General features: G+C 66.3%; 41 protein-coding genes, 2 tRNA genes, 1 other RNA gene and 1 riboswitch (1 of these 45 running past the window's edge). Of the genes, 35 read left to right on the forward strand and 9 right to left on the reverse strand.

Going from position 1 to position 57671, the window contains the following annotated elements:
* The 7 genes from D9V34_RS16725 to D9V34_RS16755 form a co-directional block, all read left to right on the forward strand.
* On the forward strand, window positions 1-1349 hold a 1349-nt coding region (locus D9V34_RS16725), incomplete at its 5' end, for an ABC transporter substrate-binding protein (protein WP_342773025.1).
* Between the two features lie 15 nt (window positions 1350-1364).
* Window positions 1365-2498 carry a carbohydrate ABC transporter permease gene (locus tag D9V34_RS16730; protein ID WP_121689609.1) on the forward strand — a complete coding sequence of 378 codons (1134 nt, stop codon included), beginning with the start codon at window positions 1365-1367 and terminating at the stop codon, window positions 2496-2498.
* A gap of 1 nt (window position 2499) precedes the next feature.
* Window positions 2500-3450, forward strand: a complete 951-nt coding sequence (locus D9V34_RS16735) for a carbohydrate ABC transporter permease (RefSeq protein WP_121689610.1) — start codon at window positions 2500-2502, stop codon at window positions 3448-3450.
* A gap of 197 nt (window positions 3451-3647) precedes the next feature.
* Complete coding sequence (locus tag D9V34_RS16740) at window positions 3648-5513, forward strand: ABC transporter ATP-binding protein (RefSeq protein ID WP_121689675.1); 1866 nt, start codon at window positions 3648-3650, stop codon at window positions 5511-5513.
* 112 nt (window positions 5514-5625) lie between these two features.
* A complete protein-coding gene (locus tag D9V34_RS16745) occupies window positions 5626-6993 on the forward strand; it encodes a cystathionine beta-synthase (RefSeq protein ID WP_121689611.1) in 1368 nt (455 codons plus the stop codon).
* A gap of 198 nt (window positions 6994-7191) precedes the next feature.
* The gene (locus tag D9V34_RS16750) at window positions 7192-8358 is read left to right on the forward strand and encodes a cystathionine gamma-synthase (RefSeq protein WP_121689612.1); all 1167 of its coding nucleotides are present in this window, start codon (window positions 7192-7194) and stop codon (window positions 8356-8358) included.
* Window positions 8359-8732: 374 nt separating this feature from the next.
* Window positions 8733-10028: an MFS transporter gene (locus D9V34_RS16755; protein WP_183092023.1), complete on the forward strand. Its 1296-nt coding sequence runs from the start codon at window positions 8733-8735 to the stop codon at window positions 10026-10028.
* A gap of 55 nt (window positions 10029-10083) precedes the next feature.
* Here the strand turns inward: D9V34_RS16755 and xylB are convergent, their stop codons facing one another.
* The gene (xylB, locus tag D9V34_RS16760; RefSeq protein ID WP_121689614.1) at window positions 10084-11556 is read right to left on the reverse strand and encodes a xylulokinase; all 1473 of its coding nucleotides are present in this window, start codon (window positions 11554-11556) and stop codon (window positions 10084-10086) included.
* 72 nt (window positions 11557-11628) lie between these two features.
* Window positions 11629-12822 (reverse strand): xylose isomerase, encoded by a 1194-nt coding sequence (xylA, locus tag D9V34_RS16765; protein ID WP_121689615.1) that lies wholly within the window; start codon window positions 12820-12822, stop codon window positions 11629-11631.
* Between the two features lie 118 nt (window positions 12823-12940).
* Between xylA and D9V34_RS16770 the strand changes: the two genes are divergently transcribed.
* The 9 genes from D9V34_RS16770 to D9V34_RS16810 all read left to right on the forward strand — a co-directional run bounded on the left by D9V34_RS16770 (window position 12941) and on the right by D9V34_RS16810 (window position 24100).
* Window positions 12941-14116, forward strand: coding sequence for an ROK family transcriptional regulator (locus tag D9V34_RS16770; RefSeq protein ID WP_121689616.1), 1176 nt, complete (start codon window positions 12941-12943; stop codon window positions 14114-14116).
* A gap of 114 nt (window positions 14117-14230) precedes the next feature.
* Window positions 14231-15457, forward strand: coding sequence for a multidrug effflux MFS transporter (locus D9V34_RS16775; protein ID WP_121689617.1), 1227 nt, complete (start codon window positions 14231-14233; stop codon window positions 15455-15457).
* Window positions 15458-15611: 154 nt separating this feature from the next.
* Window positions 15612-16241, forward strand: a complete 630-nt coding sequence (locus tag D9V34_RS16780) for a phosphatase PAP2 family protein (protein WP_183092024.1) — start codon at window positions 15612-15614, stop codon at window positions 16239-16241.
* Between the two features lie 32 nt (window positions 16242-16273).
* Window positions 16274-17272, forward strand: coding sequence for a nucleoside hydrolase (locus D9V34_RS16785; protein WP_220700619.1), 999 nt, complete (start codon window positions 16274-16276; stop codon window positions 17270-17272).
* A 725-nt stretch (window positions 17273-17997) separates the two neighbouring features.
* On the forward strand, window positions 17998-20052 hold the full coding sequence (locus tag D9V34_RS16790; protein ID WP_121689619.1) for a helicase HerA-like domain-containing protein: 2055 nt from the start codon (window positions 17998-18000) through the stop codon (window positions 20050-20052).
* Between the two features lie 155 nt (window positions 20053-20207).
* Complete coding sequence (locus D9V34_RS16795; RefSeq protein ID WP_121689620.1) at window positions 20208-21287, forward strand: siderophore ABC transporter substrate-binding protein; 1080 nt, start codon at window positions 20208-20210, stop codon at window positions 21285-21287.
* A gap of 50 nt (window positions 21288-21337) precedes the next feature.
* Entirely contained in the window at window positions 21338-22288 is a 951-nt protein-coding gene (locus D9V34_RS16800) for an ABC transporter permease (protein WP_121689621.1), read from the forward strand.
* Complete coding sequence (locus tag D9V34_RS16805) at window positions 22281-23345, forward strand: iron chelate uptake ABC transporter family permease subunit (protein WP_245992069.1); 1065 nt, start codon at window positions 22281-22283, stop codon at window positions 23343-23345. The genes D9V34_RS16800 and D9V34_RS16805 overlap by 8 nt, the downstream gene beginning before the upstream one ends.
* On the forward strand, window positions 23342-24100 hold the full coding sequence (locus D9V34_RS16810; RefSeq protein WP_121689622.1) for an iron ABC transporter ATP-binding protein: 759 nt from the start codon (window positions 23342-23344) through the stop codon (window positions 24098-24100). The genes D9V34_RS16805 and D9V34_RS16810 overlap by 4 nt, the downstream gene beginning before the upstream one ends.
* Window positions 24101-24112: 12 nt before the next feature.
* Here the strand turns inward: D9V34_RS16810 and D9V34_RS16815 are convergent, their stop codons facing one another.
* On the reverse strand, window positions 24113-24658 hold the full coding sequence (locus tag D9V34_RS16815) for a hypothetical protein (RefSeq protein ID WP_121689623.1): 546 nt from the start codon (window positions 24656-24658) through the stop codon (window positions 24113-24115).
* 295 nt (window positions 24659-24953) lie between these two features.
* A complete protein-coding gene (locus D9V34_RS16825) occupies window positions 24954-25427 on the reverse strand; it encodes a DUF1801 domain-containing protein (protein ID WP_121689624.1) in 474 nt (157 codons plus the stop codon).
* Between the two features lie 80 nt (window positions 25428-25507).
* Here D9V34_RS16825 and D9V34_RS16830 point away from each other — a divergent pair, with 80 nt between their 5' ends.
* Both D9V34_RS16830 and D9V34_RS16835 read left to right on the forward strand, forming a co-directional pair.
* Window positions 25508-26113 (forward strand): TetR/AcrR family transcriptional regulator, encoded by a 606-nt coding sequence (locus tag D9V34_RS16830; RefSeq protein WP_121689625.1) that lies wholly within the window; start codon window positions 25508-25510, stop codon window positions 26111-26113.
* Window positions 26114-26195: 82 nt separating this feature from the next.
* Window positions 26196-27344 carry an MFS transporter gene (locus D9V34_RS16835; RefSeq protein ID WP_121689626.1) on the forward strand — a complete coding sequence of 383 codons (1149 nt, stop codon included), beginning with the start codon at window positions 26196-26198 and terminating at the stop codon, window positions 27342-27344.
* A 226-nt stretch (window positions 27345-27570) separates the two neighbouring features.
* On the opposite strand, the gene D9V34_RS16840 is transcribed toward D9V34_RS16835, so the two are convergent.
* Window positions 27571-27660 (reverse strand) — tRNA-Ser (locus D9V34_RS16840).
* Window positions 27661-27819: 159 nt separating this feature from the next.
* Here D9V34_RS16840 and ffs point away from each other — a divergent pair.
* From ffs to D9V34_RS16855, 3 genes are all read left to right on the forward strand, one after another.
* Window positions 27820-27916, forward strand: an RNA gene (gene ffs / locus D9V34_RS16845) — signal recognition particle sRNA small type.
* A gap of 60 nt (window positions 27917-27976) precedes the next feature.
* Entirely contained in the window at window positions 27977-30118 is a 2142-nt protein-coding gene (gene pta, locus D9V34_RS16850) for a phosphate acetyltransferase (protein ID WP_121689627.1), read from the forward strand.
* An 8-nt stretch (window positions 30119-30126) separates the two neighbouring features.
* Window positions 30127-31326 (forward strand): acetate/propionate family kinase, encoded by a 1200-nt coding sequence (locus D9V34_RS16855; protein ID WP_121689628.1) that lies wholly within the window; start codon window positions 30127-30129, stop codon window positions 31324-31326.
* 62 nt (window positions 31327-31388) lie between these two features.
* On the opposite strand, the gene D9V34_RS16860 is transcribed toward D9V34_RS16855, so the two are convergent.
* From D9V34_RS16860 to D9V34_RS16870, 3 genes are all read right to left on the reverse strand, one after another.
* The gene (locus tag D9V34_RS16860; protein WP_245992070.1) at window positions 31389-32678 is read right to left on the reverse strand and encodes an HTTM domain-containing protein; all 1290 of its coding nucleotides are present in this window, start codon (window positions 32676-32678) and stop codon (window positions 31389-31391) included.
* Window positions 32675-33385, reverse strand: a complete 711-nt coding sequence (locus D9V34_RS16865; RefSeq protein ID WP_245992071.1) for a DUF5819 family protein — start codon at window positions 33383-33385, stop codon at window positions 32675-32677. The genes D9V34_RS16860 and D9V34_RS16865 overlap by 4 nt, the downstream gene beginning before the upstream one ends.
* Window positions 33386-33547: 162 nt before the next feature.
* Window positions 33548-39157: a hypothetical protein gene (locus tag D9V34_RS16870; RefSeq protein ID WP_121689630.1), complete on the reverse strand. Its 5610-nt coding sequence runs from the start codon at window positions 39155-39157 to the stop codon at window positions 33548-33550.
* Window positions 39158-39543: 386 nt separating this feature from the next.
* On the opposite strand from D9V34_RS16870, the gene D9V34_RS16875 reads away from it, so the two are divergent.
* From D9V34_RS16875 to D9V34_RS16940, 14 genes are all read left to right on the forward strand, one after another.
* Entirely contained in the window at window positions 39544-41004 is a 1461-nt protein-coding gene (locus D9V34_RS16875; RefSeq protein WP_121689631.1) for a phytoene desaturase family protein, read from the forward strand.
* A 58-nt stretch (window positions 41005-41062) separates the two neighbouring features.
* Window positions 41063-44170 (forward strand): DNA polymerase III subunit gamma and tau, encoded by a 3108-nt coding sequence (locus D9V34_RS16880; RefSeq protein WP_121689632.1) that lies wholly within the window; start codon window positions 41063-41065, stop codon window positions 44168-44170.
* Window positions 44171-44227: 57 nt separating this feature from the next.
* Entirely contained in the window at window positions 44228-44824 is a 597-nt protein-coding gene (recR, locus tag D9V34_RS16885; protein ID WP_121689633.1) for a recombination mediator RecR, read from the forward strand.
* A 133-nt stretch (window positions 44825-44957) separates the two neighbouring features.
* On the forward strand, window positions 44958-46223 hold the full coding sequence (locus tag D9V34_RS16890; RefSeq protein ID WP_121689634.1) for an aspartate kinase: 1266 nt from the start codon (window positions 44958-44960) through the stop codon (window positions 46221-46223).
* 191 nt (window positions 46224-46414) lie between these two features.
* Window positions 46415-47470, forward strand: a complete 1056-nt coding sequence (locus D9V34_RS16895; protein ID WP_121689635.1) for an aspartate-semialdehyde dehydrogenase — start codon at window positions 46415-46417, stop codon at window positions 47468-47470.
* A 62-nt stretch (window positions 47471-47532) separates the two neighbouring features.
* Window positions 47533-49257 (forward strand): sensor histidine kinase, encoded by a 1725-nt coding sequence (locus tag D9V34_RS16900; RefSeq protein WP_183092025.1) that lies wholly within the window; start codon window positions 47533-47535, stop codon window positions 49255-49257.
* Complete coding sequence (locus tag D9V34_RS16905; RefSeq protein WP_121689637.1) at window positions 49247-50458, forward strand: GGDEF domain-containing protein; 1212 nt, start codon at window positions 49247-49249, stop codon at window positions 50456-50458. The genes D9V34_RS16900 and D9V34_RS16905 overlap by 11 nt, the downstream gene beginning before the upstream one ends.
* The gene (locus D9V34_RS16910) at window positions 50455-51933 is read left to right on the forward strand and encodes a malate:quinone oxidoreductase (RefSeq protein WP_121689638.1); all 1479 of its coding nucleotides are present in this window, start codon (window positions 50455-50457) and stop codon (window positions 51931-51933) included. The genes D9V34_RS16905 and D9V34_RS16910 overlap by 4 nt, the downstream gene beginning before the upstream one ends.
* 59 nt (window positions 51934-51992) lie before the next feature.
* Window positions 51993-52613, forward strand: coding sequence for a thymidine kinase (locus D9V34_RS16915; protein WP_121689639.1), 621 nt, complete (start codon window positions 51993-51995; stop codon window positions 52611-52613).
* Window positions 52610-53935: a UDP-glucose dehydrogenase family protein gene (locus D9V34_RS16920; RefSeq protein ID WP_121689640.1), complete on the forward strand. Its 1326-nt coding sequence runs from the start codon at window positions 52610-52612 to the stop codon at window positions 53933-53935. The genes D9V34_RS16915 and D9V34_RS16920 overlap by 4 nt, the downstream gene beginning before the upstream one ends.
* A gap of 57 nt (window positions 53936-53992) precedes the next feature.
* A riboswitch (TPP riboswitch) is annotated at window positions 53993-54084 on the forward strand.
* On the forward strand, window positions 54076-54885 hold the full coding sequence (gene thiM, locus D9V34_RS16925; RefSeq protein WP_121689641.1) for a hydroxyethylthiazole kinase: 810 nt from the start codon (window positions 54076-54078) through the stop codon (window positions 54883-54885). (Overlaps the previous riboswitch by 9 nt.)
* On the forward strand, window positions 54882-55544 hold the full coding sequence (thiE, locus tag D9V34_RS16930) for a thiamine phosphate synthase (protein ID WP_121689642.1): 663 nt from the start codon (window positions 54882-54884) through the stop codon (window positions 55542-55544). The genes thiM and thiE overlap by 4 nt, the downstream gene beginning before the upstream one ends.
* Complete coding sequence (locus tag D9V34_RS16935) at window positions 55541-57082, forward strand: bifunctional hydroxymethylpyrimidine kinase/phosphomethylpyrimidine kinase (RefSeq protein ID WP_121689643.1); 1542 nt, start codon at window positions 55541-55543, stop codon at window positions 57080-57082. The genes thiE and D9V34_RS16935 overlap by 4 nt, the downstream gene beginning before the upstream one ends.
* A 140-nt stretch (window positions 57083-57222) precedes the next feature.
* Window positions 57223-57296, forward strand: a tRNA-Pro gene (locus D9V34_RS16940).
* A gap of 214 nt (window positions 57297-57510) precedes the next feature.
* Here the strand turns inward: D9V34_RS16940 and D9V34_RS16945 are convergent.
* Window positions 57511-57671, reverse strand: the 3' portion of a protein-coding gene (locus D9V34_RS16945) for a metallophosphoesterase (protein ID WP_121689644.1). Its footprint extends 799 nt past the window's final position; only the last 161 of its 960 coding nucleotides appear in the window; its start codon lies off the right edge, out of view; the stop codon is at window positions 57511-57513.

Consider the following 57671-nt stretch of genomic DNA (forward strand, 5'->3'; position numbering starts at 1 on the left):
ACCATGAATCCCCGTACCCCTCGCGCCGCTCATCCCGAGCCCGTTCGCGTGTGGTCTTCAGCATCGCCCTCGCCGGCGTGAGTATCGGCGCCCTGACGGCGTGTGGCGGTCCCGGAGGCGGGGGACCGGCCGCCGAAAACTCAAACACCGTGACCATCGCCACCAATATCGGTGGTGAGGAGGCGGCGCAGCTGGAAAAGTCCTGGGCTGCATGGGCCAAGGACAACAACATCACCATCAAACTGAATACCGATAAGGGGTTTGAGCAGCGTATTCAGTCGCAGGTTCAGGCCAATAAGACCCCGGACCTGGCGATCTTCTCCCAACCCGGGTTGCTCGCCGACCTGGCGAAGAAAAAGGCCCTGCAACCGGCCAATGACGAGGTACAGGCGGCGCTGAAAAAGAACTATCCCGCCGACTGGCAGCGCTATGGAACCGTTGATGGCACCGTCTACGGGGTACCGATCCTGGCAACCGTCAAGGGGTTCATCTGGTATTCGCCGAGCCTATTCGCCGAGCGGGGGTGGGACGTTCCGGACACCTGGCAGGGCCTGCTGGATCTGACCGCCAAGATTCAGGCCGACACCTCCGCCCCGCCCTGGTGTGCGGGATTCTCCGCCGGCGCGGCCAGCGGCTGGCCCGGAACCGACTGGATCGAAGACGTGGTCCTGCGTCAGTCCGGTCCCAAGGTCTACGACGACTGGGTGGAAAACAAGATCCCCTTCAGCGATCCGCGTATTCAGTCGGCGTTTGAGGAGACCGGGAAGATTCTGCTGAACCCCGACTACGTTAATGCGGGCTTCGGAGGCCCCACCTCGATCAACGCCACCGGCTATGGCGACGAGATCGCCGCCGCCTTCAAATCCGGCAAGTGTGTCCTCACCCATCAGGCATCCTTCTTCGACACGTTTGCCCAGAGCGCGGGACTCAGCGTCGGACCCGACGCCGACCTGTGGGCCTTCCCGACCCCGGGATTTGGCGCAGACGGTGGCAAGAACAACGCGGTTACCGGGGCCGGCGACACCGTAGCGGCCTTCAATACCAAGGCTGCCTCGGCCAAGGTGCTCGCCTATCTGGCCTCGCCCGAGTGGGCAAACTCCCGGGTCAAGCTCGGGGGTGTGATCTCGCCCAACACCGGGCTGGATCCCGACGCCGCATCGAGCCCGATTCTCAAGGAGTCGATCTCGGTCCTGCAAAACCCCGACATTACCTTCCGGTTCGATGCCTCCGACCTGATGCCCGCGGCGGTGGGAACCACCTCGTTCCTCACCGGAATCACCGACTGGATCGACGGGGGATCCCTCTCGGATATCACCAAGAAAATCGACGCCAGCTGGCCCGTCAAGTAGCCGGTAGGGCGCATAATGCCTGAACTTTTCGATTGGATAGCCACGCTGCCGATCCTGCTTCAGGGTGTGGTCATCATCGTGGTGTTTGTGGCCGTGGTGGGGCTGATCGTCCTGGCGGTGGAATTCCTTCCGCGGCCCGGCCGGGGCGGAACGATCTTCCGGATCTCCCTGGCCGTGCTGGTGCCGGTAATTATTTTGGCGCTCCTGCATACATACGAAATTGCGATCGCCGGTGGTGCGCTGGTTGGGCTGGGACTGTTCCTGCTCGACCGGCGCGCCCGCCGGGGTGCGGGATCCCTCCTCCAGTTGTGGGCGTTCCTCGCCCCCGCCGGGGCTCTGCTGGTCCTGGGCTTGGTGATCCCGTTTATCCGCACCGTGCTGTTTGCATTTCAGGATGATTCGGGAACCGAGTTTGTGGGTTTCGAGAACTTTGCCTGGATCTTCTCTAATCCGGACAACCTGGTCACCGTGGTGAACACGCTGATCTGGGTGCTGGTGGCTCCCGCGGCCTCGACCCTCCTGGGGCTGATCTACGCGGTGTTTATCGACAACAGTCGGGGCGAGAAGATCTACAAGCTGCTGGTATTTCTCCCGATGGCCATCTCATTTGTTGGAGCATCGATTATCTGGCGTCTGGTCTACCAGGCCCGTCCCGCCGATGAGGCGCAGGTTGGCCTGATGAACGCGGTGCTGGGGATGGTGGGACTGGGCCCGGTAGACCCGCTCTCCAGCGCCCCCGCCAACACCTTCGCGATGATCGTGGTTTTCGTGTGGATTCAGGTGGGGTTTGCGATGGTTGTGCTCTCCGCCGCAATTAAGGGGGTGCCCGCCGAGCAGCATGAGGCGGCGGCCCTGGACGGTGCGAGCGCCTTTCGCCGGTTTACCCAGGTCACCATTCCCTGGATTAGACCCACCCTGATCGTGGTGCTCTCGACCGCCTCGATCGCCTCACTCAAGGTGTTTGACATCGTCATCGCCATGACCAACGGGCGTAATTCCTCCGGGGTGCTTGCACAACAGATGTATGAGCGCTTCACCCTGGGCGAAAACGGGCGGGCGGCGGCGTTTGCGCTGCTGCTGTGCGTTCTGGTGATCCCACTCATCGTGATTAACGTCCGCAATCTTCGTCGCAGCAGAGAGGGGCAGTAACATGACCGCGAGTACGGTGCCTGATCAAAATACGCGCCCGAATCTCCCGTCCGACAAACCGCGGACGCTTGATCGGGTTCGAGAGAAACTCAGCTCCAAAACCGCGACCATCGCCGCCCTGCTGATCGCGATTCTCTGGACTCTCCCAACGCTTGGCCTCCTGGTCTCCTCGTTTCGCACCCCCGATGCGGTAGCCACCAGCGGATGGTGGACCGCGTTCACCGATGGCGGGTTGACCCTGGATAACTACGAGGCGATCTTCGATCCCACCCGCGTGTACGTGAATATTGGGGAGGGCCTGCTCAACTCGTTAGCCATCACCATCCCCGGCGCGATCCTGCCCCTGGGGCTTGCGCTGTTGGCCGCCTACGCATTTGCGTGGATTCCGTTTCGCGGGCGCAACTGGATATTCATCGGCATCTTTGCGCTGCAGATCGTGCCGATCCAGATGGTCATGGTGCCCCTGCTTCGGCTCTTCAGCAGCGGGGAAATCTTTGGGACCGTGGTGATCCGTCCACTCGGCGGTGACAGCGGGTTCGCCTCGATCTGGCTGGCTCATACGATCCTGGCACTCCCGTTGACGATCTTCCTGCTGCATAATTTCATCGCCAGTCTGCCCAACGACCTGTTCGAGGCCGCGCGGATTGACGGGGCCGGGCACGGGCAGATCTTCCTGCGGATCGTGCTGCCGCTGGCGATGCCGGCCATCGCCTCGATCGCGATCTTCCAGTTCCTCTGGGTGTGGAACGACCTGCTGATCGCCCTGGTCTTCTCCAGTAGCGATCAGAATCCGATCACGGTGATGCTGACCAATATGGTGGGCACCCAGGGTCAGAACACGTTCCTGCTTTCGGCGGCCGCGTTTATCTCGATCGTCATTCCGCTGCTGGTGTTCCTGGGGCTTCAGCGCTATTTCGTGCGTGGGCTCCTGGCGGGGGCGACCAAGGGATAGGGCGTTTGTGAAGACGGATGCGGCGGCACCGGGCGAATGCTTGGTGCCGCCGCGTCGGGCACCCATACGGGGTGGGATTGTCTCGCCCGTGTGTCGAGCAAGCGGGAGTATGCTGACCGCATGAGTATGCGCGCAGCGAGGGTGACAAATAAGGGAGTCCGAGCCCCGGGACTCCGGGAAAACGCGGCCCGATGAGTATGCGGGGACCCGGCGGCGGAGGCGGCCGCGGCGGTGGACGGGTGAGCGGTGCGGATGAGTCCGCCCAGCGCGCCATGAACGCGCAGGCTCCCAAGATTCCCAACCTGCTGCGCCGTATCTTCTCCCTGTTTGCGCCGTATAAAACCAAGATCTACTTCACCATCGCGCTGGTCTTGGTGGGGGCTGCACTCTCGGTGCTCCCACCGCTGCTGGTGTCCCGCGCCTTTGATGACGGCCTGTTCCCCAAGGACGGCACCCCGAACCTGCCGGTGTTGACCACCATCGTCATCACGATGATTGTCATCTTTGTGCTCTCCACCGCACTCGGGGTCTGGCAAACCTGGCTCACCGCGACCGTGGGAAACTCGGTCATGGGCGACCTGCGGGTGCGCCTGTTCCGCCGCCTCCAGGAGATGGAGCTGAGCTTTTTCACCCGCACCAAGACCGGTGTGATCCAGTCGCGCCTGCAAAACGATGTGGGTGGGGTCTCCTCGGTTCTCACCAACACGATCTCCAGCGTGCTGGGCAACATCGTCACGGTGATTGCTGCGCTGGTGGCGATGCTGATGCTCAACGTGCAGCTGACCATCATCGCGCTGATCCTGATGCCCGTGTTGGTGATCGCCCAGCGCCGGGTGGGCCAGGTGCGGGCGCGCATCGCGACCCAGACGCAGGAGTCGCTCTCCGAGATGACCGCGATCACCCAGGAGACCCTGAGCGTCTCGGGCATCCTGCTGGCCAAGAGCTTCGGCCGTCAGGAGGCCGAGATCGGCCGCTACCAGTCGGCGAATAAGGTGCAGGTGGGCCTCCAGGTGCGCCAGCAGATGAGCGGCCAGTGGTTCTTCGCGATGGTCAACATCTTCCTCTCCTCGATCCCGGCGATCGTCTACCTGGTCTCGGGCTATCTGATCACCGGCGGGGCGACGGATATCTCCGCCGGTGTGATCGTTGCCTTCACCACGGTGCAGTCGCGGCTGCTGTTCCCGCTGATCTCGATCATGCGGGTGGGCCTTGACCTGCAGACATCGGGCGCGCTGTTTGCCCGCATCTTCGAATATCTCGACCTGAAGCCTGCGATCGCCGACGCACCGGACGCGGTGAACGTGTCCCAGGCGAAGGGCCCGGCCGGGCAGATCGACTTCGACAACGTGACCTTCCGCTATCCCGACGCCTCGGAGAGCGAACCGGCGACCCTGGACGGGGTGAGCTTCAGCATCCGTCCCGGCCAGTTTGCCGCGTTTGTGGGCCCCAGCGGCGCCGGTAAAACCACGATCTCGTACCTGATTCCGCGCTTCTACGACTCCACCGGCGGGACCGTGCGCTTCTCGGGCACCGCGGTGACCGACCTGACCCACGAGTCCCTGGTTGAGCGCATCGGTGTGGTCAATCAGGAAACCTACCTGTTCCACGCGTCCATCGCCGAGAACCTGCGCTACGCCAAGCCCGATGCGACCGACGCCGAGCTGGAAGCGGCCGCCCGGGCTGCCAACATCCATGACACCATTGCTCGTTTCCCCGAGGGATACAACACCCTGGTGGGGGAGCGCGGCTACCGGCTCTCCGGTGGCGAGAAGCAGCGGGTGGCCATCGCCCGGGTGCTGCTCAAGGATCCGCCCGTGCTGATCCTGGACGAGGCCACCAGCGCGCTGGATACCCTCTCCGAGCGGGTGGTGCAGCGTGCGCTCGAGCAGGCCTCGGAGGGACGCACCACCGTGGCGATCGCCCACCGACTCTCCACCGTGGTGTCCGCGGACGTCATATTTGTGCTTGAGGGTGGGCACATCGTTGAGTCGGGAACCCACGAGGAACTGCTCGCTGCCGAGGGTTTGTATGCCCGCCTCTTCGCCGAGCAGATGCACGGCTAGCGGGCCGAATTCGTCGAAACGTAACACTTGATTTCTGCCCGTTACAGTTAAGGTTGCGGACGACCATCCGCCGCCGCCCGAAAACCCCGGGCGCGAGTAAGGAATCACACACATGAAGTACGCAGAGTCCGTGGTGGACCTGATCGGCAACACCCCGCTGGTCAAGCTGAACCGGGTCACCGAGGGCATTACCGCAACCGTTTTGGTGAAGGTCGAGTACCTGAACCCCGGCGGCTCGGTGAAGGACCGCGTCGCGCTGAAGATGATCACCGAGGCCGAGAAGTCCGGTGAGCTGCTTCCGGGCGGCACGATCGTGGAACCCACCAGTGGAAACACGGGTGTGGGCCTGGCCCTGGTCGCCCAGCAGCGCGGATATAAGTGTGTGTTTGTCACCCCGGACAAGGTGGGTGAGGAAAAGCGCGACGTGCTCCGCGCCTACGGTGCCGAGGTTGTGGTGACCCCGACCTCGGTGAGCCCCGATTCCCCGCACTCCTACTATGCGGTCTCGGACCGGCTGACCGCCGAGATCCCCGGGGCCTATAAGCCCAACCAGTTCTTCAATGACAACGGTCCGTTGAGCCACTACGAGTCCACCGGGCCCGAGATTTGGCGCGACACCGACGGCAAGGTCACCCACTTTGTGGCCGGTGCCGGTACCGGCGGGACCATTTCGGGTGCCGCCCGCTTTCTGCGCGAGGTCTCGAATGACGGTGTGCGGATCATCGCCGCCGACCCCGAAGGCTCGATCTACTCGGGCGGCACCGGACGCCCCTACATCGTGGAGGGTGTGGGCGAGGACATGTGGCCGGGCACCTACTCTCCCGAGCTGGTGCACGAGGCCATTGCGATTGACGACGCCGAATCCTTCGCGATGACCCGCCGTCTGGCCCGTGAGGAGGGCCTGCTCGTTGGCGGATCCTCCGGCATGGCCGTGGCCGCCGGACTTCGCGTGGCCCGGACTCTGGGCCCCGAAGACGTGATGGTGATCCTGCTGCCAGATTCCGGCCGCGGCTACCTCACCAAGGTCTTCAACGACACCTGGATGCGCGACCTCGGTTATGACCACGGCGAGGGCGAGACCCTGGCAAGCGTGCTGCCCGCAGACGTGAGTGCCGCGCTCCCGCGCCTCGCCCCCACGGACACCGTGACCGCAGCCAGCGCCCGTCTGCGCGAGCTCGGCTTGCCCGCCCTGCCCATCATCACCACCACCGAGGACCCGGTGCTCGGCGAGGTGTGGGGTGCGGTGCGCGAGTCTGACCTGCTCTCCGGCCTCCTGGCCGGTGAGATTACCGCCGAGACCGCCGTGGACCGTGGCATCGGTGCCAATATCGCCACCATCGGTTCGGGCCGCAGCGTTGCCGAGGCACGCACAGCCCTTGAGGAGCACGGCATCCTGCTGGTGCTGACCGACGGCAAGCCCGTGGCCATCCTGACCCCCGGCATCCTGATCGATGCCCTGGCCGAGAAGGCCTCCGCATAATGAGCAACATTCATGGGGTTCCGGTGGCCGTTCTGGCCGCGACCGCGACCCAGAACGTGTCCGGCGCCACCGGCGAGTGTCCGCGCTAATCGTCCCCAAACATCGCGTTTCGGGCGACTTTGTCGCCAGCCACTCCGGCGTGCCTCGCACGCCCTCTCCGCGCCTCGCGCACACACGTTTTTTCCGAAAGGACACCCCATGACCCACTCCGAAGGCTTCGCCACCCGCGCCATTCACGCCGGCCAGGAATTTGATCCGACCACCGGTGCCGTGATCCCGCCGCTCTACCTCACCTCGACCTTCGTCCAGGCGGGGATGGGCCAGCTGCGCGGAGGGTACGAGTACTCCCGCGGCGGCAACCCCACCCGCACCTCGCTGGAAACCCAGATGGCGGCGCTGGATAACGCCAAGCATGCGATCACCTTCTCCTCGGGACTCGCTGCCGAGGACGGCCTGCTGCGCGCGATCCTGCGTCCCGGCGACCACGTGGTGATCGGCAACGACGCCTACGGCGGAAGCTACCGCCTGATCAGCCGGATCTTCGGCCCGTGGGGCATCACCCACACGGTGGTGGACCTCGGCGACACCGCCGCGGTGGCCGCGGCGATCACCGAGAACACCAAGCTGCTCTGGGTCGAGACCCCCTCCAACCCGCTGCTGGCGATCACCGACATTGCCGCGCTCGCCGAACTGGCCCATGCCAAGGACGTGCGCGTGCTGGTGGATAACACCTTCGCGACCCCGGTATTGCAGCAGCCGCTGGCCCTCGGTGCGGACATCGTGGTGTACTCGACCACCAAGTACATCGGCGGCCACTCCGACGTCATCGGCGGCGCGATTGTGCTCAACGATGATGAGCTGGCCGAGGCCGTACGCTTCCAGCAGTTCGCCGTGGGTGCGATCTCCGCCCCGCTCGAGGCCTGGCTGACCACCCGCGGCATCAAGACCCTGCCGCTGCGTATGCGCCAGCACGGTGAGAACGCGCAGGCAGTGGCCGAGCTGCTGGAGTCGCGTCCCGAGGTCGAGCGTGTGTACTACCCGGGCCTGGAAAGCCACCCGGGACACGAGCTCGCCAAGAAGCAGATGAGCGGCTTTGGCGGCATGGTGTCCTTCGCCCTGCGCGGGGGACGCGAGGCGGCGATCGCGTTTGCCGAGAGCACCGAGCTGTTCCAGCTGGCCGAGTCCCTCGGCGGCGTGGAATCGCTGATGAACTACCCGGCTCTGATGACCCACGCGTCGGTCGCCGGCACCGAGCTGGCCGTGCCTGAAAACGTGCTGCGCCTCTCGGTGGGCGTAGAAGACGTGGCGGACCTGCTGGCCGACCTGGAGCGCGCATTCGAGCGCACGGCCGCGCGACTGGCCTAGCGTTTCATATGAGGCTCGCGTTCGATCGCGGGCCGAACACTGACGTACACAGCCGGGCGGATCCTCCCTGCGAGGGTCCGCCCGGTTTCGTGTGGGCGAACCGAATCGGGTGCCTCGGCCACGCAGAACGGGCGGGATGCCACGCTCAACGGTCACCGAGTGGGCGCCATACCCGAAACAAAGCCCGGAAACAGGGCGTCCCGCTCGGGGGACAACCGGTTACGAAGCGGTCATTCGGGCGCGGGGAACGGGCGGGGGTGGGCAAAAAATCGCGTGTTAGTTTGAGAAAATCATCCCCCACGCAGTTTCACTCAATGAGGAGAAGTACGTTCCGTGCACCCTCACTGTTTGCGTACCGAAACCGAGGCACCCGCATGACTTCCACCCTCGTCCCGCGTCGCGGGCTCCTTGAACGCCTGGGCCTGACCGCACCGATTGCGATCGGCCTGGCCGCGGTCACCGTCTTTTTGATCGGTGATGGCATTGAGTCCGTCTGGCTCGCCAACTACCTGCACACCACCGAGGGATTCACCGTCGCCGAGGCCAGCGCGGTCATCACCGCCTACGGCATCGTCGTGGCCATCGCCTCCTTCTTCTCGGGTGCGCTGCCCGAGGCGTGGGGTGTGCGCCGCGTGATGACCATCGGACTGGTGGCGTTCCTCTTCTTCGCGGCCCTGTTCATCCTGGTGGCGCTGCCCTCGCAGAACCTCGGCCTGGTGATCGGCATCTACGCACTGCGCGGGATCGGCTATCCCTTCTTTGCCTACGGCTTCCTCACCTGGGTGCTCAACGCATCCGCCCCCGAGAAGCAGTCGCCGGTGGCCGGCTGGTTCTGGTTCGCGTTCTCCAGCGGCATGCAGATCATCGGTCCGGCCCTGGCCAGCGTCCTGCTGCCCGGCGTCGGTGCCATCTCGACCCTCTGGGTGGGCTTCGCCCTGGCCGCGATCGGCGGGATCGCCGGCATCGCCTTCCTGGGGCGGACCGCGGCAAAGTCCGAGTCCACCCGTGGCAACGCCACCGCGGCGCTGGCCCGCGGACTTTCGATCCTCTGGCGTCGTCCCAAGGTGTCGCTGCTGCTGATCGTCAAGGTGGTGAACCTCGCCGGCCCGCTGGCCGTGGCGGTGTTCTACGTGCCCTACCTGGTCTCCGAGATTCACCTGCCCGAGGCGCTGGCGATCAATGTGTTCACCGTCTACGGGATCTCGGCGGTGATCGGCAACGTGGTCTGGGGAAACCTGGGTAACCGGATCGGTTGGCATCGCTCAACCCAGTGGATCGCAACCCCGCTGTGTGCGCTGGGCATCTTCGCCTACTACTACATCCCGCAGCTGGTGGGGCCGAACTTCGCGCTGATCGCCCTGGCTTCGGTGATCATGGGGGCCGGTGCCAGTGCGTATGTGCCGATGAACCCGCTGGCCATCGCCCACGGACACGGCGAGACCGGCGCGATCATGTCGGTGCTGAACCTCGGCGCGGGCCTCGCGGCCGTCGTGGGTCCGGGTCTGGTTGCCGCGCTGGTTGCGGTCACCGGCTACCAGGGCATCGCCTGGGGGCTGATCGCGCTCTACGGTCTCGCGTTTGTCGTGACGATCTTCCTCAAGCTGCCCAATGAGGCCGAGCTGCGCAGCGCGCAGGCCTCCCAGCCGGCGGCGGTGCCGGTCGGTCACTAGTTTAGGAATTGAGCACTACCCAAACGCGGGCGGCTTCGGCCGCCCGCGTTTGAGGTTAGCGGGCGGAGTATCCGGCGCGGATCTCGGGACGGTGATCCGGCGTCGGTGCGGCGGCAATCTCCAGCTCCCAGCCGGGACGTGCCCCGGTGAGTGCCCAGGCCGCCTGAACCGCGCCGCCGTCGGCCACGTATTCGCCCGGGGTCGGGATGACCACCGGCACATCGAAGACCTGCGCTGCGATCCGCTGCACCGCGAGATTCTGCGCGGCCCCGCCGATCACCAGGATCCGTCGGGCGGTCACCCCCTGCTCGCGGGCGGCATCCAGCCCGTCGGCCAGACCGCACAGCAGGCCCTCGATCGCCGCGCGGGCGAGGTTTGGTCGTACGGTGGAACCCAGCGTCATCCCAAACAGGGTCGCGGTGGCGTCGGGCAGGTTGGGGGTGCGCTCGCCCTCGAAGTAGGGCTGCAAGACCAGGCCGTCGGACCCCGGCTCGGCCTCGAGAGCGAGGCGACCCAGCTCGGTGTGATCCACCCCGAGCAGACCGGCAATCGCATCGAGGATGCGGGCCGCGTTGAGCGTGCACACCAGCGGCAGGAATTCCCCCGAGGCCGCGGCAAAGCCCGCGACGGTCCCGGTGGGATCGTTCGGCGAGGCCTCGGTCACCGCAAACACGGTCCCGCTGGTGCCGATCGAGACCACCACGTCACCGCTCTGAGCCCCGAGACCGAGCCCCGCCGCCGCGTTGTCGCCGGCCCCACCGGCGACAACAATATGGTCGGCGATGCCCGCGGGATCGGCGGAGAGAGTGCCATCCAGCAGGCGGGCGTCGATTCCAGTCCCGGCGGCGGTGCCGGGGGCCACGATGGCGGGCAGGATCACGCCGGTGCCCGGCGTTTCGGCGACACGAGCCTGAACACCCAGCGCCCGGGCGAACAGATCAAGATCGTATTCGCCGGTGCGCGCCGACCAGTACGCGGTCCCCGAGGCATCGGAGACGTCGGTGCGCAGCTGTTCCAGGTCGGGCCCGAGCGGGCTTTCGCCGACGGGACCGTACCCGCGCAGTCGCCAGGTCAGCCAGTCGTGGGGGAGCGCGACCGCGGCCACCCGCGCGGCATTTTCGGGTTCGGCATCGCGCAGCCAGCGCAGCTTGGTTGCGGTAAAGGAGGCTACCGGGACCACGCCCACCCGCTCGGCATAGGCCTCGGCACCGACCTCCTCGATCAGGTCGAGGGCCGCCTGGGCGCTGCGGGTATCGTTCCAGAGCAGAGCGTCGCGGATGACCCGGCCCTCGGCATCCAGCACCACCATGCCGTGCTGCTGACCGGCCACCGAGATCGCCGCGACATCGCTCAGCCCGCCGGCCTCGGTGATCGCGGTCCCCAGCGCCTCCCACCAGGCGGCGGGATCCACCGAGGTGCCCTCGGGATGGGATGCTCGGCCCTGACGCACCAGGCGCCCGGTCGCGGCATCACGAATAACAATCTTGCAGCTCTGGGTGGACGAATCGACACCGGCAACGAGGCTCATGGGGGTCCTTAGATCGGTGATGGTGGGCGGGCTGCTGAGCACCCCACCCACCATCGAGACTACTGCGAGGGTTTAGGCGCGGAAGCCCAGCAGGTGCTCCACGGCCAGCTGCTGCAGGCGCACGAAGCCGTAGCCCTGACCGCCGAAGTAGCGCTCGGGGGTGAAGTCCTCGTAGGCGGAGCGGTCGGCGATCAGATCGTCGTAGCTCTCACCGGCGTTCAAGGTCGGCTCGGAGAGCTCGTTTACTCGGGCCGCGGCGAACGCCGCCTGAACCTCGGGGTCGGCGCGGAAGGCCGCGGCGCGCTCCTTGAACATCAGGTAGTTGGCCATGTTGGCGGCCGCGGAATCCCAGACCCCGGTGATGTCCTCGGTGCGGCTGGGCTTGTAGTCGAAGTGACGCGGACCGTCGTAGGCGGGGCCGCCGTTCAGGCCGCCGTTTTCCAGCAGATCCACCAGCGAGAAGGCGTTCATCACGTCGCCGTGGCCAAAGACCAGGTCCTGGTCGTACTTGATGCCGCGCTGGCCGTTGAGATCGATGTGGTACAGCTTGCCGTGCTCGATGGCCTGGGCGATACCGGCGGTGAAGTTCAGCCCGGCCATCTGCTCGTGACCCACCTCGGGGTTCACACCCACGAGCTCGGGACGGTCCAGGGTGTTGATGAAGGCGAGGGCATGACCCAGGGTCGGCAGCAGGATGTCGCCGCGGGGCTCGTTGGGCTTGGGCTCGATCGCGAAGCGGATGTCATAACCCTTGTCGGTGACGTAGTCGCCGAGCAGGTTGACGGCCTCGCGGTAGCGCTCCAAGGCCGCACCCACGTTCTTGGCCGAGTCATACTCGCTGCCCTCGCGGCCACCCCACATGACAAAGGTCTTGGCGCCGAGCTCGGCGGCCAGGTCGAGGTTGCGCAGTACCTTGCGCAGCGCAAAGCGGCGTACCTCGCGGTCGTTGGAGGTGAAGCCGCCATCCTTGAAGACGGGGGCGGAGAAGAGGTTGGTGGTGACCATCGGAACCACGATGCCGGTGTCGGCGAGAGCCTGCGTGAGGCGGTCGATCTGCTTCTGGCGAGCGGCATCGCTCGATCCAAATGCGAAGAGGTCGTCATCGTGGAAGGTCAGTCCGTACGCGCCGAGGTCGTTCAGGCGTTCGACGGCCTCAACCACGTCGAGGTCGGGACGGGTCGGGCCGCCGAACGGGTCGGTTCCGTTGTAACCGATGGTCCAGAGTCCGAAGGAAAACTTGTCGGCCTTGGTGGGCTTCATTGCCATGCTGGGTCCATTCATCGAGGGAGTTTGTTGCGTTGAAGGACATATTACGACGGAATTGTTGTTTGCGCCACCAAAAAGGGTTGATGGGATAGGATTCGGGAGAAACTAAGGGGAAACTGTGAAACCCACGGGGAGTAATCTCGACGCCGTCCGCCGCCACAACCTCGGTCGCATCCTCGACCTGGTGCACCGGCAGGGCGCGCTCTCGCGCTCGGTGCTGACGCGCGAAACCGGACTCAACCGCTCCACCATTGCCGCGCTGGTGGCCGAGCTGGTGGCGCGCGGGCTCGTGGTGGAGTCGAACCCCGACACCGAGGGGGTCGTGGGACGGCCCTCGCCGGTGGTATCCGCGAGCGACACCACGCTGATCCTCGCGGTGAACCCCGAATTTGACGGGGTCACCGTAGCCGCGGTCACCCTGGGCGGTACGGTTGTGGACCGTCTTCGTCGGGGATTCCGCTCGGGTCCCAGCGTGGCCCGGGTGGTCACCGAAACCACAAACCTGGTGACTGAACTTCGTGCTCGCCTGCCCGAGGGGGTGCAGATCGCCGGGATCGGCGTCGCCGTCCCCGCCCTGGTGCGCGCCTCGGATGGTATGGTCCGCCTGGCACCCCGCCTGGGGTGGGTGGATGCGCCGCTCGCCGAGCTGCTGGCCGAGTCCACCGGGCTGCCGGTCACGGTGGATAACGATGCGAGCCTGGGTGCCCGCGCCGAGCGCTACTTTGGGGCGGGTCGGGGAATCGACGATCTGATCTACCTCAACGGTGGTGCCTCCGGTATCGGTGGCGGGCTAGTCCTGGGGGGCCGTCCCATCCGCGGTGCCGGCGGTTATGCGGGGGAGTTTGGTCACACCTTTGGAACCGAGGGCGGGATCGCGCTGGAGCGGGCGGTGACCCGGGATGCCCTGGTGGCCGCGGTGGCCCCGGGTGCCGACATTGACGATGCCGAGCTCGAGCGCCTGTTGGGGGAAGCCTCCGCTCCGATCACCGCGACGCAGGCCGAGGTCCTGGGTCGGGCGCTCGCCGGAATGATCAACATCGTCAACCCCTCCCGCGTGGTCCTGGGTGGATTCCTCGGGGTGATCGCCGCCCGCGAGCCCGAGCTGCTCGCCGCCACGGTCGCCAAATTTGCCCTGGTTCCGCCGGGGGAGCAGGCCGAGATTGTGCGGGCCGAACTCGGGGCCGACCTGTTGCTGATCGGGGCGGCTGAGCCGGTCATTGATCGACTGATCGCCGATCCCGCGCAGATTCCGCTGCGCTCCGAGCTCATCGACGCGGTGGCCGCGGAAAAATAACTCACATAACGTCCGAACAGGCTTGGCCGCGGCGGGGGCGAGTCGATAGGGTTAACGGATTCATCGAATCGATTCGATCTTATTGACCGTCCATCCTCCACAGCAAAGGACCCCGTGACCACCGTTGTACACCCTGGCGATGCGCTGAGCCGCCGCCAGCGTCTGGCCTACGTTTTCATCCTCGGAGCGCTGACCGCGCTCGGCCCGTTCACCATCGACCTCTATCTGCCCGCGTTCCCCACGATGCAGACCGACCTCGGGGTCAGCATGACCTCGATTCAGCTGACGCTCACCGGAACCACCGTGGGCTTTGCCATCGGCCAGCTTTTTATGGGGCCGTGGAGTGACCGGGTGGGGCGCCGCACCCCGCTGATGATCGCGACCGCCGTGCACGTGCTGGCCTCGCTGGGCTGCCTGTTCGCCCCGGACATCACGGTCCTGGCAATCTTCCGCGTGCTCCAGGGTGCCGGTGCCGCCGCGGGGGCCGTGGTCGCCACCGCAACCGTGCGCGACCTCTTTGGTGGCCGCCCGCTCGTGGTGATGCTCTCGCGTCTGGCCCTGGTCAACGGGATGGCGCCGATCCTCGCCCCGATGATCGGTGGTGCCCTGCTGCCGCTCATGCACTGGCGCGGACTGTTTATCGTGCTGGCCCTCTACGGCGTGGGCGTGATGGTGGCCGTGACCCTGTGGATCGTCGAAACCCTGCCGCCCGAGCGCCGCCGCTCCTCGGGATTCAAGGCGACCGTGCTGGGCTACCGATCGGTGCTCTCCGACCGCATCTACGTGGGAGCGATCCTGATCGGGGCGCTGAGCTTCTCGGGCCTGTTCGCCTACCTCTCGGCATCCTCGTTCCTGTTCCAGGACTTCTTCGGGCTGAGCTCGACCGAGTACGGCATCCTGTTTGCGATCAACTCGGTGGGAATCGTCGCCGGGGTGCAGATCTCCTCGCGCCTGATGCGCAAGATCGGTCCGCCCTGGGTGCTCGTGGGCTCCACCATCCTGCAGCTGTTCGCGGCGATCTCGATCATCATCATGGGCAACCTGGATTCGGGACTGCTGGGCATCGAGATTCCGCTGTTTATCTTCATCATGAGCTGTGGATTCGGCTTCCCGGCGGTGCAGGTTACGGCGCTTGCCCGTCACGGCGCGGCAGCCGGAACCGCGGCGTCGCTGATGGGGGCGGTGAACTTCGGTCTGGCCGGAATTCTCTCGCCGCTGGTGGGCCTGTTTGGTGGCGATGGTCCGGCGATGGGCATGGTCATGGTGCTCACCTCGGTGACCGCAATCATCATCCTGTGGGCGGTCGTGCGGCCCAAGACCGTTCCGCCGCTCACCGACTAGTCACCGCTTATTCGCCTCGACGTCATCCCTGGATAACATCTGAGTGCTAGCCGGGGATGCCCGGTGCATGTCTTCGCCCCCGGCGCGTGGTTTTGTCCATGCCCGGGGGCTTCGGGCTAGCCTGAACGAATTATTGATTCGAGAAGGACGTGCCATGACAATCCGACAGCGACGAGCTCTGAGTCTCACCGGGGTGGCACTCCTCGCGGCCTTCGCGATCATCCTGGTGCTCGTGGTCACCGGTGCCAGCACCGGATGGGACCGCGCCTGGATGCAGGACCTGCTGCCCTGGCGGGAGAGCGTCCCGCTGGTGTCGGTGTCGCTATTCCTGAACGTATTTGGCAGCGGGGTGATCGGAACCTACGTGATGCCGCTGCTGATCTCGGGACTGCTGTGGTGGCGTCGCGGCCTGCGCACGGGCCTCTACTTCCTGATCGCCTCGCTGGTGAGCGCCCTGCTGGTGCAGCTGGTGAAGAAGATTATTGAGCGTCCCCGGCCCGAGGTGCTCATGGTCTCCGCCGATCACGGATCCTTCCCCTCGGGGCATACGGCGAACGCAGCAACCATGATGATCGCATTGGCCCTGATCTTTGGTCGCTGGTGGATCGCCTGGATCGGTACGATATACGTGGTGATCATGGCGCTCTCCCGCAACCTGCTGGGCGCGCACTGGTTCACCGACACCCTCGCCGGCGCCACGCTCGGCGCGGGAATTGCCCTGCTGGCCTGGCTCATCTTCTTCCGCCCCGGACGAGGGAAACACACCACCCAGCTTTCTCGCTGATCCCTCACTGATCCCGCTGAACGGAGCCCCGCATGTCGGTCGCCACCCACCCCATTGCCGAACCGTTCTTCCTGGACTGCGACACCGGCATCGATGACTGCCTGGCCATTGCCTATCTCATCGGACGCGGCGTCAACCTGGTTGGTGTGGGCACGGTGAGCGGTAACACCAGCGCCGCCGAGGCCGCCGAGAACACCGCGCGCTTCCTCGGGGCGCTCGGGCGCACCGACATTCCGATCGCCGTCGGGGCCCACAACCCGCTGGACGGGGTTTTTGCTGGAACCGTGGCGTTTGTTCACGGCGAGAACGGCATCGGGGATGTGGATCTGCCCGCCGTGGATGCCACCCGGGTGGATACCTCGGCCGCGCAGCTCCTGGTGGATCTTGCCCGGCAGAATCCCGGCACCCTGAAGGTCCTGGCCATCGGCCCGCTGACCAACCTGGCGATCGCCTTCGCGCTGGAGCCGCGCCTGCCCGAGCTGATCGGTGAACTCACCATCATGGGTGGTGCCGCCCTCGCCCCGGGTAACGCCACCGCCGCAGCCGAGGCCAACATCTATAAGGATCCGGTTGCCGCCCACACGGTGCTGACCTCGGGATTCAACACGATCCTGGTTCCGCTGGATGTCACCATGGAGCACACCGTGGGGGCAGCCGAGCAGGAACGCCTGTCGGCCTCGACCCAGCCGGGCCTGCGGGCAATCGGCGCGATGCTGGATACCTACCTCGACTTCTACATCGGAGTCTACGGTGAGCGTCGCGCCTCGCTGCATGATGCACTGGCGGCAGCGATCGCCACCGGCGACGTCTCGCTGAGCCTCGCCCCCGAGGCCTCCGTCGTGGTCGAGACCGGACGCGGCCCCGCCCGCGGTCAGACCGTGGTGGACCTGCGCGGTCGCTACCGGAACTACGCCCTCTCGGTCAGCGCCGGCGCACTCTCCCGCGTGGTTCTTGAGGTTCCCGCGGATGCCGCCGACACCATCATGACCGTGGTCGAGCGCATCGACGCCCCGGCTGCTCCCGCCGTCTAGCCTCGGCCGTCTAGCGTCGGACATCTAGCTCTGGCTGCTCTGGCTGCTCCGGTCGCCTAGCCGGGGCTGCCTATCCTGGGCTGCCTATCCTGAGCTGCCTATCCTGGGCTGCTCCGGTTACCTAGCCTGAGCTGCCCAGCCTCGGTTGCTCCGGCAGCTTAGCTCCGTTGCGCTCGCCTATTGGTCTCAACCGTTCCGTTCCCTCCGCCCGGTCTTCGGCCGCCGCCGGTCTATCCTCGGGTTTCCGATCTCGGCGAGATCTCCCCGGTTCGCGCGCTGCGCTACCGATTCGGAGGGGCATGCTGTGTGCGGAGGACCCTTGTTTTGACACGTCAATTACGTGTCAAATCAGCGGGTCTCCGCAGGGGGCACTGTGTCTGGGGTGGCGCATGCTTACTGTTCTTCCAAACCAGGATCCGATACGTAATAAATGAGTTAAAAGCGGGACTCCGGAGGATGCATAATGTTTGCGGAGACCCTTGTTTTGACACGTCAATTACGTGTCAAAACAGCGGGTCTCCGCAGGGGGCACTGTGTCTGGGGTGGCGCATGCTTACTGTTCTTCCAAACCGGGACCCCATACATATTTAACGGGTCAAAAACGGGTCTCCTCTCAACGCGAGTGTTGGCCGCCGGCCTGCCGATCGATTCGCTGCCCGAAATGGGGCGGGAGCGGTTACTGATTGACCCGTGACAGCGCGCATTGGAATCGTTATGCTCATGCCATGAGCGCAGATGCCACCAATTCCGAATCCGTAGGAACACCCGCAGACGCACCGACCGCCGCCGTGCCCCAGGATGCCGTACCCCTGGATGCCGCGGCCTTGGCCGAGGCTGCCCGGCGCGCTCAGGAGGAGGCCACCGCCGCGGTGGCCCGCGCGCAGGAGGCCCTGGCCGCGCTCGCCGCCGCCAACGCCGATGCGGCACCTGCCGCTGCGGCCGAGCCCGCCGCCCCGGCTGCTACCGCTGAGTCGGGTGCAACTGAGTCCGGTGTCGCCGAGCCTGTTGCCGCTGCTCCTGCCGCCGAGGCTGTTGTTCCGCCCGCTGCTCCTGCCGCCGAACCTGCTGCCCCGCCCGCGCCCGTCGAGCCCGCTGCTGCCGCTGCCCCTGCTGCTGCTGCCGAGCCCGTTGGCACTCCTGCGCCCGGTGCCCCGCTGAGTGCGGAGCAGGCGGGCGTGATCCGTGCTGGATACACGCTCGAGGGAGCGGCGCTCGAGGTGGGTGCGCTGATGAATGGCGAACCCGATCCAACCGTGCAGGTGCGCATCCCGCTGGCCATGATGAACCGTCATGGCCTGGTGGCCGGGGCCACCGGAACCGGTAAAACCCGGACGCTGCAGGGCCTCGCCGAGCAGCTCAGCGCGCACGGGGTCCCGGTCTTCGCCGCCGATATCAAGGGCGACCTCTCGGGGGTCGCGACCCCGGGGGAAGGCAACGAAAAACTCCTCAAGCGCACCTCGGCCCTGGGTCAGGACTGGACCCCGGCCAGCTTCCCGGTGGAGTATTTCTCCCTCGGAGGAGTGGGCACCGGGGTGCCGATCCGCGCAACCATCGCCGGGTTTGGTCCCACCCTGCTCTCCAAGGTTCTCGGGCTGAATGCCACCCAGGAGTCGAGTCTCGGCCTGGTCTTCCACTATGCGGACAAGGCGGGCCTGGCGCTGCTGGACCTCTCCGATCTGCGCGCGGTCCTCACCTTCCTCTCAGGTGATGAGGGCAAGGCCGAGCTCAAGGATCTCGGCGGACTCTCGGCGGCGACAGTCGGGGTGATCCTGCGCGAGCTGATCACCTTCGCCGACCGAGGTGCCGACCGATTCTTCGGCGAGCCTGAGATCGACGCCGCCGAGTTCCTGCGCACCGCGGCCGATGGTCGCGGAATCATCTCACTGCTGGAGGTGCCCGGGGTGCAGGATCAGCCGGCCCTCTACTCCACCTTCCTGATGTGGCTGCTCGCCGAGCTCTTCCACACGCTGCCCGAGGTGGGGGATCTCGACAAGCCCAAGCTGGTGTTCTTCTTCGACGAGGCCCACCTGCTCTTCACCGATGCCTCCAAGGACTTCCTCGCGCAGGTGGTGCAGACGGTCAGGCTGATCCGCTCCAAGGGCGTGGGTATTTTCTTTGTGACCCAGACCCCCAAGGACGTGCCCGCCGATGTGCTCGCGCAGTTGGGTTCGCGGGTGCAGCACGCACTGCGCGCCTTCACCCCCGACGATGCCAAGGCGCTCAAGGCCACAGTCTCGACCTATCCCAAATCCGGCTATGACCTCGCCGAGGTCCTCCAGGCCATGGGAACCGGTGAGGCCGTGGTGACCGTGATGAACGAGAAGGGTGCCCCCTCGCCGGTGGCCTGGACCCGGCTGCGTGCCCCGCAGGGGCGGATGGATCCCACCCCGATGCCGCAGATCGAGGCGGCGATCGCCGCGTCCCCGCTGCTGGCGAAATACGGCACCGCGGTGGATCGCGAGTCCGCGCGCGAAATCCTGACCGCCCGCCTCGAGGCCGCCCACTCCGCGGCCGAGGCCACCCAGGCGGCGGCGGATCAGGCCAAGATCGACGCCGAGTATGCCAAGCAGCAGGCGGCCATCGATAAGGCGCAGGAGGCCGCCCGCAAGAAGGCCGATGCCGAGTATGAGCGGCTGCTGAAAAAGACCGCCGGGACCGGTCGCTCAACCAAGTCCAACTCGCAGAAGAGCGTGCTGGAGGAGGTACTGGGTTCGAAGGCGACCAAGAGTATCCTGACCGGGGTGGTTGAGGGGATCTTCGGCACCCGCAGGCGTCGCTAGCGCTCAGCCCGGGCAGATATCGAGGCGGCCAGCACGGATTGTCCGTGGTGGCCGCCTCGATTTTGTCTAAAAACTCGCGAGACTTCGCGGTGATTTTGCCCATCCGCACACCCGTCTGACTTAAAAACATTAGGGAAGCCTAAACTAAATTCTGGATGAATAATCATCCGTACCGCAGACGAGGTGGGCGCACGGTGAGGCACTATTTGGCGTGCGCTCGGCTCGACGATTCGCTGGGAGACACCATCAATACGCACAGCACACGCACGGCCACGGCGCTTGCTACCGTGGCCATTTCCGCCGTGATCCTGACCGGCTGCTCGGCCACCTCCGGGGGAGCCGCGGAGGATTCCTCGGCTCCGGCGGCGAGCACCGTCACGATCGAAGACAACTTCGGCTCGATCGAGGTCCCGGTCAAACCCCAACGCGTTGTCGCCCTGGACAACACCGTCTTCAAAACCCTGAACGATTGGAACATCCCCCTGGTGGCCGCCCCCAAGGGGGTTATGGGAACGGCCTGGCCGAAGTATGTGGATGACGCGGCCGTGCTTGATATCGGCAACCATCGTGAGCCCGACCTGGAGAAGATCATCGAGGCCGAGCCTGACCTGGTGATCGGAGGCTATCGCTTCGGCAGCTTCTACGAGGAGATCAAGAAGATGGCCCCGAACACCATCGAGATCAACCCGCGCAAGGACCAGGATGTGATCGCCGAGCTCAAACGGCAGACGGACATTCTGGGCACTATCTTTGACCGCAAGGCCGACGCCCGAACGCTCACCGATGGCCTGGAGACGGCGATCACCGACGCGAAGAAATCCTATGACGGTTCGGGGACCGTGCTGGCGCTGATCGTCTCCGGAGGCAAGATCGGCTATGTGGCACCGGTGACCGGGCGCAGCCTGGGACTGCTGTATCCGACGCTGGGGTTGAAGCCCGCGATCGAGCAGGACGCCGAAAACACCTCCCACGGTGACGATCTCAGCGCCGAGGCAATCGCCGCCGCCAACCCCGACTGGATTGTGGTGCTGGACCGCGACGGCGGCTTTGGCGAGGAGGGCTATGTCCCCGCCAAGGATGTCCTGGAAAATGCCGAGGCGCTCAAGAATGTGCCGGCGATCCAGAAGTCGCAGGTGGTTTATGCGGATCCGTCCTTCTACTTGGACGAGGGTATCCAGTCCTACACTCAGCTTTTCGGCGACCTCGCCACCGCGTTCGCCGCGGCTAAGGCGTGACGCTGCCGCTGCCCGGCACGGCCTCGAGCCAGACCCCACCCCGTACCCGGATGCGGGTGCGGGGTGGGGTCTGGCTGGGTCTGGCCACCGCGGGGGTGGCCGGGCTCATCGCGCTATCGCTGAGTGTGGGCGTCTTTGACATCACCGGCGATAGTTTCGGGCCCGAAATGTTCTGGATTTCTCGGGTTCCGCGCACCGCGGCCCTGGTGCTTGCGGGTTCGGCGATGGCGGTATCGGGGCTGATCATGCAGATGATCACCCGCAACCGGTTTGTGGAACCCGGAACCACCGGTACCTCCGAGTGGGCGGCGCTGGGGTTGCTGGTGGTCACGCTCTGGGTTCCCCAGGCTTCCCTCGGCACCAGGATGGTGGTTGCCAGTGTGGCCGCGTTTGTGGGCGCGATGATTTTTCTGGCGATCCTGCAGCGTATCGCGTTGACCTCCTCGCTGATTGTGCCGCTGGTGGGGATCATGCTTGGGGCCGTGGTCTCGGCATTCACCACCTACCTGGCGCTCACCACCAACATGCTGCAGATGCTGGGTACCTGGTTTATGGGCAGTTTCACCGGGGTTGTGCGGGGACGCTATGAGGTGCTGTGGGTCGTGGGGGTGATCGTGATCATCGCCGTTCTGGTTGCCGATCGATTCACCGTCGCGGGCCTCGGCCGGGAGATCGCCACGAGTGTGGGGCTGAACTACCGGCGCACGCTGATCCTGGGCACCAGCCTCGTGGCGGTGTCCACCGGGGTGACCACCGTGGTGGTGGGGTTTTTGCCGTTTTTGGGGCTGATCGTACCCAATGTGGTGTCGATGATCCGCGGCGATAATCTGCGCTCAAACGTTCCCTGGGTGTGCCTGGGCGGGATCGCCATCGTGATGGTGTGTGACATCCTCGGCCGGGTGATTCGGATGCCGTTTGAGATCCCCGCCTCCATGATTCTCGGGGTACTGGGGGCCGCGGTGTTTATCGCGTTGGTGTTGGGGGTGCGTCGTCGTGGCTGAGCGCGAGGCTAACGACCGGATCGCCTCCGGTGCCGCGGGACCGAGCCACTCGTCCTCGCCGCGCGAGGCGAGCAGAGGTGCCACTGCGCGAGTGCCACGGATCTGGCTGCGCTTTGTGATCCTGGGTGCTGTGGCGGTTCTTGCCGCGGTGGGGGTGCTGTGCTGGGGGATCGCCCCCGCACCGGGCAGTCGTGGATTCTGGCTGGTTATGGAGCGGCGGGGGATCACGGTTGCCACGATGATCGTGGTGGCCGCGGCGCAATCGGTGGCGACGGTGCTGTTTCATACGGCCACCAGTAACCGGATTCTCACCCCGTCGATCATGGGGTTTGAGGCGCTGTACGTGGTCATGCAGACGGCCCTGGTCTTCTTCTGGGGTGCGCAGAGCCTGGCGGTAACCGACGGGCTGCTCAAGGTTGCGATCCAGAGTGTCCTGATGGTTGCCTTCGCGACCCTGCTCTACCGGTGGCTGTTCTCGGGCCGGTTGGGGAACCTTCACACGATGCTGCTGGTGGGGGTCATTCTGGGGATGGGGTTCGCCTCGGTTTCCACGTTTATGCAGCGGATGCTGACCCCGAGCGAGTTCGATGTGCTCTCAGCCCGACTGTTTGGCAACATGTCCAACTCCAATCCCGAGTACATCCCCTGGGCCACGCTGGTGATCGGGGCGGTGATCGTGTTTGTGTGGACCCGGCGGTACCGGTTGGACGTGCTGGCGCTCGGACGCGACACCGCAACCAACCTGGGACTCAACTTCCGCCGCGAGGTGACCGGGCTGCTCGTGATCACCGCGATCCTGATCTCCATCTCCACCACGATGGTGGGGCCGCTGACCTTCTTCGGATTTATCGTGGCGACCCTTGCTTATCAGCTCACCGGTTCATCCAGGCACGCGCTGGTCTTGCCATTTGCGTTTCTGCTGGGGCTGGTCACGCTGCTGGGCGGGTACTTCATCCTGCGCCATATTTTCTCCGCCGCCGGCGTGCTCTCGGTCATCATCGAGTTTGTGGGCGGGCTCTTTTTCCTGATCTATCTGCTGCGAAAGGGGCGTCTATGATCACGCTCACCAATGTGTCCAAAAGCTATGCGGGTAAGCGGGTGCTTGGCCCGATCTCGCTTGAGCTCCCGGCGGGCGGGATCACCGCGCTGGTGGGCCCGAACGGCGCGGGGAAATCCACGCTGCTGACGATCATGGGCAGACTGCTGGAACCCGACACCGGCACGATCGTGGTGGGGGAGGCCAACGTGGCCACCACCCCGAGCCGGGAGCTGGCGAAGGTGCTCTCAATCCTGCGGCAGGAGAACCACTTCATCACCCGGTTGACGGTCGCGCAGCTGGTGGCGTTTGGCCGGTTCCCACACTCGCGTGGCCGCCTCACGGCCGTGGATCATGCGCATGTGGAGAGCGCGCTGGAGTTTCTCAGCCTCACCGATCTGCGTGATCGGTTCCTGGATGAGCTCTCCGGTGGGCAGCGTCAGCGTGCGTATGTGGCGATGGTGCTGGCCCAGGACACCCGCTACATCCTGCTGGATGAGCCGCTCAACAACCTCGACATTCACCATGCGGTGGCGATGATGCGGCAGCTACGCCGGGCCGCCGATGAGCTGGGTAAGACCTTTGTGATCGTGATTCACGACATCAACTTTGCCTCGGCCTATGCCGACCGGATCGTCGCGCTGCGAGATGGTGAGCTGGTGACCGTGGGAACGCCCGAGGAAACCATGCGTGACGATGTGCTCGGGGCGCTGTTTGATACCGAGGTGCGGGTGCGCGGTGATGGCCCGTACCCGCTGGCCGTGTACTACCGCTAGTGTGTACGACCGCTAGGCCAGGCGGAACGGGCTTCGTTCGTACCAATACAGCAGGTCGGCATGGTTGCGCTGCATCTCATCCAGCGTGAAGGGATGGGTGGGCCGGGTGCATGCGCCGGGGAGTGCGGCGGCGAAGCGGTCGATCTTTCCACGGGACCAGTATTCGCCGCGCATCCGGCAGAACAGGCGGTCCTCGGTATCCAGGACAAACAGTTGCGGGGTGGGGCGGGAGGCGAGGGAACGGTGGAGGTCGAGAACCACGTGGCCGCCGATCCGCTCGGTGGGGAGGAACGTTACCCGGCCCAGGAAGCCGCGCTCGTGGAGGCCATCCGCATCGAGCCAGATGGTGGTGCGGGCATAGCGGATGCCTGCGAGCGCACCAAGCAGAAGGAGGCCCAGGTGCACGATGAGGACTGCCGTCAGCTCTCCCGAGCCTCCCGCGAGTCCGTAGAGCAGAATGAAAAACGGCAGCATCACCACGGCATACACCAGGTAGGCGCGCCAGAATGCCCGGCGGTCTGGGTGGCCCACGAGGGGCAGCGTGGCGTGCTCGGGCAAGGTTTCTCCGTTCTCTGCCCTCACCCTAGCGGGTTCGTGGGTCGCCTGGGAACCTCGGTTTAGCCCGCCTTGACCGCCTGCAGTGTGTAGCTCAGTGGGAGACGTTCGGGGTGTTCGGTGAGCGCCCACTCTCCGCCGTCGATAAGGTGCATGCGTCCGGGGATGGCTTCCCAGGGGACGCTGCGATGTTCCTCGAGGGCGGTCGGTCATGCGGGCCCCTTATTAGCTAGCGGATGCTCGATGGCCGAGCCTTCCAGGCTAGCGGGGACCCGGCATATCCGCGAGTGCGGAGATGTTATCTGGCGGGTGGAGCCGGGGGATCGAGTGGGGGTCTGCCCGAAGTGCCCGAGCTTTCGCGGGCGCGCTGGGTGAAGGTGCCCGCGGTAACGGCGGCAAAGGATCGGGCGAGGATGTCTTCGAGAACCGAGAGGTTGGTGCGGTCCAGGCGGGCAATGTACAGGCAGCCCACGCCGGTTTTATGCGGGCCGAGGCCGGCGAGTTCGGCTGCATACGTGTCGATCCCGTCGGGAAGATAGATCACGCTGGCACCGGCGCGGGGCGCAAATCCCGCGGCGGGTGCGGTCCCCGAGTGTCCGCTGGCATAGCGGTAGTGGTACTCGCCAAAGCCGATGATGCCCTTCCAGAGGGTCGGTTCCACACCGGTGATCTCGCGCAGCATCTCGATCAGGGTGAGGGCGTCCGCGCGCCGTCCGGCGTGGGTGACCGTCTCGATGCGCTCGGCGATCTCCGGGGGAAGGTGCAGCGTCATCGGGTTCCTCTCGTCCGGATGTCTGTCAGCCTACGCGACCTTTTTAAACTTTAAAGTACAAAATAGGATACGCTGGCCCCATGGGAAGACCGCGGACATTTAACGAGGACAGTGTGCTGGATGCGGCTGCCGGAGAATTCCGACGCCGAGGATTCGCCGATACCTCCACCGAGGAGCTGTGTGAGGCCACGGGCATGGGTCGAGGCAGCCTGTATAACGCATTTGTGTCAAAGGATGAGCTGTTTCGCCGCGCGCTTGATCGCTTTATCGCCGAAACCTACGCAGCCTCGGCGGAGATTATGGAGACCGAGGACACTTCGGCCTTCCGGCGCTTTGAACTTCTGCTGGATCGCGTGATTCAGGAGGAGGTGGATGCCGCCGCCTCGGGAGGCGCCGCCGGATGCATGGTGGTCGGGACGCTGCTGGCGCCGGATCTGCGTGCTCGCGATTCACACGTGGCCGAGTCGATCGCACGCGATGTAAACATGCGACGCAGGCTGCTGGCCTGGGCCGCATCGCAGGGGCACATCGACGGCTCCATCTCGGCCGATGTCGCCCCGAATGATGCCGCCTGGCTGGTGATTGGGCTGATCAACGGTATTCGGGTGAATGCTCAGGCCGGGGCTTCCGGTCCCGAGCTCGCGGCATCCGCACGACTGGGGTTGCGCGCGCTGAGCGCACGCTAGCGCCCGGGTCGCGAATTCCCTCGGGGTTACACCCGAGGTTTCCCATGCCCTCATTTTGTACTTTCGAATAAAAAAGGAATCTATGTCTCGTTCGATCTATCTCCTCGCGGTGGGCATCTTCGCCCTGGTGACGAGTGAGTTTGCCGTGAGCGGCCTCATGCCGCAGATGGCCGCGGGGCTGGATGTATCCGTGTCCCAGGTGGGCTATCTCGTCACCCTGTTCTCCCTTGCAATGTCTGTGGGCGGCCCAATTCTGGCGATCCTGCTGTATCGCTGGCGTCAAAAGAGTGCGCTGATGCTGCTCTTTGCCCTGTTTCTGGTGGGTAATGTGATCGCGGCTTGGGCACCCAACTATGCGGTGATGGCGGTGGCGAGGGTCGTGACGGGTGCCGCATCCGGTGCGTTTATGGGGGTCGCCGTAACCGTGGCGGGGGCGATGGTTGCCGAGCAGCTGCGTGGTCGTGCGGTGGGTATCGTGATGCAGGGCCTGATGCTGGGCACCGCGTTTGGTCTCCCGCTCGCCACCTGGATGGGCGGGCAGTGGGGATGGCGGGCGACCTTTATTGGCATCGGGGTGCTGACGCTGATCGTGGCGGTGGCCACCCTGATGATTGTTCCGGCGAGTGTGGGAGGCCGGGCGGCCGAGAGCCTTCTGGCGGGCCTGACCGTGTTCCGAAATCCGCGGCTCTGGGGAGTGATGGCGACCTCGACTCTCATCATTGGTGGCGCATTCGCCGCCTTCTCCTACTTCACCCCGATTCTGCAGGAACTGGCCGGGTTTGATCTGGCGATCATCCCGCTCCTCCTGCTCGGTTACGGCCTGGTTACCGTGCTCGGTACCGAGATCGTGTCGCGATTGGCCAGCCGGTATACGCTTCCGGTGCTGGTGATCGGGACCGGACTCAGTGCGCTCGCCCTGGTGGCCTTCGCGATCTGGGCCCAGGTTCCGGTGGTTGCCGTTGCGGCGATGCTGGTGGTTGGGTTGGCGGGGGTCACAATGAATCCGGCCATGACCGTGCGCGTGCAGGGGGTGGGTGGGCCCGGCGTCCTGGTGAATACCGCCCACCTCTCGATGATCACCCTCGGGGTCGTGATTGGGTCTGCAGCGGGCGGCATCGGGATCGATGCCTTCGGGCTCCGCGCCCCGCTCTGGCTGGGGGCAGGCATGGCGGCGCTCGCCGTGCTGGTGATGATTCGACCGCTGTTAGCGACCAAATCACGCCACTCCTGAGTGCTGCGGCGACACGGGCAGCTCGTGGACAAATTGTTTTCACGGTTGATATTCAGCAACCAAAAAACACGTCCAGCGCGCGGCCGGTGAGGCCTGCATCCACGGCGTGATCGTGGACCGCGGGGGAGTGGTCCGGATATCGCGCGAGCGGGAGTTCGGGGAACCGCCGCCGGCCGGAGTGACCCGATAAACGCGAAAATCCCCTGGCTAACCAGGGGATTTTCGATGGCGGAGAATGGGGGATTCGAACCCCCGAGGGCTGTAACACCCAACACGCTTTCCAAGCGTGCGCCATAGGCCACTAGGCGAATTCTCCAACTGCATTGCGCGAGGCAACGTGAACATCTTACCCAGAAGGTGGGCGCAGTTCCTAACTGAGCGCGTCGGGCGCGCCGGATCCGACAGTTCAGCATCGTTCAACACCCCCGGGCCTGTTGCCCAAATGTGATCCGGGATAAAATCGGGTAAGCTAACAGATGACTCCTCGCGTGGCGTCATCCAGGCCAACTCCCCCAGGACAGAAATGTAGCAAGGGTAACCAGGCTCTGGCGGGTGCGCGAGGGGTCGTTTGCTTTCCGGGGAGCTATCCGCCGCCCGGAAGGTAAGAGGAACACCCACCCGTACGGAGCGTAATGGCGCAGAGTATCTATATCACCGCGGCCGAAGGCCACACCGGAAAATCTACGGTTGCACTGGGGGTTCTCGACGCGCTGAGTCGGCGCGTACCCCGTGTCGGAATTTTCCGTCCAATCGTCCGCATCGATGAGGACAGCGATCGAGACTATGTACTCGAGCTGCTCGTCAACCACGAAAGCGTGTCGCTCGACTACGACGACTGCGTGGGTGTGACCTATGAGGACGTTCACCGCGACCCCGACGAGGCACTGGCCAATATCGTCGCCCGCTATAAGGCCGTCGAGGCTCTGTGCGACGCCGTTGTGGTGCTCGGCTCGGACTATACCGACGTTGCCGGCCCCGCCGAGTTTGGTTTCAACGCGCGCATCGCCGCGAACCTCGGTGTCCCGGTCCTGCTGGTCCTCGGTGGCCGCGAGGGCCCCGGCACCGGCGAGGAGCTCGGTCTGTCCGCCGCCCGTGAGCCCGATGACATGCGTCAGGTCATGGAGCAGGCCATCCAGGAGCTGCACAGCGAGCACGCCCACCTGCTGGCCGTGGTCGCCAACCGTGCCGAGGCCGCGCGCTCGGCCGAGATCGTCGAGGCGATCCAGAGTGCGCTGCCCGAAAACGAGGGTCCGCGCGTCCCGGTATGGGCCATTCCCGAGGACCCGTTCCTCGTCGCGCCCAGCATGCAGTCCATCCTGAACGCCGTGGACGGCACCATGATCTCCGGCGACAGCGCGCTGCTGCGTCGCGAGGCGCTCGGTGTGGTTCTCGCCGCGATGTCGATGGAAAACGTGCTGCCGCGGCTGACCGAGGGCGCCGTCGTGATGGTCCCCGGCGACCGCAGCGACGTGCTCCTGGCCGTGCTGCTCGCCCACGCCTCCGATAACTTCCCGTCGATCTCGGGCATCATCCTGAACGGCGGATTCGAGCTTCCAGAACCCGTGCAGCGCCTGCTGAACGGTTTGAAGTCGGTCACCCCGATCATCGCAACCGAGTACGGCAGCTATCAGACGGCCGTGCGGATCACCCGCACCCGAGGGCGTCTGGCCGCCGAATCTCCGCGGAAATACGACTCGGCGCTGGCCCTGTTTGAGCAGAACGTCGAGGTGGATCGTCTCCTCGACCTGCTGCAGGTTTCCACCACCGGCGTGGTGACCCCGCTGATGTTTGAGTACGGACTGATCGAGCGTGCCCGCCAGGCGCGCCGCCACATCGTGCTGCCCGAGGGCGGGGACGACCGCATTCTGCGTGCCGCCCACATCCTGCTGGCCCGCGAGGTGGCGCGGATCACCATTCTGGGTGAGCCGTTTGAGGTGCGCTCGCGCGCCATCGAACTGGGCCTGGACATTTCGCGCGCCGAGGTGCTCTCCCCGTTTGATCCGGTCCTCACCATGCGTTTTGCCGAGGAGTACGCGCGTCTGCGTGCCCACCGTGGCATGACCGTGGAAAAGGCCCGCGAGGTGGTCAACGACGTGTCCTACTTCGGCACGCTGATGGTCCACCTGGGCCTGGCCGACGGCATGGTCTCGGGTGCCGCGCACACCACCGCGCACACGATCCGTCCGGGCTTTGAGATCATCAAGACCCGTCCCGGTGTGAACGTGGTTTCCAGCGTGTTCCTGATGGCCTTGGCCGACCGGGTGCTGGTCTACGGTGACTGCGCCGTGATCCCCGACCCCGATTCGCCGCAGCTTGCGGACATCGCCATCTCCTCGGCCGAAACCGCGACCCAGTTCGGGGTCGAGCCGAAGATTGCGATGCTCTCCTACTCCACCGGAACCTCGGGTTCCGGCGCGGATGTGGAGAAGGTGCGTGCGGCCACCGAGCTGGTGCGGGAGCGTCGCCCCGACCTCGAGGTGGAGGGGCCGATTCAGTACGATGCCGCCGCCGATGCCGCGGTCGCCGCAGCCAAGCTGCCGGAGTCCAAGGTTGCCGGTCGGGCCACCGTGTTTGTGTTCCCGGACCTCAACACCGGTAACAACACCTATAAGGCCGTGCAGCGTTCTGCGGGCGCGGTCGCCATCGGACCGGTCCTGCAGGGACTGAACAAGCCGATTAACGATCTGTCCCGTGGGGCCCTGGTCCAGGACATTGTGAACACCGTAGCTATCACCGCCATTCAGGCGGGTGCCGCGGCCACGAACGAGCAGTAAGGAACACCATGTCCGCGGTTTTGGTAGTGAACTCCGGGTCCTCTTCGCTGAAGTATCAGCTGATTGAGATGACCGGCGAGCAGGTTCTCGCCTCCGGTTTGATCGAGCGGATCGGCGAGGACGTCGGGGTGGTCAACCACCGTAACGTCGAGGCCGACCCCGACAACCCGATCGTCTCCGAGGAGCCGATCAAGAACCACGTTGATGCCTTTGCGGTGATGCTGGCCCGGTTCGCCGAGCACGGCCCGTCGATGGAGGAGCACCCGGTGCTCGCCGTCGGTCATCGCGTGGTGCACGGCGGAAAGCGCTTCTTTGAGGCGACCCGGATCACCGATCTGGTGAAGATCAACATTCAGGATCTGGCCGAGCTGGCCCCGCTGCACAACCCGGCGAACCTCGACGGGATCGTCGCGGCCGAGCGAGCCTTCCCCAGCGTCCCGCACGTGGCGATCTTCGACACCGCGTTCCACGCAACCCTGCCCGAGAAGGCCTACCGGTATGCGATTGACCGCGAGCTGGCCGACCGCCACCGGGTACGTCGCTACGGGTTCCACGGCACCTCGCACCAGTACGTGTCGCGGGCCGCGGCCGAGTTCCTGGGTAAGGATGTGACCGAGCTCAACCAGATCATCCTGCACCTGGGAAACGGTGCCTCGGCCACCGCCGTGCGCGGCGGCGAATCCGTGGACACCTCGATGGGCTTCACCCCGCTGGAGGGCCTGGTCATGGGCACCCGCAGCGGTGACGTGGACCCCGCCGTCCTGGTGCACCTGCAGCGGGTTGCCGGCCTGTCGGCGGCCGATATCGACACCCTGCTCAACCGCAAGAGCGGTCTGCTGGGCCTGGCCGGTGCCGCCGATATGCGCGACCTGGAGGCCCGGGCGGCCGAGGGTGATGAGATTGCGATCACCGCACTGGATGTCTATAACCACCGCCTGCGTGGCTACGTGGGCAAGTACTACGTGGACCTCGGACGCGTGGACACGATCGTGTTTACCGCCGGTGTGGGCGAGAATAGCGCCCCGGTTCGGGCCCGTGCGCTCGCGGGTCTCGAGCGCCTGGGCATCAAGATTGATCCCACCCGCAACGAGGGCCGTGGCGGTCCGAAGATCATCTCCACCGATGACTCCGAGGTAACCGTGCTCGTGGTTCCGACCAACGAGGAACTGGAGATCGCCCGTCAGACCCTGGCGGCGATCGAGGGCTAACCCCTCACAAAACGCCGAGGCCGCGGAGGGGAAACCCTCCGCGGCCTCGGCGTTTTACCACCCTAGGACGCCGGTGCGGTACCGGACTTTGAGATTCGGGTGCTGCCCGATGCCCGGGTGCGCGGACGCGAGGCCAGCGTGGGGGTGGGCACAAGCTCGCGCTCCTCTTCCTCTGCCGGGGCATCCGTCTGTTCCGGGTTCCGATCGCCCTGCGGAGCCTTCTTGGCCGCAGCCCTGTCCGCGGGGACCGGCTTTGCAGTGGAACCGGAGGTTTCCGATTCGCGCGCGGTGTCGGGTCCCTCGACCTCGCTGCGGGCCTCACGGTAGCCGCCGTGAATGCGATCCAGGAGGCCCTTCCAGGTGCGGTCGCGGATGAAGATGAAGTCAATCGCGATCATCGTGAGCGAGAACCAGGGCAGACCCATGGTCACACCGATCCCGATGTGGAAGCTCATGATCGCGATCAGCGCGATGATCCGGGTCGGGCGGGTGAGCAGCATCAGCGGGAAGCACATCTGCATGATCATCGATCCCACCGTGAGGAAGGCCACCAGCGGTGCCCAGGTGGTGATCAGCTCGGTTAGGAACGGCCAGGTTCCAAACCGCTCGGTGGAGAGCGGGTTGTAAATGGCGTACCCGCCGGACCAGGGGGTTCCGCCGGCCTTATAGAGCGCGCCGGACACGTACACAAACGACACCTGCGCGGTCAGGATTACCAGCACCAGGTTGTGGAACAGGTTGCTGATCTCGCGCGGCAGGATCCGCGGAGTACCGTTCTTTCGGCGGCGGCGAGCATCCAGGGACCAGCGTCCCGAGACATCGGCAAACAGGAAGAAGAACAGGGCGATGCGGTACATGTTGTCACCCTGATCGCCAATCATGTCGTTGGCCTCGATGAAGCTGACCCACAGCACAAAGTAGATCGGCAGCACGATTTTGGTGCGCCAGCCCAGGATCACCAGGACCGCAAGCAGCATCAGCAGGACGTACAGCGCCGTGTAGGCCGCGTCGTTGGTGATCGCATTGTGGAACCAGCTGAAGATCCAGATCTTGGGGAAGTCGCTCTTGATGTTGGCGACCTCGTCGTTCCACACCGATCCCGAACCAAACGAGTACAGGCGGGTGCGGAAGTTAGTCAGCAGTAGGCCGAGGCCGGTGATGCCAAAAACGATGCGGGAGACGGCAATGCCGTAGCGGGCCTTTTTCGAATCCAGCAGCCAGGATTCGGCAAAGTTCCATCCGCGAACCGGCAGGGAAATCAGCAGCTTCCAGCCGTCACGGATCAGACCCGCAAGCATGGTGCCGATGGTGCGCAGCCACTGCTGCGGGCTCAGGCGAGTGTTCTCGCTCATTTGTTGATCCCCTCATACTGAGCGCGGAAGATGTCGCCGAAGGCCTGATCGGACTGGCCCTCCTTGGTCAGGTCGGCCCGCCAGCCGATATCGGCGATCTGGGCGGCGGGACGCTTGGCGTCGGGATTGTTTCGTTCGGCAAACGGGATGACGTTGGTTCGGCTCACCCGGAACTGCACCCGATCCGGGGTACCCCACAGCGCGGTGGCGACCTGGGTGGCGTAGGCGCGGGCCATCCGGTCCGCGAAGAGGTAGTTGTTGACGGCAGCGTTCTGGCCGCCTCCGCCGAGGGCCTCGCTCATCCGAGCCTCGGAGTCGTCGCCCTTGAAGTAGCCCAGGGCCACGATCTTGCGCTGCTCGTCGGTCAGCGCGTCGTAGCGTCCCTTGACGGTGCTGGCAAGCTCGCTGGACTGGATGCCCGCGCGCGGGGGAAACAGGTTGTTTTGGATCATTGAGAGCTCCACGGCGGTGGCATCCACCCAGTCGTGCAGCTCGGGTTCGCCACCATCCTTGGAGGTCCAGGCACGAACTTCAAACTTATAGTCGCCATTGATCGGCTCGGGAGCAAAGACGCTCCACGACTGGCCGAACATGGGGATCATGTAGCTGGTGAGCGCGTTGCCGGGGACAACATCGCGCAGGGGCGTGGGCGGGGCAATCCAGAGGAATGAGGCCAGGACGTGCCAGCCGGTGAAGAGAAGGGCCACAACGGTGACGATGCGGATACCAAGGGAACGGGGAGATCGAGTTTTTTTACCCATGGCTGGAAGCCTTTCGAGAAAACCTCGTGCCGACCGGGGGCCCCGGCCGGCACGAGGGGGAGAGCCGGTGCCGGGACACTCAGGGTGTCCCGGCACCGGCGGGGGAGACTAGTCGGAAACCTCCTGTTCCCGACGGTCACGGGTGCGCACCTGGTGGGTCAGCAGCGCGGCACCGAGCAGGAGCACGAGGGTCGCGCCACTGATCAGGAACCACGGTACGTCGTTACCGGTGCCCGGGAGCCAACCGCCAGAAACGGTGGTCGGCTTGCCCGATGCGGTGGAGCTACCGGCGTTTGCGGCGGTGGTGCCGTTCGCGCTGGTTCCGCTGGCCGTAGCGCTGGCGGAGGTGCCGCTGGCTGCGGATCCTCCGGCCGATGCGGCGCCGTTCGCCGCGGCTGCGGCGGTCGGTGCGTTCGCGGCTGCGCTACCGTTTGCTGCGGCCTGGGCCGAGGCGGTGGCGGTTGCCTGCGGGTCGGCTGCGGCGGTCGGTGCGTTCGCTCCGGTGTTGCCGTTAGCAGCGGCCGCCGAGGCGGACGTGCCGTTTGCAGAAGCCGCAGATGCGGACGTACCGTTGGCCGCGGCTGCGGCGGTCGGTGCGTTTGCTGCAGACGTTCCGTTTGCTGCGGCCTGAGCCGAGGCGGTTGCACCGGCCTGCGGGTCAGCAGCTGCGTCAACGCCGGCCTCCGGGTTGGCGGCTGCATTTGCGGTTGCACCGGCTTCGGGGGTACCCGAAGCGTCGGCGTTTCCACGCGAGCTTGCGGCTGGGTCGGATGCGGCCGAACCGGCAGCATCCGTGCTCGCATCCGCGATGGCTGCGGAGGAAGCCGCTGCCGATGCATCACCCTCGGCCGCCGCGTTGTTAGCCGCGTTGGCGTTTGAGGTGTTGTCGGCGTTGGCCGCGGCGACTGCTGCCGCGTTAGCCGCCGAGTTTGCATTCGGAGCAGCGTTTGCGGAGGCGTCCGAGGATGCCTGAGCGGTCGCGGCTGCCGATGCGGCGGCGTTGGCGTCGGCCTCTGCCGCTGCGGTTGCAGCGGAGGTGCTGTTGCCATCGGCTGCAGCCTGAGCTGCTGCCTGTGCGGCGGCGTTGTTGTCACCATCAGCGGTAGCCGATGCCGATGCCGAAGCGGCGGCGTTGGCGTTCACGTTGGCGTCAGCGGCGGTTGCAGCCTCGGCGGTTCCCTGAGTTGCGGCGTCCGCGTCCACGGCTGCCTCCGGGTTTGCTGCCGCATCCGCGGTGGCGGTGCCCTCGGGGGTACCCGACGCATCCACGTTACCGCGCGAGTCCGCTGCCGGGTTAGCACCGGGGTCGGCACTAGCCGTTCCCGAGGCGTCAGCAGTAGCGTCCGAGGTCGCGGTGGCGGTTGCTGCCGCGCCCGGGTCGGCGGTGGCCGTTCCGGTTGCGTCGGCGGTAGCGGTTGCCGCCGCGTTCGGGTCAGCCGCGGCGTTTGCGGTCGCGTTGGCATCCGCGGTCGGGCTGGCGCTGGCGTCGGCTCCCGCATCCGCGGTTGCGGTGGCGGTGGCGTTTGCGTCGGCGGTAGCGGTGGCTGCCGCCTGCGGGTCGGCTGCGGCGTTGGCATCTGCCGCCGCGTTTGCATCCGTCGCGGTGGTTGCGGTGGCTGCTGCCTCGGGGTCGGCCGTGGCCGTTCCGTTGGCGGCGGCATCGCTGGAGGCGTTGGTCGAGGCGGTGGCAATGGCGGCGGAGTTTGCCGCTGCCGATGCGTTGCCCTGAGCCGCTGCCGAGGCAGCACCGTTGGTGTTCGCGGTGTTGTCGCCGTTGGCGGCGGCAGCTGCGGACACGTTAGCCGACGAGTTCGCCGCGGTGGCCGAGGTTGCCGAGGCGTCCGAGGATGCCTGGGCGGTTGCGGCTGCCTGCGATGCGACGTTCGCGTTGGCGGTGGCTGCCGTGGTGCCGGCGGCGCTGTTGTCGCCGTTGGCCGCAGCCTGAGCTGCTGCCTGAGCGGCGGCGGTGTTGTCGCCGTTGGCGGATGCCGATGCTGCTGCCGAAGCGGCGGCGTTGGCGTTCACATCGGCGTCGGCGGTTGCGGTTGCCGCTGCGCCCGGGTCGGCGGTGGCCGTTCCGGTCGCGTCGGCGGTTGCGGTTGCGGTTGCGTTAGCCGCGGGGTCGGCGGTAGCCGTTCCGGTGGCTGCCGCATCGGCGGTTGCCGCGGTGTTCGGGTTAGCCGCCGCATCGGCGGTTGCTGCTGCCTGCGGGTCCGCTGCCGCGTTGGCACCGGCATCAGCCGTTGCGGTTGCGGTGGCGTTGGCATCCGCATCCGGGTTAGCCGCCGCGTTCGCTCCCGCATCCGCGGTGGCGGTTGCGTTGGCGTCGGTGGTTGCCGTGGCGGTGGCTGCTGCCTGCGGGTCGGCGGTAGCCGTTCCATTGGCGGCGGCATCGCTGGAGGCGTTGGTCGAGGCGGTGGCAATGGCGGCGGAGTTTGCCGCTGCCGATGCGTTGCCCTGAGCCGCTGCCGAGGCAGCACCGTTGGTGTTGGCGGTGTTATCGGCGTTGGCTGCTGCTTCCGCGGACACGTTGGCGGATGAGTTCGCCGCGGTGGTCGAGGTAGCCGAGGCATCCGAGGATGCCTGAGCGGTTGCAGCCGACTGCGCGGCGGCGGATGCGTCACCGTTGGCGGCGGCGGTAGCGCCGGAATTGCTGTCGCCGTCGGCCGCAGCCTGGGCCGCTGCCTGAGCACCGGCGTTGTTGTCACCATCGGCGGTGGCCGATGCCGATGCCGAAGCGGCGGCGTTGGCGTTCACGTTGGCGTCTGCGGTGGTGGCAGCATCGGCCGTGGCGGTTGCCGCTGCGCCCGGGTCGGCGGTGGCCGTTCCGGTTGCGTCGGCGGTTGCGGTGGCTGCCGCCTGCGGGTCGGCTGCCGCGTTCGGGTCAGCCGCCGCGTTGGCACCGGCATCAGCCGTTGCGGTGGCGTTGGCGTCCGCTGCCGGGTTGGCGTCCGCGTTCGCTCCCGCATCCGCGGTGGCGGTTGCGTTTGCGTCGGTGGTTGCCGTGGCGGTGGCTGCTGCCTGCGGGTCGGCGGTGGCCGTTCCGTTGGCGGCGGCGGTCGCGGACGCGTTCGCCGATGAGGTCGCCGTCGCGGCAGCCTGAGCGGCCGAGTTCGGGTTCGCATCGGCCGCGGCGGACGCGGTGCCGTTGGTGTCGGATGAGTTGTCAGCGTTCGACGCTGCCTGCGCGGACGCGATAGCGGCCGTGTCGGAGTTGGTCGAGGCGTTGTTTGACGCATCCGCGGTGGCGGCGGTCAGCGCGGCGGAGTTACCCGTCGCATCGGCTGCCGCGGAGGCGGTGCTGGTGGCATCCGCGAGTGCGGCCGCCTGGGCGGCTGCCTGAGCAACCGCGTTGTTGTTGCCGTCTGCGTTCGCCGAGGCCGAGGCGGATGCCGCGGCGTTGGTGTTCACGTTGGCATCCGCCGCCGTGTTAGCGGTTGCGGTTGCACCCGGGTCAGCCGCGGCATCTGCCGTGGCGGCAGCCTGCGGGTCGGCGGTTGCGGTTGCGTTGGCGTCGGTGGTTGCCGTGGCGGTTGCTGCTGCCTGCGGGTCGGCGGTGGCCGTTCCGTTGGCGGCGGCGTTGGTGGACGCGTCCGAGGACGAGCTCGCGTTGGCGGCTACCGAGGCGGCTGCTCCGGAGTTTCCGTTGGCGGCAGCCGAACCATTGGCGGCGCTGTCGCTGTTTCCGTTGGCGTCGGCAGCACCGACGGCCGAGGCGTTAGCCGACGAGTTCGCGGCGGTCGTCGAGTCGGCCGAGGCACCGGTGGATGCCTGGGCGTTCGCGGCGGACTGCGAAGCAGCGTTGGCGTTCGGGTTGGCTGCTGCCGACCCTGCCGCGGTGTTGTCGCCGTTGGCTGCGGCCTGAGCTGCTGCCTCTGCGCGGGCGGTGTTGTCGCCGTTGGCTGCTGCGGAGGCGGCGGCCGATGCCGATGCGTTCACGTTGGCATCCGCGGTGGCGGCTGCGTTGGTGTTGGCGGTGGCAGTGGGATCAGCCGCGGCGTTGGCATCCGCGGCCGCGTTGGCGTTAGCCGTTGCGTCGGCCCCACCGGGATCATCTGCGGCTACACGGACGCTCGAGGAGGCGAACCCGATCGAGGCCACGTTCCCCAGGATAGGAAGAAGGGAAACGCCCAGGGCCCGCACAGTACGCGAGTTGGTCCCCAAATCGCCGGTACCGTTGATCGGGGCAACAGTCGGCTGTTCGTTGAGACGAATAGCCACGACCTGGTTGAGGACACCACGCAGAATCGGGTCCAGCGCTGCGGTAACCGGAGTCACCAGCGCCTGAACCAGCGGGGTCAGCGCCGGACCGATAGCGGTGATCGTGGCACGAAGGGCCAGGCCCAGGGTGCCACTGAGCAGCGGGGCGATGCCACCCAGCACGGCGTTGATGATCGGCTGCAGGAGGGGGCCGATCGGAAGGATTCCGGCCAGAGCCAGAGAGGACACGTCAATGGTCAGAGGCGTGGGGTCCAGGCCACTCAGCTGCGCCAGCGAACCCTTGATCTTGATTCCTCCGGTGAGCGCACATCCGACGATCGGAACACACGCGCCCTGAACGTTCAGGGACAGGGTGACCGAAAGAGCGTTGATCGTTTCCAGAGTCAGCTCGGTTACCCGCTGCGTGATCCCGGCGATGGTGTTGGTGACACCGGTGACAATGGCGTTGATCACCGCAGCCGAGAGTAGCTCGGTGTTCGGGGGCAGGTTGTTGATGTCGCGGCCGTCCAAATCACGAACGAGCTTGGCGAGGTCAACGCTGATCGCGCCGGTCCCCACATTCAGTGTGACCGCCCCACTGGTAATTGGCTGGGCAATGAGCTTCTGCACAACCGTGGCACCCACGGTGTCCAAGCCTGCGATCTCTGCGGTCGGTTCGCCGACGACCCGAAGCACACCGACGTTCACCCCGGCGATGGTTCCCAGGTTGAGCGTATTGATGACAGTGGCGATCCCGGCGAGCAGATTGGTCACTGCGCCACCGGGGCCCACTAGTGAGTTCAGCGTGTTCGTCGTTGTCTGTACGGTGGTACCAATGGAGGTGGTTACGCCACCGACCAGCGGGCTACGCAGCTGCAGACCCAGCTGGCTCAGCGCGTACTGGCTCGACGTGGTGGCCGGGCCGGTAGCCTCGATCCGCGAGGCGAGGGCACCAATTTCCAGTCGCGCCTGGTCCAGAACCGTGTCGGTGAGACCGGTGACCTGGAGCTGGCTGAACAGTCGGTGCAGGTCAACGTAGGCCGGAGTCAGGGTGGAGCCATTGCCGCCGCTGACCGCCAGGCTCCCGTCGGCCTGGATCAGGCCGGAGGAGGCGATCGCATTGGTGGCGGACGGTGCCGAGGCAAAACCGCGCAGGGTTCCAAGCTGGCCCAGGTCAATGAGGCCGGTACCGGGTGGGCCAATCAGCGGAAGCTGAAGCGAACCTAGGCCGACGTTGATGGCACCGAGCGCCCCCACATTCAGGGCTTGGGTGTTGGCGGCCGGTGCCGACGGGTTACCCGCGACGGCTGTGCCGAGATCCGCAAGCGGAATCGCGGAGTTGAAGAGTCCGCTGCGCAGGAACTGGCCCTGCGCCTCGGAGGCATCATTGGGAAGCGCAACCGCTGCGTTCCCAATCGGGACCGCGATGAGCGCCCCTAGGGCAACCCCCGCGGTGGCTGTCAGGAGCCGGTTGCGCGATCGGCGCTTCTTCCAGCTCGGTGGTGCATTTGTTCTCATCGAAGAATCCCCTTATTCGGATGAACGGTGACGCACGCGTACCCGCGCACGTGCGGACAGGCTAGCAATCTGCAAATTGGGCGTCCAGGGGGTCCCCCGGGTGGGGGACCGGGTGAAAAAACGGGTGAAAAACCGCGAGATTATCGCGTGGTGATTAGGAAATGCGCGTGTCACACACGGATGGCGCCCCCCGACTTGGGGCGATTTTTTCGCGCCCGTTTGCCACCCCGTGTCACGTTTCTGGCTCCGATGTTTCGCAACATTACGCCGCGTCAAAAACCGGGCAATTGCGGGGTTTTTGCGGGGATGTGGCCCAGTCGGGGGTCGGAAGACACCCGAAGGATCCGCCTCCACTCGAACGCGGCGGTGCGGCCTAGACTGGCCCCATGACATCGGCGGCAATCATCGGAAGTGGCCCCAACGGACTCGCGGCGGCGGTGACCCTGGCGCGGGCCGGGCTTGCGGTCACCGTGTTTGAGGCCGCGGATACCCCCGGCGGCGGGTGCCGCACCGAGGAACTGACCCTTCCCGGGTTCTGGCACGACTGGGGTTCCGCGGTGCACCCGATGGCGATGACCTCCCCGTTTTTTCAGGCTTTTGGACTGACCGAGCGGGTCCCCTATGCGATACCCGAGATCTCCTATGCCCACGCGCTGGAGCCGGGCACCATCGGGGTGGCGTACCGAGATTTGAACCGCACGGTGGCCGAATTGGGTGGCGATGGCGCACGCTGGCGACGAATCTTTGCCCCACTGGTCTCCCGGCTGGAGCCCGTCGCCAATCTGATCTCGGCACCGCTGGGAAATGCGCCCGCCCATCCGATCCTGGCGACCCGGCTGGGGCTCGCGGTCTTGGCCGCCTCGCCGCTGGGGGAGGCGAGTGTGGGTTTGCGTTCGGAGGTTGCCCGAGCGATGTTCGCCGGTGTCGCGGCGCACGGCATCGGAAACATTCGCTCGCTCGCGCTGAGCGCCGTGGGGCTGATCCTCGCTGCGCACGCCCACGGCCCCCGCGGGTGGCCGGTTCCGATCGGTGGTGCCGGTGCGGTGACCGCCGCGCTTCTGGCCGACCTCGAGGCGCACGGTGGGCGCGTGCTCACCGGCACCCGGATCACCCATGCGGATGAGCTGCGCGGCTCCGACGCCATCATCTTTGATACCTCTGCTCGCGATCTCGCGCACATCGCCGGTGATGTGCTGCCCGAGAAATATCGGAAGAGCCTGCGCTCATTCCGTTACGGGAATGGTTCGGCCAAGGTGGACTTCGCGCTCTCGGAGCCAGTGCCCTGGCTGGATTCCGCCCTCAGGGAGGCACCTACCGTGCATCTGGGAGAGAGCGCCCGCAGCATCGCTCGTACCGAGAATGCGGTGACGCGTGGAAATATGTCGGATCAGCCATATGTGCTGATCACGCAGCCCTCGATCGTGGATCCCGGTCGCGCCCCCGAGGGGAAGGCGGTGCTCTGGGCCTATGTTCATGTGCCCGCGGGAAGCACGTTGGACCCAACCGAGATCATCATCGCGCGGATCGAAAAGTATGCCCCGGGGTTCCGGGACACCATCCTGGCGAGTGTGCACACCAGCGCCGCCCAGGTGGAGGAACGCAATCCCAGCATGGTCGGCGGAGACATCGGAACCGGGGCCACCGATCTGCCGCAGCTCCTGGCTCGTCCGGTGCTGGCACGCGAACCCTGGCGGACTCCGGTGCCCGGGCTGTATCTCGGCTCAGCCTCGGTCCCGCCGGGGCCCGGCGTGCATGGGCGGGGCGGTTTTGCTGCCGCCGGCGCCGCCCTGGCGGACCTGGGAATCCCCCTCCCGGACCTGGGATTTGGCTCGGGGCGAACGGCCTAGATCCGGAAATCCCGTTCCGGGGCTGGGATGGTCGGTGGTCCCCGATTAGACTGGGCAGGTGGTTACCGCTCTCTATCGCCGTTATCGGCCAGAATCTTTTGCCGAACTGATCGGTCAGTCTCAGGTGACCGATCCGCTGATGACGGCGCTGCGCACCAACCGCGTCAACCATGCCTACCTCTTCTCGGGTCCGCGTGGGTGTGGAAAGACCACTTCGGCCCGCATCCTGGCGCGCTGCCTCAACTGCGCCGAGGGTCCCACCGATACCCCCTGTGGCGTGTGCCCGAGCTGTGTGGAGCTCAGCCGTGACGGCGGCGGTTCGCTCGACGTGGTCGAGATCGACGCCGCGAGCCACGGTGGCGTCGAGGACGCTCGAGACCTGCGCGAGCGTGCCGTGTTTGCCCCGGCTCGCGACCGCTTCAAGATTTTCATCCTGGACGAGGCCCACATGGTCACGGCCAACGGCTTCAACGCGCTGCTCAAGATCGTGGAGGAGCCGCCGGAGCACGTGAAGTTCATCTTCGCGACCACTGAGCCCGATAAGGTCATCGGCACGATCCGCTCGCGCACCCACCACTATCCCTTCCGGCTGATCCCGCCGGCGCAGATGCTGGAGTACGTCGAGTCGCTGTGTGCCTCGGAGAAGATCGCGACCGAGCCCGGCGTGCTGCCGCTCGTGGTGCGCGCGGGAGGAGGTTCGGCGCGAGACACCCTGTCCCTGCTGGACCAGCTGATCGCCGGATCCGAAAACGACACGGTGTCGTATGAGCGAGCCGTGGCGCTGCTGGGGTTCACCCATGGCGCGCTGCTGGATGAGGCAGTGGATGCGCTGTCCCAGCGCGATTCGGCCGCGGCCTTTGCCGCCGTGGACCGGGTAATCCAGACCGGTCAGGACCCACGTCGATTTGTGGACGACCTGCTGGAGCGCCTCCGCGACCTGATCGTGGTGGGCGCTAGCGGAGACGCCGCCGCCTCGGTGCTGCGTGGGGTTCCCCAGGAGGATCTGGACCGGATGGCCGTGCAGGCGGCCGCATTTGGTCCCGCCGCCCTGAGCCGGACGGCCGATATCGTCAACGATGCACTGGGCGAGATGGTGGGGGCTTCGGCCCCGCGCCTGCACCTGGAACTGTTGGTGGCGCGCGTGCTGGTCCCCGGATCGGATGACAGCGAGCGCGGTGCCCTGGCTCGGGTCGAACGCCTCGAACGCCAGATCGTGACCGGTGGCGCACTGCTCTCGGGCGCGTCCATTGCGGATGTGCCCGGCGTGGGCGATCCGGCAACCGCGGGCCTCAGCGGTGCCGACCTGGCTCGTGCCGCGGGCAAGCGCCCGGCCGCGCAGACCCCGGCCGCACCCGCGGTGGCGCAGGCCTCGGCCGTGAGCGCTCCCGAACCGCGGGCGGCATCGGTGCCCGCAGCACAGGCGGTGCCCACGAGCGCAGATTCCGCAGCCCTCGTACCCGCGACCTCGACAGCCGCGACGTCGACGCCCGCAACCCCTGCCCCGGCAAGCTCGGCTGCGGCAGCCACCTCCGCGTGGTCCACCGCGAACATCGGTCAGGGCGCGTCATCGGCCCCCGCCAACACCCCGGCGTCCCGTACCGACACGGCACCGGAGAGCGTGGCCCCCGAGACCGCCGCCCCGGCACCCCAGACCTCGGCCGCAAACGTCGCCCCCGCGCCGCGGGACCCCAACCGTCCCCTCGACTTTGCCCAGGTCCGTGATGCCTGGCCCGAAGTCTTGGACCACCTGGCGGCGGGCAAGCGGGCATCCTGGATGGTCGCCAGTACCGCGACCGTGCGGGCGTTTGAGAACGACGTACTGACCCTCAGCTTCCCCAGCCAGCTCGACGCCGAGGGATTCCGTCAGCCGGCACCCAACGGTGAGGGCGTGAGCGCACACGTGCGCGCCTCGATCCTCGCGGTGCTCGGGGTGACGGTGAAGTTCATCGCCCGAATCGACGCGTCCCCGGCCCCCACGGTGATCCCGCCGGCCGTCATTCCGCCGGCCGTGATTCCGCCGGCGTCCGCGCCCGCCGCTCAGGACTCAACGGTGTCGGACTCAACGGTGTCGGATTCGACGGTGTCCGCCTCGACCGCCCCGGTTCCCCCGGCAGTCGAATCCTCGGATGCGGCGACGGACGGCCCCGGCCGCTCGGCTGGCTACGCCGCGGCGCCCACAAAAACCAACCCCGCCCCGGTCGCCGAGGCGCCTATTCCGGCACCGACTGCACCGTCTGCACCGACTGCGCCGAGCACCTCCGACGCTCCGGCAGCCGAGAGCGCCGCGTCGGCCCCCGCGGCACCCGAGATGGTTCTGCCGGATGGGCTCACGCTGGGTCCGGCGGCAACCGGCTGGGCCGTGGCGGCGATCCCTGGATCCGCTCCCGCCACGACGCCCGCGGCCCCCGCCGCAGCCCCCGCCGCGGCACCGCGAGCTGCCGCTGCGGCACCGCCTGCTGACCCCGCGCCCGTCCAGGAACGCCCCGCCACCGCCGCCCCGGCGGCCGGTGCGATGGATGCCGAGGACATCCCGTTCCCTGACGATAATGATGCCCCACCCGCGGATGACGAACCGCCGTTCCCGGATCCCGGTGGCGGCTTTGGTGGACCCCGCGGACCCCGCGGCACCCAGCCCGGTGGGGGTCAGCCCGGAAACAACCAGCCCGGCGGCAATCAGCCCGCCGCCTGGGCCCCGGCCGCAGTGATTCCGCCGGCCGCCGCGATCCCCCCGGGTGCGGCCATCCCCCCGGGTGCCGCGATCCCGCCGGGTGCCACCAACCGCGCCCCGGCAGCACCGGGCCGCTTCGCCGCGCTGTACAGCGACAACGCCCCCGCGGAGCCCGCCCTAGGTGGCCCCAACGCCGCCACCACTACCGCCACCCCCACCCCAGCCACCGCATCGCAGGGTGCACAGGCCGAGGCCTCCGCGCCCTCCATTCCGGCCGTAGATCGGCCGCTCGATGAGGGCTCGGACCCGCACCCGCCGACGCCGTCACCCGCCCCCGCGGAGGCCACCGCGCCGCCTCGTGAGGCCCCCACCGCAACCGCGCGGTTTGCTCCGTCCTCGGGAAACCGCTACGGTGAGGCCGTTGTCCGCGAAATTCTCGGCGCGGTTTTCCTGGAGGAACAGGCCTATATTCCGGCCACCCGCTTCGACCGCGGATAACATCCGGTACCACACCGGAAAACGGCACGGCTTGCCCGTGCGGAGATAAGGAACCACATGTACGAGGGAATTGTTCAGGAACTGATCGATGAGTTCGGTCGCCTGCCCGGAATCGGTCCCAAGTCTGCCCAGCGCATCGCGTTCCACATCCTGCAGACCGAGAGTGTCGACGTGGCTCGACTGTCCGAAATCCTCGGTCAGATCCGCACCCGCGTGCACTTCTGCGAAATCTGTGGCAACGTCGCCGAGCAGGAAACCTGCTCGATCTGCCGCGATCCGCGCCGTAACCAAACCCTGATCTGTGTGGTGGAGGAAGCCAAGGACGTGGTGGCCATCGAGCGCACCCGTGAGTTCCGTGGTCTCTACCATGTGCTCGGCGGCGCGATCAGCCCCATCGACGGTATCGGCCCGGATGATCTCCGGATTCGGCAGCTCATGCAGCGCCTGGCCGATGGAACCGTCACCGAGGTGATCCTCGCCACCGACCCGAACCTTGAGGGGGAGGCTACCGCCACCTACCTCAGCCGTTTGCTCACCACCCTGGAGGTTAAGGTTACCCGCCTCGCCTCGGGCCTGCCGGTGGGCGGCGACCTCGAATACGCCGATGAGATAACCCTCGGTCGCGCGTTTGAGGGTCGCACCGTCATTGGCTAGATCCCGCCGCATGAGTGAGGTGTGCGCCACCACCCCGTGGCGAACCTCGTAATATGCCGGGGTCGTTATTCAAGGCGATTTAGACTAAACATCCGGCGGGCCGTATGCCCGCACCATTCCCCAGGAGTATCACGTGAGCCTAATCGTTCAGAAATACGGCGGATCGTCGGTTGCCGACGCCGAGAGCATTAAGCGCGTCGCCAAGCGAATTATTGCGACCCGCAAGGCCGGAAACGATGTGGTTGTGGCCGTCTCGGCCATGGGGGACTCGACCGATGAGCTGATGGACCTCGCCCACGAGGTCTCCCCGATTCCCGACCAGCGCGAGCTGGACATGCTGCTCTCCAGCGGCGAGCGGATCTCGGTGGCTCTGCTGGCGATGGCCATCAAGTCGATGGGCTATGACGCCCGTTCTTTCTCCGGTCCCCAGGCGGGAATGCGCACCGACACCCACCACGGATCGGCCCGCATCGTCGAGGTGGATCCGGTTCGTCTGCGTGCGGCACTGGATGAGGGTGCGATTGTGATCGTGGCCGGATTCCAGGGCCTCTCCCTAGACACCGCCGACATCACGACCCTCGGTCGCGGCGGCTCGGACACCACCGCGGTGGCCCTGGCCGCGGCACTGAACGCCGACGTCTGCGAAATCTACACCGACGTGGACGGCGTATTCACCTCGGACCCCCGCGTGGTTCCGCTCGCGCGTAAGATCGACAAGATTACCGCCGAAGAAATGCTGGAGCTCGCGGCCAACGGTGCCAAGGTGCTCTACATTCGCGCGGTGGAGTTTGCGCGTCGTCACGGCGTCACCCTGCATGTTCGTTCATCATTCAGCAACAACGAGGGAACCCTCGTATACAACCCGAAGGAGGGTGACGAGATGGAACAGCCCATCGTCACCGGTGTCGCCACCGACCTGAGCGAGGCCAAGATTACCGTTGTGGGTGTCCCCGATGTCCCCGGTAAGGCCGCTCAGATTTTCAGCCTGATCGCCAAGACCGAGGCCAACGTGGACATGATCGTGCAGAACGTGTCGGCGGCGTCGACCGGTCTGACCGACATTTCCTTCACCCTGCCCAAGTCGGAGGCCCAGCTGGTCCTCACCGCGCTGCGTAACGAGCAGGAGACCATCGGTTTCGTCTCGGTCCAGCACGATGACCAGATCGGCAAGCTCGCCCTGGTGGGTGCGGGGATGAAGGCTAACACCGGTGTCTCGGCCAAGCTGTTCCAGTCGCTGTCCGACGCGGGAATCAACATCGAGATGATCTCGACCAGTGAGATCCGCATCTCCGTGGTGACCCGCGCCGACTCGGTCAACGAGGCCGCTCGCGTGGTGCACTCGGTCTTCGGCCTGGACAACGACATCGAGGCCACCGTCTACGCCGGTACCGGTCGCTAGGTTTCCCACCACGCCTGATGTGGTGCGCCGGTCGATGCTGTCGACCGGCGCACCGCTGTATCTGTCACCATCGGATGCCGCCTCGACGGGATGGCCATCCGCACACCACCGCCGGGTGAGAATCCGCCCAGCGTAAAATTTCGCAGCGTTATCGCTCGCTAGACTGAGCAAAAGCCAAAGGAGACACCGCAATGACCACTGGAGTACGCCTCGGGATCGTAGGCGCCACCGGACAGGTTGGCACCGTGATGCGCCAGCTGCTGCAGGACCGCAACTTCCCGATCGCCGAGCTGCGTCTGTTCGCCACCGCGCGTTCGGCCGGCAAGACCGTGCGCTTCGGCGACACCGACGTTGTGATTGAGGACATCGAGACCGCGGATCCGACCGGTTTGCAGATCGCCCTCTTCTCGGCCGGTGCGACCGGTTCGCGCGCTCACGCCCCGCGCTTTGCCGCCGCCGGTGTGACCGTGATTGACAACTCCTCGGCCTTCCGTGGTGACCCGGAGATTCCGCTGGTGGTCTCCGAGGTCAACCCGCACGCGCTGAACCACCTGCCCAAGGGCATCATCGCCAACCCTAACTGCACCACGATGGCCGCAATGCCGGTGCTCAAGGCCCTGGACGCCGAAGCTGGGCTGACCCGCCTGGCGATCACGACCTTCCAGGCCGTGTCCGGTTCCGGGCTCGCCGGTGTGGCCGAGCTGGCAGGTCAGGCCCGCGCGGCAGTGGCCGATGAGAACTTCGAGCGTCTGGTGCACGACGGTTCCGCCGTGACCCTGCCCGAGCCCGCCGTTTACAAGCGGCCGATCGCCTTCAACGTGGTGCCGCTGGCCGGTGCCATCGTCGAGGACGGCGAGGGGGAGACCGACGAGGAGAAGAAGCTCCGTAACGAGAGCCGCAAGATCCTCGAGCTGCCCGAGCTGCTGGTGGCCGGAACCTGCGTCCGGGTGCCCGTGTTTAGCGGTCACTCGCTCTCGGTACACGCCGAGTTCTCCGGCGAGATCACCCCGGAACGCGCCACCGAGATCCTCGCGGCTGCCCCCGGTGTCGAGCTCAGCGAGATCCCGACCCCGCTGCAGGCGGCCGGTCAAGACCCGTCGTATGTGGGCCGGATCCGCGCCGACCAGTCGGCCCCGGCCGGCCACGGCCTGATCCTGTTCATCTCGAACGACAACCTGCGTAAGGGTGCCGCGCTGAACACCGTGCAGATCGCCGAGTTGCTCGCCGAGAAGCTGCTGGCTAGCTAACGATTGTCATGAACGACCGGCGGCGGGGATTTCCCCGCCGCCGGTCGTTGTATTCTCGGAGAATGCGCGCACCGAAAATTCCCCAGCCCTTCGCGGCAGATCCGCGCTCGGTCCGGGCCGGTGCACGCCCGGGAACGAGCCCGCTCACGCCATCATCGCTGCCCGAACATAACGGCCCGCTGACCGCGAGTAGCCGCGAGCGTGAGGTATTCCTGGCCCAGCTGCTGCTGGCCGTGGTGGTGCTGATCATCGTGACCGCCTCGCTGCTCCTGGATCCCGAGGTGCTGCGCTCCCCGGTGATTCTGACCGGGGTGGGCCTAATCTTTTTGGCCACCATGATGGCGGCGATCGGTCGCTGGTCGAGCTGGCCGCGCTGGCTGATCATGGTCCTGCCAATCGTGGACATTGTGGCGATCGTGCTGATCCGCAATGGTGATGTGGCCCTGGGGGCGGGTCTGCTGCTGGTGTTCCCGGTGACCTGGCTGGCCGGCTATTTCGGGCGCACGGGCGCGATTGTCGGTCCAGCCTTCGCCTCGCTCCTACTCTGGGTGATCGCGCCCGAGGGACCGATGGGTCTCCACGATCTGCCCCGCATCCTCCTGCTGCCGATCACCCTGATCTTTATTTCCACCGCGACCTATCAAAACACCCGTCGCAACGCCGCCCAGCGCGCCCTGCTCACCCGTCAGTCGGCCATGATGACCCGCTCCTATGACGATGCTCGGATTCAGCAGGGCACGCTGGATACGGTTCTGAACGCGGTGCCGTTTGCCGTGGTCGCCTATGATGCCGAGGGAAACCGCGGACACCGCAATGATGCGTTTCGGGTTCTCAAGCTGCGCTATGGCAGCCACAGTACCGCCCACGCCGAGGGACGGCTGTTTGGTGCCGACCGGCGCACGGTCCCCGATGCGACCGATCTGCCGCTTGAGCGGCTGCACCGCGGCGAGGAATTCTCGGACCTCATCCTGTGGCTCACCTCGCCGCTGGCCCCGAGCATCGCCCTGGCGGTATCGGGCCGTCAGCTGCCCGAGGGCGGCTCGGTTCTGGTTCAGCGCGATATCACTTCCGAACTCCAGGCGCTGCGCTCCCGGGACGACCTGATCGCCTCGGTCTCGCACGAGCTGCGCACCCCGCTGACCTCGGTGATCGGCTACCTGGACCTGGTGCTCGATGATGACGGTCTGGATGAGGGTACCCGCAAGCAGATCGAGATCATCCTCGGCAACTCCGAACGGATGCTGGCGATTGTCTCGGACCTGTTGCAGGCGGCGCGAGACTCCGATCAGGCGTTTGTGTTGACCCGTGGACACTGTGATCTGCGCGAGATCGTCGGGGAGGCCATCGCCTCGGCCGAGCCCGCGGCGATGGACCGTAACGTGAGCCTGAGCATCAGCGCCCCCGACACGGTCCCGCTGAACGCCGACGGCTTCCGCCTGCGCCAGGTGGTGGACAACCTGGTGAGCAACGCCCTCAAGTACAACCGCGATGGGGGCACGGTCACCGCCCGCATCGACACCGATGAGAGCGGCGTCCGGCTGAGCATTGCCGACACCGGCCTGGGGATGTCCGACCAGGACCGCGCCCGGGCGTTCCAACGCTTCTACCGCGCCGACGATATGCGCATCTCCACGATTCACGGGACCGGGCTGGGCCTGGCCATCTGCCGCGACATCATCGACCAGCACGGCGGCTCGATCGAGGTGGCCAGCGAGCTGGGTATCGGCACCATCGTCACCGTCACCCTTCCCCAGCACAGCGAACGGATCCCCGAAAATGAACTTTGATGCGGCGACCCTGCAGCTGGTCAACGGCCTGATGGCCATCATCTGTGCGGTGCCGTTTGTGCTGCACACCGTGTTCCGGGGGCATGATCGCGCGGGCCTGTACTGGTCGCTGGGTTTCATGTCCGGGCTGGTGAGCGCCGGCTGCTATGCCGTCTCGGCGACGCTGAACGACGGCTGGGTCATTCTGGCCGTGGCCAACGGCGCGTTTGCGCTGACCCTGGGTGCGGTGTGGAGTGGGACCCGACTCTTCAACGGGCGGCGGTCGCTGATCCAGATACCAATTCTTGCTGGACTGGTCTGTGCGGCGCTGGTCCCGGTGTTCTGGGCGGAGTATGGAACGTGGGCGGGTGCCGCCGGCTACATGGTCACCGTGGGCATCTTTGCCGGGCTGATTGGCTGGGAGGCACTGCGTCCGCCGCTGCGCCGCAACGTGTATGCGCGGGTGTTTGCCACGGCGATGATCCTGGGCGGGCTGTACCAGCTGGACCGCGCGCTTGAGCTGACGGCGACCGGCGTCAAAACCATCGAGGCGAGTCCGCTCTACGGAAGTGCCACGGCCACGCTGGTGGTGACCGTGCTGCTGGTGATCTCCTCGATCTGTCTGACCGCGATCCGCGCCGAACGCGATACCCAGCACCGGCTGGCACCCACCCCGGGCGGCGGTGCTGTGAACTTCTCGATGGACGTGCTCTCGGCACCGGCCTTCGCCGCCGGGGCCAAGGATCGGATGGTGCGCTCCCGGCAGCACGGGATCCGGGTGGCGCTGCTCCAGCCGAGAATCGACGGGCTCTCCGACTTCCAGGTGGCCTATGGTGCCTCGGCTGCACAGGAGGCGATTCTGCGGTTTGTGGGGGTCCTGCGTGGCAGCGTGCCACCCACCGCGATCATCGGTCACCTCGGTGAGGGGCACTTCGCCGTCCTGGCGATGATGGACGAGGTGACCTCGGGGCGCGATGTGGCCCGCGGCATCCTTACGACCCTCGCCGAAACCCCGCTGGCCCCCGAGCGTGGCCTGCGGATGAGCGCGAGTGTGGGTGTGGCCGAACAGTCTGAGCCCGGGGTCGAATGGGACATTCTGTGGGGCGCGGTGAACGAGCGCCTCGCCGCGGCGCGTGCCGACGCGGGAAACGTGATCGCCGAGGTGCGGGTTGCCCGGGACGGTTCGCGGGTTGATGCGTTGGGGCATAAGCTAGCCTCATGACGACTTCACAGCCGGTCGACGTGGCTCTTATCGGCGGCGGTATCATGAGCGCAACGTTGGCTACTCTTATTTCCCGGTTGCAGCCGGACTGGTCAATCGAAATCTATGAGCGTCTGGGCGATGTCGCCCAGGAGAGCTCCAACCCGTGGAACAACGCGGGCACCGGCCACGCGGCCATGTGTGAGTTGAACTACATGCCCGAGGCCCCGGATGGCACCGTCAATCCGGCCAAGGCACTGCAGATCAACGAGCAGTTCCAGGTGTCCCGACAGTTCTGGGCACACCTGGTGCGTGAGGGGGTGCTGCACGACCCGAACACGTTCATCAACACCGCCCCGCACATGACCTTTGTGCACGGCGAGAAGGACGTGGAGTACCTGCGTAAGCGCTTCGAGGCGCTGCGCAACGAGCCGCTGTTCCAGACCATGGAGTACTCCACCGACACGCGCGTCATCAACCAGTGGGCACCGCTGCTGATGACAAAGCGTCTGGCCGGCGATACATATGCGGCCACCCGGATGAGTGCCGGAACCGATGTGGACTTCGGTGCGCTGACCCATGAACTGATGGACGCCGCGGTGGCCTCGGGTGCCAAGCTGCGCCTCAACCACGAGGTGCGCGGGCTGAAGAAGCTGGCCGATGGGACCTGGCGCATCCGCTCGCGTGATCTGGTGGGGCGCACCCCGCGTGAGATCAACGCCAAGTTTGTGTTTGTGGGTGCCGGTGGATGGGCGCTCAAGCTGCTGCAGAAGTCGGGCATCCCCGAGATCAAGGGCTACGGGGTCTTCCCGATTTCCGGGGCGTTCCTGCGTACCGACAACCCCGAGATCGTCGCCCAGCACTCGGCCAAGGTGTACAGCCAGGCCGCGGTGGGTGCCCCGCCGATGTCGGTGCCGCACCTGGACGCTCGCGTGGTGGACGGCCAGTCCAGCCTGCTGTTTGGGCCCTACGCCGGGTTCAGCCCCAAGTTCCTGAAAAACGGAAACCTGGTGGACCTGATCACCCAGCTGCGTCCGGGCAATATCATCCCGATGCTCGCGGTTGCCAAGGACAACCCCTCGCTGATCTCGTACCTGCTTAAGGAGCTGACGGCCTCGCGGGCCAAGAAGCTCGCCGCGCTGCGCGAGTTTATGCCCACCGCCGAGGCCAAGGACTGGCACCTGATCGTGGCCGGTCAGCGTGCCCAGGTCATCAAGAAGGATCCGAAAAAGGGTGGCATCCTGCAGTTCGGCACCGAGCTGATCGCCGCTGGAGACGGGTCGATCGCGGGTCTGCTGGGCGCCTCCCCGGGTGCCTCCACCGCCGTGCCGATCATGATCGACCTGCTCAAGCGATGCTTCCCGAACGAGTACTCGGGCTGGGAACGTGAACTGACCCGGATGATCCCGACCCTCGGCACCAACCTCAACGACGATCCCGATCGCGCCCGCGCGGTGCTGGCGGAGACCGCCGAGGTTCTGCAGATCGAGCTCTAGGCGTCCCTGCTGTGAGCGAGCCGGGGCAGCGGATGCCCCGGCTCGCTTAGACTGGTCCAATGGCGAAACTGTATTTCCGCTACGGGGCGATGAACTCGGGCAAGAGCACCGCCCTGCTGCAGGCCGCGTTTAACTATGAGGAGCGCGGACACCGCGTGCTGCTGGCTAAGCCCGGCATCGATACCAAGGCCGATGGCGCTATTAGCAGCCGCCTGGGGGTGAGCCGTGAGGCTGATTTCCTAATCGGCTCCGGGGCTGACGTACACGAGCTGTTTGCTTTGGCCCGTGGGAGTGAGCCGGTGCATGCCCTGCTGGTGGATGAGGCACAGTTCCTGGAGACCGCGCAGATCGATGCACTACTGGAGATCGCGCTGCTTGAGGATGTCCCGGTGCTTGCCTACGGCATTCGCACCGACTTCCAGACCGTGGCGTTCCCCGGGTCACGACGCCTGCTGGAGATCGCCCACAGCATCGAGGAACTCAAGACCATCTGCCGCTGCGGGCGCAAGGCCCTCTTCAACGCGCGGATCGAGAATGGTCGCTTCGTCTTTTCCGGAGAACAGGTGGTGATCGACGGCACCGAGGCCGGCTACGAATCCCTCTGCGGAAACTGCTATCTCACCGAGTGCGGCGGCAAGATGCCCCACCACGCCGTGCGCGAAACCGAGTCGGCCCGATGAAAATTTCGGTGATCGGTTGCGGGTATCTCGGTGCCGTACACGCGGCGGCGATGGCGACCCTGGGCCATGAGGTGGTGGGCCTCGATGTGGATCCGGAGAAAATTGCCGCGCTCTCGGCGGGCCGAGCCCCCTTCTTCGAGCCGGGACTTCCCGAGCTGCTGGCGGAGGCAGGCGCGACGGGCAAGCTGCGCTTCACGATCGATCCCGAGCTGCTACGTGGTGCCCGAGTGCACTTTCTCGCGGTGGGGACCCCGCAGGCCGCCGATGGCGGTGCTGCGGATCTGAGCTATCTGCACGCGGCCCTGGCGACCCTGCTTCCCCGACTGTCGCCCGGCGATCTGGTTGTGGGCAAGTCCACGGTACCCGTGGGAACCGCCGAGACCCTGCGTGCCCGCGTGCGTGAGCGCGGGGCCGAACTGGCGTGGAACCCGGAGTTCTTGCGGGAGGGCTTTGCCGTGCAGGACACCCTGCGGCCCGACCGTCTAGTCTACGGATTCGCCGCCGAGACCCTGGTACGCGAGGGGGACGGTGTCCGGGCACCGGGCATCGAACTGCTAAACGAGGTGTATGCCGATGCTCTCGCGGCGCACACACCGCTCGTGGTTACCGATTTTGCCACGGCGGAGCTGGTGAAGGTCGCGGCCAATGCATTCTTGGCCACCAAGATCTCCTTCATCAATGCGATGGCCGAGATCGCCGATGTGACCGGGGCCGACGTGAGTGATTTGGCCGTGGCCATCGGCCACGATGAGCGCATCGGATCGCGCTTCCTGCGTGCCGGTATCGGGTTCGGAGGCGGCTGTCTGCCCAAGGACATCCGCGCGTTTTCCGCCCGTGCGGAGGAGCTCGGGGTGGGGGATTCGCTGGGCTTCCTGGCCGAGGTAGACCGGGTGAACCTGCGCCGGCGCGACCTGGTGGTTGACCGGGTGGCCTCGATCCTGGGAGATCTGGACGGCCGCCGGGTCACGGTTCTGGGGCTCGCATTTAAGCCCGACAGTGATGATGTGCGCGATTCCCCCGCGCTGGATATTGCGACGCGGCTCGCCGCTCGTGGCGCTCTGGTGACCGCAACCGATCCGCAGGCGATCCCCACCGCGAGCCGGCTGGCCCCGCGCCTGAACTATGTGGGGGACACCTCGGCGGCTCTCGCCGGTGCCGAGATTGTGCTGCTGCTCACCGAGTGGTCGGAGTATCGAACCCTCGATCCCGTGGCCGCCGCAACACTCGTAGACACGCCGATCGTGATTGATGGACGCAACTGCCTGGATCGCTCGGCCTGGCGCGGCGCGGGCTGGGCCTATCACGGCCTGGGACGCCGCTAGGCGGCCCGGGCGATTCGCCGAGAACCCGGCCGGGTGTGATAGCGTGACACCCGAAAACCACGTGACACGGGGTGCCCTCCGGGGCTGAGATTACACCCGTCGAACCTGATCTAGCTTGTACTAGCGAAGGGATGTCGCGCATGTCGCGCACGCCAGAAAACCTTATTTCTCAGACCCAGACCGCCCTCGAGCGGGTGCGTGAAACCGCGCCACTCGTGCAGAGCATCACCAATGCGGTGGTCACCAATTTCACCGCGAATGCTCTGCTGGCGCTCGGAGCGGCACCGGCGATGTGTGACATCGTCGGCGAGGCCGGACCGTTTGCCCGCATCGCCCAGGGGCTGCTGATCAACCTCGGCACCCCGGTGCCCGAACAGCGTGAAGCCGCCCGTGAGGCCGTGAGCGCCGCGAACGAGGCGGGTACCCCGTGGGTGCTTGATCCGGTCGCGATCGGGGCCCTGCCGATCCGTACGGCTCTCGCGTTGGAGCTGCGCGAGTTGCGCCCCACCATCATCCGCGGCAACGCCTCGGAGATCCTGGCGCTGGCCGAGGCCGGTACCGGCGGACGCGGCGTGGACGCGACCGATGGGGTCGAGAGTGCGCGGGATGCCGCGGTGTCACTTGCCCGCCGAACCGGCGGGGTCCTCGCGGTCTCCGGACCCACCGACCTGGTCACCGATGGGGAGCGCTTTGTGCGCCTGTCCAACGGTCATGTGCTGCAAACCCGGATCACCGGCGGGGGATGCGCCCTGGGCGCGGTCCTGGCGGCCTTCGCCTCCGTAGATGAGGACCCGCTGGTGGCGGCCGTAGCCGCGGTCAGCACCTACAACATTGCCGCCGAGCTCGCGGCCGAGCGTGCGCCGCGGCCGGGCAGCTTCCAGATCGCGTTCCTGGACGCCCTGGATGAGGTCTCTCCCGCGCACATCGCCGCTCGGATGGTGATCGCATGAGCCTGCCCCAGCCCGACCTCTCGGTCTACCTGGTGACCGATACCGCCCAGCTGCGCGCCGCCGGACACGATCCCGTGGGCGGTGTGCTGGCCGCGGTAGCCGGGGGCGTCAACACCGTGCAGGTGCGTGAGAAGGACGCCTCGGCCCGCGACTTCCTGGCCTACGTCGAAGCCCTCTCGGCGGCCCTGCCCGCGCATGTGTCCCTGATTGTCAACGACCGGGTGGACGTGTTTCTCGCCGCCCGGGTGCGGGCGGCCCGGGTGGCTGGCGTGCACGTGGGGCAGAGCGATCTGCCGGTGACCGCGATCCGCTCGCTGATCGGCACCGACGCGATCCTCGGGCTGTCCGCCAGTACCCCCGAGGAGATCGCGGCCGCCGCGGCCTCGGGGGTGGTGGATCACATCGGCATCGGACCGCTGCACAACACGACCACCAAGGCCGATGCGCCGGACGGGCTGGGACACCCGGCGGTTGCTCGACTCGCCGCCGCTTCGCCGTTGCCCGCGGTGGCCATCGGCGGTCTGCACGCCGCAGATCTGCCGATCCTGCGTGCGGCGGGCCTGGAGGGTGCGGCGCTGGTGTCTGCGATCTGTGCCGTCCCCGACCCCGAAGCAGCGGCCCGCGAGCTGCGTGCAGCCTGGAACGGAGCGGCGGCATGAGCGCGGAGGTTTCCAACCCGAACCCGGAGGCCTCCGGTCCGGTCCGAGTCCTCTCGATCGCCGGCACCGATCCCACCGGTGGGGCCGGCATCCAGGCCGACCTCAAGTCCATCGCCGCCAATGGCGGTTTCGGGATGGCCGTGGTCACCGCCCTGGTTGCCCAGAACACCCGGGGTGTGCGTAGCGTGCACGTGCCGCCCGTGGCCTTCCTGCGGGAGCAGCTGGATGCGGTCTCGGATGACGTGGTCATCGACGCGGTGAAGATCGGGATGCTCGGCGACGCGGAGGTGATCGACACCGTGACTCGCTGGCTGGATGAGGTCCGCCCGCCCCTCGTCGTCCTTGACCCGGTGATGATCGCGACCAGCGGCGACCGGCTCCTGGCGGCCGAGGCCGAGACTGCGCTGCGCGGCCTGCTCTCGCGGGCACACCTGATCACCCCCAACATCCCCGAGCTGGCAATCCTCGCCGAGGAACCCGCTGCCACCACCTGGCCGGGTGTCCTGGAGCAGGCGCTGCGCGTCTCCGAGCGCTATGCCGTACGGGTCCTCGCCAAGGGCGGACACCTGGAGGGGGCGCATGCTCCGGACGCCCTGGTTGATGCCTCCGGCACCCTGCCCGAGCGGGCGCGCGTGGTGGAATTCTCGGGTGTGCGTATCCACACCGAAAACACCCACGGAACGGGCTGTTCGCTCTCCGCAGCCCTGGCCACTCGAATTGCCGCGGACGGGGACTGGCTTGCGGCCATCGCCGAGGTCAAGCGCTGGTTGACCGAGTCGATCACCCACGCCGATTCGCTGCACGTGGGTGAGGGTCACGGGCCGATCTCCCACTTCGCCGGACTCTGGTCGCGCGGCGGCCTGGCAACCGAGCGTGCGGCCGGTGAGTACCTCGAAGACTGGTGGCAGGCCATCGCCCCGATCCGGCACCGGGCAAATACTCTCCCGTTTGTTGAGCAGCTGGGTGCGGGAACCCTCGATCGCGACGCGTTCACCTGGTACCTGGCCCAGGACGCGCTCTACCTGCGGGACTATTCCCGGGTGCTTGCCGAAGCCTCAAAGCTTGCTCCAACCCCCGAAGAACAGGCGTTTTGGGCTGCCGGCGCCAACGGGGCGATCGCCGCAGAGCTCCAGCTTCACCAGGGCTGGTTGCCCGAGGATGAGGTGTTCTCCACGCCGCCCGCTCCGACGACCATCGCCTACGTGGATCATCTGCTGGCCGCTGCCGCGCGCGGTGAATACGCGGTGATTATCGCCGCGGTGCTGCCCTGCTACTGGCTCTATCAGGACATCGGGACCCGCCTGGTGGCGCAGTCACATCCCGAGCACCCGTATGCGAGCTGGCTGGAAACCTACGCCGATGAGGTCTTCGCCCGATCCACCCGCTCGGCGATTGGATACGTGGGGGAGGCCGTGCGTCGGGCGGATCCGGAGACGCGGGCGCGGATGTTCGAGGCCTTCGAGCGCGCTTCGGCCCATGAGGTCGCCTTCTTTGCCGCCCCACTGGAGGCTCGAGCGGTTCCCGGACACGCCGAATGACACACCCGGCGTGCACATTCCCCCGCGGGTGTGCACGCCGGAAAACCGCGGAAACACGCTAAAAAAACGCCGCTTTTGGGGTCCGTGGTCAAACTCCGGGTGAAAATCAGGTACTCTAATAGAGGTCGCAAGATCACCATCGGGGTGTGGCGCAGCTTGGTAGCGCGCTTCGTTCGGGACGAAGAGGTCGTGGGTTCAATTCCCGCCACCCCGACAGATGGAAACATCAAAGCCGGTCAGAGAAATCTGACCGGCTTTTGTTTTGCGCCGGGCCACTCACCCACTCGGCGGCTGTGCTCGTCCTCCTCCGCAGGGGTGCTCTCCTTCGCGCTGACGCAGGGCATACTGTCACACGGCATACATGCGCACAAGACGCCCGCACACGTGGGTGTACGGGCGTCTGAGGCGTGCCTGAGGCTTGGGGACGTCTAGCGGGCCACCAGGGTGACCAGCGTGGCCTCGGGGCGGCAGGCAAAGCGCACCGGGGCATAGATCGAGGTGCCGAGGCCCGCCGAGACGTTGAGGTAGGCGCTGCGGAACGCGTGTCGCCAGAGGCTCAGTCCCTTGACCTGACGTCGCGGAATATCGC

It is taken from the genome of Mycetocola lacteus (assembly GCF_003667575.1).
GTDB classification, from domain to species: Bacteria; Actinomycetota; Actinomycetes; order Actinomycetales; family Microbacteriaceae; genus Mycetocola; species Mycetocola lacteus.

Coding starts and splice junctions, on each gene's coding strand:
- D9V34_RS16730 (WP_121689609.1), top strand. CDS start 1,365: ATGCCTGAACTTTTCGATTGGATAGCCACGCTGCCGATCCTGCTTCAG.
- D9V34_RS16735 (WP_121689610.1), top strand. CDS start 2,500: ATGACCGCGAGTACGGTGCCTGATCAAAATACGCGCCCGAATCTCCCG.
- D9V34_RS16740 (WP_121689675.1), top strand. CDS start 3,648: ATGCGGGGACCCGGCGGCGGAGGCGGCCGCGGCGGTGGACGGGTGAGC.
- D9V34_RS16745 (WP_121689611.1), top strand. CDS start 5,626: ATGAAGTACGCAGAGTCCGTGGTGGACCTGATCGGCAACACCCCGCTG.
- D9V34_RS16750 (WP_121689612.1), top strand. CDS start 7,192: ATGACCCACTCCGAAGGCTTCGCCACCCGCGCCATTCACGCCGGCCAG.
- D9V34_RS16755 (WP_183092023.1), top strand. CDS start 8,733: ATGACTTCCACCCTCGTCCCGCGTCGCGGGCTCCTTGAACGCCTGGGC.
- xylB (WP_121689614.1), bottom strand. CDS start 11,556: ATGAGCCTCGTTGCCGGTGTCGATTCGTCCACCCAGAGCTGCAAGATT.
- xylA (WP_121689615.1), bottom strand. CDS start 12,822: ATGGCAATGAAGCCCACCAAGGCCGACAAGTTTTCCTTCGGACTCTGG.
- D9V34_RS16780 (WP_183092024.1), top strand. CDS start 15,612: ATGACAATCCGACAGCGACGAGCTCTGAGTCTCACCGGGGTGGCACTC.
- D9V34_RS16785 (WP_220700619.1), top strand. CDS start 16,274: ATGTCGGTCGCCACCCACCCCATTGCCGAACCGTTCTTCCTGGACTGC.
- D9V34_RS16790 (WP_121689619.1), top strand. CDS start 17,998: ATGAGCGCAGATGCCACCAATTCCGAATCCGTAGGAACACCCGCAGAC.
- D9V34_RS16795 (WP_121689620.1), top strand. CDS start 20,208: ATGAATAATCATCCGTACCGCAGACGAGGTGGGCGCACGGTGAGGCAC.
- D9V34_RS16800 (WP_121689621.1), top strand. CDS start 21,338: ATGCGGGTGCGGGGTGGGGTCTGGCTGGGTCTGGCCACCGCGGGGGTG.
- D9V34_RS16810 (WP_121689622.1), top strand. CDS start 23,342: ATGATCACGCTCACCAATGTGTCCAAAAGCTATGCGGGTAAGCGGGTG.
- D9V34_RS16825 (WP_121689624.1), bottom strand. CDS start 25,427: ATGACGCTGCACCTTCCCCCGGAGATCGCCGAGCGCATCGAGACGGTC.
- D9V34_RS16830 (WP_121689625.1), top strand. CDS start 25,508: ATGGGAAGACCGCGGACATTTAACGAGGACAGTGTGCTGGATGCGGCT.
- D9V34_RS16835 (WP_121689626.1), top strand. CDS start 26,196: ATGTCTCGTTCGATCTATCTCCTCGCGGTGGGCATCTTCGCCCTGGTG.
- pta (WP_121689627.1), top strand. CDS start 27,977: ATGGCGCAGAGTATCTATATCACCGCGGCCGAAGGCCACACCGGAAAA.
- D9V34_RS16855 (WP_121689628.1), top strand. CDS start 30,127: ATGTCCGCGGTTTTGGTAGTGAACTCCGGGTCCTCTTCGCTGAAGTAT.
- D9V34_RS16860 (WP_245992070.1), bottom strand. CDS start 32,678: ATGAGCGAGAACACTCGCCTGAGCCCGCAGCAGTGGCTGCGCACCATC.
- D9V34_RS16870 (WP_121689630.1), bottom strand. CDS start 39,157: ATGAGAACAAATGCACCACCGAGCTGGAAGAAGCGCCGATCGCGCAAC.
- D9V34_RS16875 (WP_121689631.1), top strand. CDS start 39,544: ATGACATCGGCGGCAATCATCGGAAGTGGCCCCAACGGACTCGCGGCG.
- recR (WP_121689633.1), top strand. CDS start 44,228: ATGTACGAGGGAATTGTTCAGGAACTGATCGATGAGTTCGGTCGCCTG.
- D9V34_RS16895 (WP_121689635.1), top strand. CDS start 46,415: ATGACCACTGGAGTACGCCTCGGGATCGTAGGCGCCACCGGACAGGTT.
- D9V34_RS16900 (WP_183092025.1), top strand. CDS start 47,533: ATGCGCGCACCGAAAATTCCCCAGCCCTTCGCGGCAGATCCGCGCTCG.
- D9V34_RS16905 (WP_121689637.1), top strand. CDS start 49,247: ATGAACTTTGATGCGGCGACCCTGCAGCTGGTCAACGGCCTGATGGCC.
- D9V34_RS16910 (WP_121689638.1), top strand. CDS start 50,455: ATGACGACTTCACAGCCGGTCGACGTGGCTCTTATCGGCGGCGGTATC.
- D9V34_RS16915 (WP_121689639.1), top strand. CDS start 51,993: ATGGCGAAACTGTATTTCCGCTACGGGGCGATGAACTCGGGCAAGAGC.
- D9V34_RS16920 (WP_121689640.1), top strand. CDS start 52,610: ATGAAAATTTCGGTGATCGGTTGCGGGTATCTCGGTGCCGTACACGCG.
- thiM (WP_121689641.1), top strand. CDS start 54,076: ATGTCGCGCACGCCAGAAAACCTTATTTCTCAGACCCAGACCGCCCTC.
- thiE (WP_121689642.1), top strand. CDS start 54,882: ATGAGCCTGCCCCAGCCCGACCTCTCGGTCTACCTGGTGACCGATACC.
- D9V34_RS16935 (WP_121689643.1), top strand. CDS start 55,541: ATGAGCGCGGAGGTTTCCAACCCGAACCCGGAGGCCTCCGGTCCGGTC.